The organism is Caballeronia udeis (genome assembly GCF_044909315.1).
Classification (GTDB): domain Bacteria; phylum Pseudomonadota; class Gammaproteobacteria; order Burkholderiales; family Burkholderiaceae; genus Caballeronia; species Caballeronia udeis_A.
Map to the genome: position 1 here is coordinate 1 of NZ_JBIYEB010000014.1, position 57,671 is coordinate 57,671.

The 57,671-nt window shown below is 61.5% G+C and carries 49 protein-coding genes and 1 pseudogene (1 of these 50 running past the window's edge); 23 read left to right on the forward strand and 27 right to left on the reverse strand.

All coding sequences use genetic code 11. The features are described from left to right. Positions 1–440, forward strand: a pseudogene (gene prpD, locus ABH944_RS21945) (2-methylcitrate dehydratase); the annotation flags it as partial. Positions 441–560: 120 nt separating this feature from the next. Here the strand turns inward: prpD and ABH944_RS21950 are convergent. Further along, entirely contained in the window at positions 561–1,634 is a 1,074-nt protein-coding gene (locus ABH944_RS21950) for an AI-2E family transporter (protein WP_404608790.1), read from the reverse strand. A 240-nt stretch (positions 1,635–1,874) separates the two neighbouring features. Between ABH944_RS21950 and ABH944_RS21955 the strand changes: the two genes are divergently transcribed. Next, the gene (locus ABH944_RS21955) at positions 1,875–2,390 is read left to right on the forward strand and encodes an OmpA family protein (RefSeq protein ID WP_404608792.1); all 516 of its coding nucleotides are present in this window, start codon (positions 1,875–1,877) and stop codon (positions 2,388–2,390) included. 21 nt (positions 2,391–2,411) lie between these two features. On the opposite strand, the gene ABH944_RS21960 is transcribed toward ABH944_RS21955, so the two are convergent. From ABH944_RS21960 to ABH944_RS21970, 3 genes are all read right to left on the reverse strand, one after another. Beyond that, positions 2,412–4,433 (reverse strand): acetyl/propionyl/methylcrotonyl-CoA carboxylase subunit alpha, encoded by a 2,022-nt coding sequence (locus tag ABH944_RS21960; protein WP_404608793.1) that lies wholly within the window; start codon positions 4,431–4,433, stop codon positions 2,412–2,414. Positions 4,434–4,518: 85 nt separating this feature from the next. After that, entirely contained in the window at positions 4,519–6,126 is a 1,608-nt protein-coding gene (locus ABH944_RS21965; RefSeq protein ID WP_404608795.1) for a carboxyl transferase domain-containing protein, read from the reverse strand. A gap of 16 nt (positions 6,127–6,142) precedes the next feature. Then, positions 6,143–7,324 carry an isovaleryl-CoA dehydrogenase gene (locus tag ABH944_RS21970; RefSeq protein ID WP_404608797.1) on the reverse strand — a complete coding sequence of 394 codons (1,182 nt, stop codon included), beginning with the start codon at positions 7,322–7,324 and terminating at the stop codon, positions 6,143–6,145. A 198-nt stretch (positions 7,325–7,522) separates the two neighbouring features. On the opposite strand from ABH944_RS21970, the gene ABH944_RS21975 reads away from it, so the two are divergent. Next, positions 7,523–8,248 carry a TetR/AcrR family transcriptional regulator gene (locus tag ABH944_RS21975; protein WP_404608799.1) on the forward strand — a complete coding sequence of 242 codons (726 nt, stop codon included), beginning with the start codon at positions 7,523–7,525 and terminating at the stop codon, positions 8,246–8,248. 225 nt (positions 8,249–8,473) lie between these two features. Here the strand turns inward: ABH944_RS21975 and ABH944_RS21980 are convergent, their stop codons facing one another. Beyond that, complete coding sequence (locus ABH944_RS21980) at positions 8,474–9,913, reverse strand: MFS transporter (RefSeq protein ID WP_404608801.1); 1,440 nt, start codon at positions 9,911–9,913, stop codon at positions 8,474–8,476. A 682-nt stretch (positions 9,914–10,595) separates the two neighbouring features. Beyond that, positions 10,596–11,294 carry a TetR/AcrR family transcriptional regulator gene (locus ABH944_RS21985; protein ID WP_404608803.1) on the reverse strand — a complete coding sequence of 233 codons (699 nt, stop codon included), beginning with the start codon at positions 11,292–11,294 and terminating at the stop codon, positions 10,596–10,598. Positions 11,295–11,367: 73 nt separating this feature from the next. Here ABH944_RS21985 and ABH944_RS21990 point away from each other — a divergent pair, with 73 nt between their 5' ends. Both ABH944_RS21990 and ABH944_RS21995 read left to right on the forward strand, forming a co-directional pair. Next, complete coding sequence (locus ABH944_RS21990; RefSeq protein ID WP_404608804.1) at positions 11,368–12,870, forward strand: MDR family MFS transporter; 1,503 nt, start codon at positions 11,368–11,370, stop codon at positions 12,868–12,870. Positions 12,871–12,953: 83 nt separating this feature from the next. Next, positions 12,954–13,160, forward strand: coding sequence for a hypothetical protein (locus tag ABH944_RS21995; protein ID WP_404608805.1), 207 nt, complete (start codon positions 12,954–12,956; stop codon positions 13,158–13,160). 50 nt (positions 13,161–13,210) lie between these two features. Here the strand turns inward: ABH944_RS21995 and ABH944_RS22000 are convergent, their stop codons facing one another. Then, entirely contained in the window at positions 13,211–13,831 is a 621-nt protein-coding gene (locus ABH944_RS22000; protein ID WP_404608807.1) for a LysE family translocator, read from the reverse strand. A 381-nt stretch (positions 13,832–14,212) separates the two neighbouring features. Here ABH944_RS22000 and ABH944_RS22005 point away from each other — a divergent pair, with 381 nt between their 5' ends. Together ABH944_RS22005 and pstS are read left to right on the forward strand one after the other, a co-directional pair. Further along, positions 14,213–15,700: an MFS transporter gene (locus tag ABH944_RS22005; protein WP_404608808.1), complete on the forward strand. Its 1,488-nt coding sequence runs from the start codon at positions 14,213–14,215 to the stop codon at positions 15,698–15,700. 70 nt (positions 15,701–15,770) lie between these two features. After that, positions 15,771–16,862, forward strand: coding sequence for a phosphate ABC transporter substrate-binding protein PstS (pstS, locus tag ABH944_RS22010; protein WP_404608809.1), 1,092 nt, complete (start codon positions 15,771–15,773; stop codon positions 16,860–16,862). A 149-nt stretch (positions 16,863–17,011) separates the two neighbouring features. Here the strand turns inward: pstS and ABH944_RS22015 are convergent, their stop codons facing one another. Continuing rightward, positions 17,012–17,230 (reverse strand): hypothetical protein, encoded by a 219-nt coding sequence (locus tag ABH944_RS22015; protein WP_404608811.1) that lies wholly within the window; start codon positions 17,228–17,230, stop codon positions 17,012–17,014. A gap of 291 nt (positions 17,231–17,521) precedes the next feature. Between ABH944_RS22015 and ABH944_RS22020 the strand changes: the two genes are divergently transcribed. Continuing rightward, a complete protein-coding gene (locus ABH944_RS22020; RefSeq protein WP_404608813.1) occupies positions 17,522–18,451 on the forward strand; it encodes a LysR family transcriptional regulator in 930 nt (309 codons plus the stop codon). Positions 18,452–18,498: 47 nt separating this feature from the next. Here ABH944_RS22020 and ABH944_RS22025 read toward each other — a convergent pair whose 3' ends face one another. Then, entirely contained in the window at positions 18,499–20,094 is a 1,596-nt protein-coding gene (locus ABH944_RS22025) for a methyl-accepting chemotaxis protein (RefSeq protein ID WP_404608814.1), read from the reverse strand. Between the two features lie 533 nt (positions 20,095–20,627). Between ABH944_RS22025 and ABH944_RS22030 the strand changes: the two genes are divergently transcribed. The 3 genes from ABH944_RS22030 (at position 20,628) to ABH944_RS22040 (ending at position 24,333) form a co-directional block, all read left to right on the forward strand. Continuing rightward, positions 20,628–21,725 (forward strand): TIGR03118 family protein, encoded by a 1,098-nt coding sequence (locus ABH944_RS22030; RefSeq protein ID WP_404608815.1) that lies wholly within the window; start codon positions 20,628–20,630, stop codon positions 21,723–21,725. A 388-nt stretch (positions 21,726–22,113) separates the two neighbouring features. Beyond that, the gene (locus ABH944_RS22035) at positions 22,114–22,905 is read left to right on the forward strand and encodes an ABC transporter substrate-binding protein (RefSeq protein WP_165102894.1); all 792 of its coding nucleotides are present in this window, start codon (positions 22,114–22,116) and stop codon (positions 22,903–22,905) included. Positions 22,906–23,217: 312 nt separating this feature from the next. After that, entirely contained in the window at positions 23,218–24,333 is a 1,116-nt protein-coding gene (locus ABH944_RS22040) for a succinylglutamate desuccinylase/aspartoacylase family protein (protein WP_404608816.1), read from the forward strand. 169 nt (positions 24,334–24,502) lie between these two features. Here ABH944_RS22040 and flhC read toward each other — a convergent pair whose 3' ends face one another. From flhC to ABH944_RS22055, 3 genes are all read right to left on the reverse strand, one after another. Then, on the reverse strand, positions 24,503–25,162 hold the full coding sequence (flhC, locus tag ABH944_RS22045) for a flagellar transcriptional regulator FlhC (RefSeq protein WP_404608818.1): 660 nt from the start codon (positions 25,160–25,162) through the stop codon (positions 24,503–24,505). A gap of 15 nt (positions 25,163–25,177) precedes the next feature. Then, positions 25,178–25,495 (reverse strand): flagellar transcriptional regulator FlhD, encoded by a 318-nt coding sequence (gene flhD, locus ABH944_RS22050; protein WP_047845882.1) that lies wholly within the window; start codon positions 25,493–25,495, stop codon positions 25,178–25,180. A 662-nt stretch (positions 25,496–26,157) separates the two neighbouring features. Further along, positions 26,158–27,282: a purine-nucleoside phosphorylase gene (locus ABH944_RS22055; protein WP_404608819.1), complete on the reverse strand. Its 1,125-nt coding sequence runs from the start codon at positions 27,280–27,282 to the stop codon at positions 26,158–26,160. A gap of 241 nt (positions 27,283–27,523) precedes the next feature. Between ABH944_RS22055 and ABH944_RS22060 the strand changes: the two genes are divergently transcribed. Further along, positions 27,524–27,904, forward strand: a complete 381-nt coding sequence (locus ABH944_RS22060; protein WP_404608820.1) for a hypothetical protein — start codon at positions 27,524–27,526, stop codon at positions 27,902–27,904. Here the strand turns inward: ABH944_RS22060 and ABH944_RS22065 are convergent. Further along, positions 27,829–30,426 (reverse strand): mechanosensitive ion channel family protein, encoded by a 2,598-nt coding sequence (locus tag ABH944_RS22065; protein WP_404608821.1) that lies wholly within the window; start codon positions 30,424–30,426, stop codon positions 27,829–27,831. The two genes, ABH944_RS22060 and ABH944_RS22065, sit on opposite strands and share 76 nt — an antisense overlap. Before the next feature lie 173 nt (positions 30,427–30,599). On the opposite strand from ABH944_RS22065, the gene ABH944_RS22070 reads away from it, so the two are divergent. Continuing rightward, positions 30,600–30,932, forward strand: coding sequence for a hypothetical protein (locus tag ABH944_RS22070; RefSeq protein ID WP_404608823.1), 333 nt, complete (start codon positions 30,600–30,602; stop codon positions 30,930–30,932). A gap of 84 nt (positions 30,933–31,016) precedes the next feature. On the opposite strand, the gene ABH944_RS22075 is transcribed toward ABH944_RS22070, so the two are convergent. Together ABH944_RS22075 and selD are read right to left on the reverse strand one after the other, a co-directional pair. After that, positions 31,017–31,937, reverse strand: coding sequence for a cation diffusion facilitator family transporter (locus tag ABH944_RS22075; protein ID WP_404608825.1), 921 nt, complete (start codon positions 31,935–31,937; stop codon positions 31,017–31,019). A gap of 68 nt (positions 31,938–32,005) precedes the next feature. Then, the gene (selD, locus tag ABH944_RS22080; protein ID WP_404608827.1) at positions 32,006–33,070 is read right to left on the reverse strand and encodes a selenide, water dikinase SelD; all 1,065 of its coding nucleotides are present in this window, start codon (positions 33,068–33,070) and stop codon (positions 32,006–32,008) included. A gap of 231 nt (positions 33,071–33,301) precedes the next feature. Here selD and ABH944_RS22085 point away from each other — a divergent pair, with 231 nt between their 5' ends. The 3 genes from ABH944_RS22085 to ABH944_RS22095 all read left to right on the forward strand — a co-directional run bounded on the left by ABH944_RS22085 (position 33,302) and on the right by ABH944_RS22095 (position 34,296). Continuing rightward, positions 33,302–33,730, forward strand: coding sequence for a BspC domain-containing protein (locus tag ABH944_RS22085; protein ID WP_404608828.1), 429 nt, complete (start codon positions 33,302–33,304; stop codon positions 33,728–33,730). Between the two features lie 130 nt (positions 33,731–33,860). Then, positions 33,861–33,989 carry a hypothetical protein gene (locus ABH944_RS22090; protein ID WP_404608829.1) on the forward strand — a complete coding sequence of 43 codons (129 nt, stop codon included), beginning with the start codon at positions 33,861–33,863 and terminating at the stop codon, positions 33,987–33,989. Positions 33,990–34,059: 70 nt separating this feature from the next. Beyond that, complete coding sequence (locus ABH944_RS22095) at positions 34,060–34,296, forward strand: hypothetical protein (RefSeq protein ID WP_404608831.1); 237 nt, start codon at positions 34,060–34,062, stop codon at positions 34,294–34,296. Positions 34,297–34,397: 101 nt separating this feature from the next. On the opposite strand, the gene ABH944_RS22100 is transcribed toward ABH944_RS22095, so the two are convergent. Further along, positions 34,398–35,378, reverse strand: coding sequence for an AraC family transcriptional regulator (locus tag ABH944_RS22100; RefSeq protein WP_404609083.1), 981 nt, complete (start codon positions 35,376–35,378; stop codon positions 34,398–34,400). Between the two features lie 367 nt (positions 35,379–35,745). Between ABH944_RS22100 and ABH944_RS22105 the strand changes: the two genes are divergently transcribed. Then, on the forward strand, positions 35,746–36,792 hold the full coding sequence (locus tag ABH944_RS22105; protein WP_404608833.1) for an aldo/keto reductase: 1,047 nt from the start codon (positions 35,746–35,748) through the stop codon (positions 36,790–36,792). A gap of 56 nt (positions 36,793–36,848) precedes the next feature. On the opposite strand, the gene ABH944_RS22110 is transcribed toward ABH944_RS22105, so the two are convergent. After that, positions 36,849–37,358 carry a GNAT family N-acetyltransferase gene (locus ABH944_RS22110; RefSeq protein WP_404608834.1) on the reverse strand — a complete coding sequence of 170 codons (510 nt, stop codon included), beginning with the start codon at positions 37,356–37,358 and terminating at the stop codon, positions 36,849–36,851. Between the two features lie 327 nt (positions 37,359–37,685). Here ABH944_RS22110 and ABH944_RS22115 point away from each other — a divergent pair, with 327 nt between their 5' ends. Beyond that, positions 37,686–38,870 carry a 4-hydroxybenzoate 3-monooxygenase gene (locus ABH944_RS22115; RefSeq protein ID WP_404608836.1) on the forward strand — a complete coding sequence of 395 codons (1,185 nt, stop codon included), beginning with the start codon at positions 37,686–37,688 and terminating at the stop codon, positions 38,868–38,870. 59 nt (positions 38,871–38,929) lie between these two features. On the opposite strand, the gene ABH944_RS22120 is transcribed toward ABH944_RS22115, so the two are convergent. Beyond that, positions 38,930–41,179 (reverse strand): amylo-alpha-1,6-glucosidase, encoded by a 2,250-nt coding sequence (locus ABH944_RS22120; RefSeq protein ID WP_404608837.1) that lies wholly within the window; start codon positions 41,177–41,179, stop codon positions 38,930–38,932. Between the two features lie 252 nt (positions 41,180–41,431). On the opposite strand from ABH944_RS22120, the gene ABH944_RS22125 reads away from it, so the two are divergent. Both ABH944_RS22125 and ABH944_RS22130 read left to right on the forward strand, forming a co-directional pair. Then, the gene (locus ABH944_RS22125; protein ID WP_404609085.1) at positions 41,432–42,250 is read left to right on the forward strand and encodes a sulfite exporter TauE/SafE family protein; all 819 of its coding nucleotides are present in this window, start codon (positions 41,432–41,434) and stop codon (positions 42,248–42,250) included. A 368-nt stretch (positions 42,251–42,618) separates the two neighbouring features. Then, positions 42,619–44,307: an acid phosphatase gene (locus tag ABH944_RS22130; RefSeq protein WP_404608839.1), complete on the forward strand. Its 1,689-nt coding sequence runs from the start codon at positions 42,619–42,621 to the stop codon at positions 44,305–44,307. Positions 44,308–44,413: 106 nt separating this feature from the next. Here the strand turns inward: ABH944_RS22130 and ABH944_RS22135 are convergent, their stop codons facing one another. The 3 genes from ABH944_RS22135 to ABH944_RS22145 form a co-directional block, all read right to left on the reverse strand. After that, entirely contained in the window at positions 44,414–45,868 is a 1,455-nt protein-coding gene (locus ABH944_RS22135) for an HdeD family acid-resistance protein (RefSeq protein ID WP_404608840.1), read from the reverse strand. Between the two features lie 123 nt (positions 45,869–45,991). Next, a complete protein-coding gene (locus tag ABH944_RS22140) occupies positions 45,992–46,381 on the reverse strand; it encodes a RidA family protein (protein ID WP_404608842.1) in 390 nt (129 codons plus the stop codon). 64 nt (positions 46,382–46,445) lie between these two features. Then, positions 46,446–47,351 carry a LysR family transcriptional regulator gene (locus tag ABH944_RS22145; protein WP_404608843.1) on the reverse strand — a complete coding sequence of 302 codons (906 nt, stop codon included), beginning with the start codon at positions 47,349–47,351 and terminating at the stop codon, positions 46,446–46,448. Positions 47,352–47,507: 156 nt separating this feature from the next. Between ABH944_RS22145 and ABH944_RS22150 the strand changes: the two genes are divergently transcribed. Next, positions 47,508–48,410: an NAD-dependent epimerase/dehydratase family protein gene (locus tag ABH944_RS22150; protein ID WP_404608844.1), complete on the forward strand. Its 903-nt coding sequence runs from the start codon at positions 47,508–47,510 to the stop codon at positions 48,408–48,410. An 85-nt stretch (positions 48,411–48,495) separates the two neighbouring features. On the opposite strand, the gene ABH944_RS22155 is transcribed toward ABH944_RS22150, so the two are convergent. Together ABH944_RS22155 and ABH944_RS22160 are read right to left on the reverse strand one after the other, a co-directional pair. Further along, positions 48,496–49,590 carry a malate/lactate/ureidoglycolate dehydrogenase gene (locus tag ABH944_RS22155; RefSeq protein WP_404608846.1) on the reverse strand — a complete coding sequence of 365 codons (1,095 nt, stop codon included), beginning with the start codon at positions 49,588–49,590 and terminating at the stop codon, positions 48,496–48,498. A 163-nt stretch (positions 49,591–49,753) separates the two neighbouring features. Continuing rightward, positions 49,754–51,217, reverse strand: a complete 1,464-nt coding sequence (locus tag ABH944_RS22160; RefSeq protein WP_404608847.1) for a M20 family metallopeptidase — start codon at positions 51,215–51,217, stop codon at positions 49,754–49,756. Positions 51,218–51,461: 244 nt separating this feature from the next. Between ABH944_RS22160 and ABH944_RS22165 the strand changes: the two genes are divergently transcribed. After that, positions 51,462–51,986, forward strand: coding sequence for a DUF1993 domain-containing protein (locus tag ABH944_RS22165; protein ID WP_404608849.1), 525 nt, complete (start codon positions 51,462–51,464; stop codon positions 51,984–51,986). Positions 51,987–52,030: 44 nt separating this feature from the next. On the opposite strand, the gene ABH944_RS22170 is transcribed toward ABH944_RS22165, so the two are convergent. Beyond that, positions 52,031–53,293, reverse strand: coding sequence for a virulence factor family protein (locus ABH944_RS22170; protein WP_404608850.1), 1,263 nt, complete (start codon positions 53,291–53,293; stop codon positions 52,031–52,033). Beyond that, positions 53,290–55,884: a bifunctional lysylphosphatidylglycerol flippase/synthetase MprF gene (gene mprF, locus ABH944_RS22175; RefSeq protein WP_404608852.1), complete on the reverse strand. Its 2,595-nt coding sequence runs from the start codon at positions 55,882–55,884 to the stop codon at positions 53,290–53,292. The genes ABH944_RS22170 and mprF overlap by 4 nt, the downstream gene beginning before the upstream one ends. Positions 55,885–56,232: 348 nt before the next feature. Here mprF and ABH944_RS22180 point away from each other — a divergent pair, with 348 nt between their 5' ends. Then, positions 56,233–56,589, forward strand: coding sequence for a hypothetical protein (locus ABH944_RS22180; RefSeq protein ID WP_404608853.1), 357 nt, complete (start codon positions 56,233–56,235; stop codon positions 56,587–56,589). Positions 56,590–56,605: 16 nt separating this feature from the next. Here the strand turns inward: ABH944_RS22180 and ABH944_RS22185 are convergent, their stop codons facing one another. Continuing rightward, entirely contained in the window at positions 56,606–57,148 is a 543-nt protein-coding gene (locus ABH944_RS22185) for a hypothetical protein (protein ID WP_404608855.1), read from the reverse strand. Between the two features lie 216 nt (positions 57,149–57,364). Beyond that, positions 57,365–57,671 carry the 3' end of an ABC transporter ATP-binding protein gene (locus ABH944_RS22190; protein ID WP_404608857.1) on the reverse strand. It continues 761 nt past the right edge of the window, so only the last 307 of its 1,068 coding nucleotides appear in the window; the start codon falls outside the window, past its right edge — the gene reads right to left on this strand; its stop codon occupies positions 57,365–57,367.

Genomic DNA, 57,671 nt, shown 5'->3' on the forward strand with positions numbered 1-57,671 from the left:
TCGATAACCCCGCCGACCGAGATCACTGCATTCAATACATGATCGCGGTGCCGTTGATTTATGGCCGCCTGACCGCGTCCGACTATGAAGATTCGATGGCGAAGGATCAGCGTATCGACACCTTGCGCGCGAAGATGGAATGCGTCGAAGACCCGCGATTCACGAAGGATTATCACGATCCGGAGAAGCGCTCGATCGCCAATGCGCTGACCGTCGAGTTCAACGACGGCAGCAAGTTCGACGAAGTAGTCGTCGAATATCCGATAGGACACAAACGCCGTCGCGAAGACGGCATCCCCCTTCTGGTCGAGAAGTTCAAGACCAATCTGGCACGGCGTTTCCCAGCCAAGCAGCAAGAGGCGATCCTCGCGGTATCGCTGGATCAGGCAGCGCTCGAAGCAATGCCGGTCAATGAGTATGTTGACTTGTACGTGATTTGATCAACGCAGGACGCGCTGGCGGGTAGTGAAAGAAGGCCGTTCCAAAATGGAACGGCCTTTGATAAGCAATGCGTGGCTTATTGCCTCAGCTGACGGGCATCGCGTGTTCGTCCGCCTGCCTTAATGCACCCAGTCATTCCACAGCACAACCAGAATCGTCATCAACGCCGGTCCAATAAACAACCCGACCAGCCCGAACGTTTCCGCCCCACCCAGAATCCCGAACAGCACCAGCAAAAACGGCAACCTCGCCGCGCCGCCGATCAGCACCGGCCTCACAGCGTGCTCGGCCACGAACACCACCACGAACCCGAACACCGCGACACAGGCTGCGGCCACCATCGCGCCCTGCGATAGCAGCCACAGCGCCGCGCCGACAAACACAATCGGCGCGCAGAAAGGCAGCATTGCGGCAATGGCGGTCAGCATGCCGAGCAGCGTGGCGTGCGGCACGCCGGTCACGACATAAGCCACGCCAAGCAACGCGCCCTCGCCCAGACCCACCACCACCAGCCCGGTCACCGTGCTGCGAACCGACTCGGCCATGCGCCGCGCAAGCGACGCGCCGTCCGAACCAAACCCGCGCCGCGACGCCTCAAGCAACTGTTCACCCAGTTTCGACCCCGCCTTGAACAGGAAAAACAGCGTCACGAGCATGAAGCCGAATATGACCAGTCCATGCGCCACGCGACCGCCGAAGTGCCGGGTCATCGCCACCACGGTCGCACTATGAAAGTTCTTCACCGCCGGCGAAGTCTCAAGCGGCGTAGCAAGATTGTCCTGCCACCAAGCCGATATCTGCTTCGACCCGGCAGGCAGATGGTTGACAAGGTCAGGCATGGGAATGCCCGTTCTCAGGGATTCATGAAACCAGCGGATCAGGTCGCGGGCTTCGCTACCCGCCTGCGCCGCGACCAGGATAAACGGCACCACGAACACCAGCCCGGTCACAACCGTCATGCTCACCGCAAGCCAGGTGCGGCGCTCCCTGAACATCGGCTGCTGCTCGAGCCAGGTCAGCAACGGCCACAACGCAATGGCGATGACGGCCGCCCACACCACCGCAGGAATGAAGTCGCGGATCATCCAGATCGCAACCGCGACGAGCACCACGTACAGCAACCCCGACGCGGTTCGTTGCAGGCGCCGCGTGCGGTCCTTTTGGTCCGCCGAGGTTTGATCGCGTTGAATCATAAAAAACGCCCTGGTTATTTGTTCTTTAACTTAAAACCCGAAAGCCCGCTTCCGACTCAGTCTTACCGAGTCTTCCAGCTCAGTGCCAACCCTGCATTGTAAGTCGGGCCGGTATCGGCCAGAATCAAGCCCAGGGCGCTTTCAACCCGCTTTCCGGATGTTGTTCTAATTTCACACTCGGCCATTTCCGTTTCCCTATAATCGAATCCCTTCGCCCGGCAACCGTTCAAGAGACATGCAGTGAAAGCCATTCAAACGATTGTGAACGCGTGCGCAACAACGGCCTTGCTTGCCGGATGTGCATCCGGCCTGAACCGGTCAAAAGAAGAAGCGCTCAACCAGAAGGTCGGCATTGTCGTCCATCCGGTGCACGAGGGCGTGGAGTTGCGTCTTCAGGATACGGCGCTATTCGACTTCGACGAAGCCACCATGCGCCCGGACAGTATCGCCGTGCTCAATCGCGCAGCCGTGCTGCTCAAGCGCAGCACCCGCCCGATCATGGTCGAAGGGCACACGGACAACGTCGGCCCGTTCGACTACAACCAGACGCTGTCCACGGCACGTGCCAATGCCGTAGGCGATGCACTGGTCGCACGTGGCGTTCCCGCTGCGCGTATCAAGACAAAAGGGATTGCATTCCTGCAGCCGATCGCGACCAACGACACGCCCGAAGGGCGTGCGTTGAACCGGCGTGTGGAGATTATCGTGAAGACGGAAACTGAAGAAACACTGATGGGCCGCTTCAAGACGAAATGACGCGCGAAACCCTGTGCAGCGTCATTTCGCGGGCTGCACTTCCATCACCAATAGCTGGGCGCCATCGGTGACCTGATCGCCAACGCTGAACAGGATTTCGCCCACCGTGCCGCCCGCCGGCGCAACAATGGTGTGCTCCATCTTCATGGCTTCCATCACCAGCAGCGGCGCACCCTTCTCGACCACCGCGCCCGCCTCCACCAGCACCGCGATCACCTTGCCCGGCATGGGCGCGGTCAGGCGGCCCTCGCCATGCTCGGCATCGGCGGCATGCGCCAGCAGGTTCTGCCATTCGAACGCCAGCGACGCGCCCGCGTAAAACACATGGAACACGTCGCCGTCGACAAACACCCGCCCCTTGATCCGCTTATCGCCGATCAGTACGACGAATGCATGCGGCTCATCCCCGTGGGACCAGTCGAACGTAAGCGTTTCGCCAAACAGTTCGAGTTGTTTGTTATCGGCGCGGCCTGACGTTGAATCGCGGGTAAAGACGGCCAGAATTTCATCGTCCGAACCAACCAGGCGCCAGTTCAACGCCTGTGTGTAACCACCGCTCATGCGCCAATGCGACAACGCATCCCACGGCGACACACCATGCGCCTCGCCGCCTTCACGCGTGAGCAGCGCGGCGCAAGCCAACGCGAGCGCCGGTGTTTTTGGCACCTCCGATGGCGCGAACAACGTGTCGTGATGACGCTCGATCAGGCCCGTATCGAGATCGCCCGCCGAGAAGGGAGCGCTCACCACGATCCGGTGCAGGAACTCGATATTCGTCGATGGCCCCACCACCTCGCATTGTTTCAACGCCAGCGCCATGCGCAACAACGCATCGTCACGATCACGGCCGTGCACGATCAACTTGGCGATCATCGGATCGTAAAACGGGGTAATGGTATCGCCTTCACGCACGCCGCTATCAATACGCACGTTGCCGTTCAACTGAAATTCGACCGCCTCGGGCAAACGCAGATGCTTGAGCGTACCCGTCGACGGCAAGAATCCGCGCGACGGATTCTCCGCATAGATACGCGCTTCAATCGCATGGCCGCCGACCTTCAACTGGTCCTGCGACAAGGGCAACGGTTCACCGCTCGCCACGCGCAGTTGCCACTCGACCAGATCGAGGCCCGTCACCATTTCGGTCACCGGATGCTCAACCTGCAGCCGCGTGTTCATCTCCATGAAATAGAACTGACCATCGCCGGTCATGATGAATTCGACCGTGCCCGCCCCCACGTAATTCACCGCGCGTGCGGCCGCGACCGCGGCTTCGCCCATCGCGCGGCGGACTTCATCGGAGAGGCCCGGCGCGGGCGCTTCTTCCAGCACCTTTTGATGGCGGCGCTGCACCGAGCAATCGCGGTCGAAGAGATACACGGCGTTGCCATGCTGATCAGCGAACACCTGGACTTCCACATGCCGCGGGCGCTGCAGATATTTTTCGATCAGCACACGATCGTTGCCAAAACTGCTTGCGGCCTCGCGCTTGCATGACAAAAGCGCCGATGCAAAATCTGCGCTTTTCTCGACCACGCGCATGCCCTTGCCACCGCCGCCCGCGCTTGCTTTCAGCAGCACCGGATAGCCCATGCCATCGGCTTCCTGTTGCAACAATGCAGGATCCTGGCCGTCGCCGTGATAACCCGGCACAAGAGGGACGGACGCGGATTGCATCAGCGCCTTGGCCGCGGCCTTCGAGCCCATCGCGGAAATTGCCTCGACCGGCGGCCCGATGAACACCAGCCCGGCCTTCTCGCAAGCACGGGCAAAGTCCTCGTTCTCCGACAAGAACCCATACCCCGGATGCACCGCCTGCGCGCCGGTTGCAAGCGCCGCGCCGATGATCTTTTCGATCCGCAGATAACTCTCGGACGCCGCCGCTCCACCCACGTGCAGGGCTTCATCGCAGACGGCGACGTGCTTCGCCCCTGCATCGGCATCCGAATAAACGGCCACGCTGCCCACGCCTAATCGTTTGCAGGTTGCCGCCACACGGCATGCAATTTCACCGCGATTCGCAATCAGTACTTTATTGAACATGACGAAGCCTGGAAGAAAGAGGTCAGCTTTGCATGAGACTGGACCAGGCGCTGAAGCGCCAAGTCCAGCCGACAGCTCTGCAAGATCACATCCGGAACACGCCGAAACGCGTGTCCTCGATAGGCGCATTCATGGAAGCCGCCAGCCCGAGCCCCAGTACATCGCGGGTCTGCGCCGGGTCGATCACACCGTCGTCCCACAGACGTGCGCTCGCATAATACGGATGCCCCTGTACTTCGTACTGCTCGCGAATAGGTGACTTGAAAGTTTCCTCCTCTTCCTTCGACCACGTGCCGCCCTTGCCCTCTATGCCGTCGCGGCGCACAGTTGCGAGCACGGACGCGGCCTGCTCGCCGCCCATCACGGAAATGCGCGCGTTCGGCCACATCCAGAGGAAACGCGGTGAATACGCGCGGCCGCACATGCCGTAATTTCCCGCACCAAACGAGCCGCCGATAATCACCGTGAACTTCGGCACCTTCGCCGTCGCAACGGCCGTCACCATCTTCGCGCCGTTGCGGGCGATGCCTTCGTTCTCATACTTGCGACCGACCATGAAACCCGTGATGTTCTGCAGGAACACGAGCGGGATCTTGCGCTGGCAGCACAACTCGATGAAGTGCGTACCCTTTAACGCCGATTCCGAAAAAAGGATGCCGTTGTTCGCAATGATGCCGACCGGATGCCCCCAGATATGCGCAAAACCGCATACGAGCGTTGTGCCGTAACGCGCTTTGAATTCATCGAAGGCGGAGTCGTCGACAATACGCGCAATCACTTCGCGAATGTCGAACGGCTTGCGGGTGTCCGCCGGAATCACGCCATAGAGGCTATGCGGATCATGACGCGGCGGCAGCGGTTCTTTAAGCGCGACCGGCGAAACCTTCACGCGATTCAGGTTGCCAACAATGCTGCGCGCAATCCCTAGCGCATGCGCATCGTTTTGAGCGAGGTGATCGACCACGCCCGACAGCCGCGTGTGGACATCGCCACCGCCCAGATCTTCGGCGCTGACCTCTTCGCCCGTTGCCGCTTTCACCAGCGGCGGACCACCCAGGAAAATCGTGCCCTGGTTCTTCACGATGATCGATTCATCGCTCATCGCCGGCACATAAGCGCCGCCCGCGGTGCACGATCCCATCACCACGGCGATCTGCGAAATGCCCTTCGCCGACATGTTCGCCTGGTTGTAAAAGATGCGGCCGAAGTGATCGCGATCGGGAAATACATCGTCCTGATTCGGGAGATTCGCGCCGCCCGAATCGACGAGATACACGCACGGCAAGCGGTTTTCTTCCGCAATCTCCTGCGCCCGCAGATGCTTCTTCACCGTCACCGGATAGTACGTGCCGCCCTTCACGGTTGCGTCGTTGCAGACGATCACGCACTCCTGCCCCGCAATCCTGCCGATGCCCGTAATCACACCGGCGCCGGGGGCGTCGTCGTTGTACATGCCATAGGCGGCCAGTTGCGACAACTCGAGAAACGGCGTGCCTGGATCAAGCAATTGCGCAATGCGGTCACGCGGCAGCAACTTGCCTCGCGACACGTGTTTGTCGCGGGCAGCTTGACCGCCGCCCAACGTAATCTTTGCGACTTTTTCCTTCAGGTCCGCGACCAGCGCTTCAAGCGCCGCTGCGTTCGCACGGAATTCGTCGCTGCGTGGATTCAGTTTCGATTCGATGATCGGCATAGGTTTATCCGCTCGCTCAAGCTGTTTCAGCAAACAGTTCGCGGCCGATCAACATGCGGCGAATCTCGCTCGTGCCCGCGCCGATCTCGTACAACTTCGCGTCGCGCCACAGACGGCCCACCGGATATTCGTTGATATAACCATTGCCGCCCAGGATCTGGATCGCCTCGCCGGCCATCCACGTCGCTTTTTCAGCCGTGTAGAGAATCACGCCTGCGCAATCCTTGCGGACCTGGCGACCATGACCTGCACCGAGCGTATCAAGCTGACGTCCTACCGCGTAGAGATACGCGCGGCACGCCTGCAAGGTCGTATAAAGATCGGCGACCTTGCCTTGAATCAACTGGAATTCGCCAATCGCCTGACCGAACTGCTTGCGGTCGTGGATGTACGGCACGACTGCGTCCATGCACGCGACCATGATGCCCGTCGGGCCGCCCGCGAGCACCGCGCGCTCATAGTCGAGGCCGCTCATCAGCACCTTCACGCCGCCGTTCAATGCCCCGAGGATGTTTTCCTTGGGCACTTCCACGTTCTCGAACACGAGTTCGCCGGTATGCGAACCGCGCATGCCGAGCTTGTCGAGCTTCTGCGCGACGGAGAACCCCTTCATGCCCTTCTCGACGATAAACGCTGTAATGCCCTTCGCATTGGCTTCAATATCGGTCTTCGCATAGACCACCAGCGTGTCGCAATCCGGCCCGTTGGTAATCCACATCTTCGTGCCGTTGAGCACGTAGTGATCGCCCTTTTCATCGGCGCGCAGCTTCATGCTGACCACGTCCGATCCCGCGTTCGGCTCGCTCATTGCCAGCGCGCCAATATGATCGCCCGAGACCAGCCCCGGCAGGTATTTGCGTTTCTGCGCTTCGGTGCCGTTGCGATGAATCTGGTTCACGCACAGGTTCGAATGCGCGCCATACGACAACCCCACCGACGCCGACGCGCGCGAAATCTCCTCCATCGCGACCATGTGCGCCGTATAGCCCATGTTCGCACCGCCGTACTCTTCGGACACCGTCATACCGAGCACACCGAGATCGCCGAATTTTTTCCAGAGGTCCATCGGGAACTGATCGGTTTTATCGATTTCAGCTGCGCGCGGCGCAATCTCCTTCGCGGCGAAATTGGCGAGCGAATCGCGCAACATGTCGATGTCTTCGCCCAGGGCGAAATTCAGACCGGGTACGTCGTTCATGCGGGTCTCCTTCTTCGGTGTATCGGCTTGAGGTCGGCAGCGTGGTGTTGGCAGGACCAAATGATCGGCCCAAACTCTGAGTCACACTCACACTAGGAAATTTCCACAATCGAAGGCAGTTTCACGCCAAATACCACTTTCCGTCAATAGGAATTTGAGCTACGCTCACATCTGGTTCATCATCGTACACGCCTTCTTATGTCTTCCACTCCTGTCACCGGAAATCGCCGCACGCCCGCCGGCGTGAAGTCGCAGCAGCGCGTGAAGGACATTCTTCAGGCGGGCCGGGACGTCTTCGCCGAAAAAGGCTACGACGCCGCGACGAGCGCCGAGATCGCCCAGCGCGCCGGGATCTCAGAGGCCACCGTATTCAGCTATTTCAGCGGCAAGCGGGAGTTGTGCGCGCGGGTGATCGCGGATTGGTATGACGAGATCATCGACGCATTCGAATCCGGACTGCCTCGCGACGGCAGCGTGCGCCAGCAATTTGCGTTTATCGTCAGGACGCATTTGCGGCTGATGCTGGTGAACGGGACGGGGCTGTGCGCGCTGGTTTTATCGGAAGGGCGGACGAAACATCATGACTTGAGCGACGCGCTCACCGACCTGCAACGCCGCTACACCGCACCGCTGATGAACGTGCTCGCTCACGGCCAGACAGTCGGCCAGGTGCGGGCCGACTTGCCGTTGCGGCTGATGCGCTCACTGATCTTCGGGCCAATGGAACACGTGCTGTGGGACGCGACACTCGCCAGGCGGCATCTGAGTCAGGCTCAGATCGATACCACCGCCGATGAACTCATCGACGTGCTGTGGACCGCGCTGCAACCCCCTGCTGCCAGCCTGACTGCGCTTGCGCAGTTCAGACAGGACGTGGAAGAAGCGTCGCGGCGGTTCGAAGAAGCCGCGAGCCGGGAGAAATGAGATTGTGGAAGCTCGCGGACGCGAGCCCGGCAGACAGTTAGTTGCAAATTTGCCTGACAGCGCGCGTTGCCCGCCCCGCCCGTTCGCGGGGTCGAAACCGGTGGACAGTTAGTTGCTATTTTATAAATCGCCGCGCAATCCGGGCGAGCCAGGGCGCGGTCACCGGCCGCAAAAGACGTGTGTCGTAACCGCCCATGCGGCGTGACCACGAAATCAGCCGAGACATCAATGCGAGATTTGTTCCAGCGCCAGGTCCCGCGTCTTCGGGCCCATCAGACCGATAGCCAGCATGACCACCGCCATCGCGCCGGCGATAAACACAAACACCCCGGTCGTGCCGAACGCCTTCAACACGCCCGCAATGAAAAACGACGTAAAGATGGCCGAGAAGCGGCTCCACGAATATACGAAACCGACCGCACGCGCGCGGATGCTGGTGGGGAAAAGCTCGGTCTGATAGGCGTGGAAGCTATACGACATGATGTTGCTGGCAAGCGTCAGGCCCACGCCCATGCAGACCAGGAGAGCCGCGCCCGACACCTGGCTGAAGACCAGCCCGCACACCACGATTGCGCCCGCCATCGCAACGATCACGCTCTTGCGCTCGAATTTATCGGCCATGAACAAGCCGATGATCGGCCCGACCGGTGCGGCAAGCGCAATGATCGTCGAGTACATCAGGCTGGTCGTGATCGTGATGCCCTGGTGAATAAGAAGCGTGGGCACCCAGTTGGCGAAACCGTAGAAACCCACCGTCTGGAAGACGTTGAAGATGATCATCATGGTCGCGCGCTTGCCGTAGGGCGCGACCCACATATCGCTGAACGATCCGCGTGTGCTGACCGGCTCGGGCGCTGCCGGCGGCGGCAACTGCCGGCCATATTCTCTCTCGACCTTCGTTTCCAGCGCTGTCATCACCGCGTCCGCTTCCGCGAGCCGCCCTTTTTGCGCCAGCCAGCGCGGGCTTTCAGGCAACGCGCGCCGGATGAACCATACGAACAGCGCTCCGTGCGCGCCGATCAAGACAACCCAGCGCCAGCCATCGAAACCGAAGGGCTTGTTCGGCACCAGCGCGTAGGAGAGGAATGCAACCACCGGCACGGCCGCGAAACCCACCGCTTGCTCGCAGGCGAACGCGCGGCCTCGAATGTGCTTGGGCACAAGCTCCGAGATGTACGTCCCGATCGTCACCAGCTCGACGCCAATGCCAAGCCCCGCCATAAAGCGCCAGAAGTTGAGGCCGCCGGCCGTGTCCTGGAACGCCATGATCACGTTCGCGGCCGTGTACCACAGCAGCGAGTAAGTGAAGATGGCGCGACGCCCGAAGCGATCGGCGAGAAAACCGCAAGCGATCGTGCCGATGAACAAGCCGAGGAACAGCGATGCGATGAAACTCGCGACCCCTGTCATGCCGAACAGGCCGACAGTGGTGGAGGTGAGAATGCCGCTCTTGACCAGTCCCGGCGCAACATAGCCGGAGTACAGCAGGTCGTAGAGTTCGAAGAAGAACCCGAGGCTCAGCAAGACGACGAGCGTCCACATTGAACGGGTTGCCGGCAGGCGATCAAGCCGTGCCGAGATCGTGCCCGCGCTTAATGAATCCGATACCGGATCCGACGCATGATCAGATCGGGATTGCGCGAGGAGGTCCTGAGCGGTTGTCATCGATTCATGTCTCCTTGTCTTAGCCGCTTATGGTGGCCGCTTGCCGTGGTCAACTTCTGCCGGCGATGTGCGCTTTCTATCGAGCGGCCGGGCAGCTTGCCCGGCGCGCATTTTAACGGCGTATTTGCCACTTTGTTACAGGCATCGGAACATTCTTCCCAATCGCTGTTACCAATGATTCGTATTTACTATGAATTCATCAAGCTTACAGTCACGTCACCAGTGCTAAAAACCACAGCCATGCGCTCGGCGCGCAAACCGGTACACACGGAACGCTGGTCACAACGTACAAATTTGATGGGTGGTTTTACGCGGATAGCGCGGGGTGTTCCTTGGGCAGGTTCAATCACTGGTGGCGAAGCGTGTGGGTATCCGTGTTCGGAGAAGGAGGGTTTCACACATCCGGTGCTCTGGCGAGCACCGTGCTTTTGGGGCACCCATGAATGGGAACTGCACGCTGTGGACACTTAGGGTAGAGCGGTTAAAGCGTTTTCTTTGCTTCGTTTCTTTGTCGCTTTGGACAAAGAAACGACGCGCCGCCACGCGCAGTGGCTAATAGTGATGAAGAAAATAGCTCACTCAGGCAGACCACTAACCCTGAAAGCAGCACCCCGGCACTGACCCCAACCGCCAACCCCAACTCAACCAAAACCCCAACTCCGTCCACCGGCGCGAGCAAAAATCAGCCGGGCCCAATGCCGTGCATCAGCATTGCCACCGCGTGCCGCGCGATCTGGTCGCGCCTGGGCGCATAACCGCCGCTCTCCTCAGCCGACGGATACGTCACCGCCAGCGGCAACACGGTCAATCCGAATAGCGACACAAACAGCAATGACGGCTCCAGGTGCGAGTTGAGCTTGCCCTCCTTTTGCCACTGCGCGATACGCGCAATCGATGCCTTCTTGTTGGCATCGCCGAAACGCTCCGCAATACGCTGGCGCAGCAAACCGCCCTCGCTGATGACTTCGCGAACCCATAGTGTCGCAAACCACGGATACCGCTCGCATACAGCGATGAGACCCTCCGCGAAGGCGCGCAACGCCTCCGCCGGTTCCGCGTCCGAGTCGGCGAACGCACGGCCGAGTTCGGCGCGCAACGGCACAAACCGCTCATCGATCAACACGTCCAGCAGTTGATCGCGCGTCTTGAAGTAGTAATGGACCATGGCCGGCGTCACACCCGCCTCGCGGGCGATCGCACCGAGCGTGGTCTCCATGATTCCCTGGCGAGCAAACAACACCAGCGCCACGTCCAGCAGCAGCGCCCGCGGCTCGCCGTGCTGCGCGCCGGTCGGCCGCCCGGGCCGGCGGCCGGCCTTCGGCGGCCCGGCCGGGACGGCGGATTCGGAATGTCCGGAAGGATCGGTTACATCTTTAGTCATAGTGGCAATTGACCCCGGGAATGGCGTCGCCTAATATTAACTCCAACATTAATTAATCTCATCGGGCGGCTGAATGGAATCCCTGCAACCCTCTGTCGCATTTCCTGTCGTTGAAGAGCGGCCTCCAATCCGGCTGCTCTTCACGGCGCTGCTGCTCGTCATGCTGCTCGGGGCGCTCGACCAGACCATTGTCTCGACGGCTTTGCCCACCATCGTGGGCGAGCTGGGCGGGCTCGAAAGCCTGTCGTGGGTTGTCACGTCGTATTTGCTTACGTCGACGATTGTCGTGCCGCTGTACGGCAAATTCGGCGATCTGTTTGGCCGTAAGGTCGTGATTCAAGCGGCAATCCTCATTTTTCTTGCCGGCTCCGTCCTGTGCGGCGTCGCGCAGGACATGACCCAGCTGATCGTGTTGCGCGCGTTGCAAGGGCTCGGCGGCGGCGGTTTGATGGTTGTGACCATGGCCGCCATTGCCGACGTCATTCCACCCGCCGAACGCGGCCGGTACCAGGGTTTGTTCGGCGGCGTGTTCGGACTTGCGACGGTCGTCGGACCGCTGCTGGGCGGGTTTATCGTCGAACATCTGTCGTGGCGCTGGATCTTCTACATCAACGTGCCGCTGGGCGTGCTTGCGCTGATCGTGATCGGACTCGTGTTCAAACCGCACGTGGCGCACGTGAAGCATAAAATCGATTACATGGGCGCCGCGTTTTTGGCCGCATCGCTCACTTGTATCATCCTTTTCACCAGTCAGGGCGGCACGCTGCTGCCGTGGAGCTCGCCGCAGCTCTGGTTCACGCTCGTGCTCGGATTCATTACGCTGGGCGGTTTTATCTACGAAGAACGCCTCGCCGATGAACCAATTATGCCGCTTGAGCTGTTCAAGGAGCGTACGTTCGTGCTGAGCGGGCTGATTGGTTTCATCGTAGGATTTTCGATGTTCGGCGCCATCACGTTCCTGCCGCTGTATCTGCAAGTGGCGAAGGGATCAACGCCATCGCAAGCCGGCCTGCAAATCCTGCCCATGATGGCCGGCATACTGTCCAGTTCCATCATCAGCGGCCGCCTGATCAGCCGAATCGGCAAATACCGCTGGTTCCCGATCTGCGGCACCGCACTCGTGGCTTGCGGCATGTTCCTGATGTCCACACTGCAACTCGCCACCCCGCTTCACACCATGTACCTGTTCATGCTCCTGCTGGGACTCGGGCTCGGCATGGTCATGCAAGTGCTGGTGCTCGCCGTGCAGAACGCGGTGCCGTTCAAGAACGTGGGCGTGGCGACGTCCGGCGCGACCTTGTTCCGGTCGATCGGCGGTTCGGTGGGGGTCGCGACATTCGGCGCAATCTTTACGAACAGTCTGCAATCGCGTCTGGCTGACGCCATGCCGGCGGGGGCGGAGTTGCCGCGATCGATGGGGCCGACAACAGTCGAGCATCTTCCCGCCGCTCTCCGCGATACCTATCTCAACGCGTTCGCCGGATCGATGCATGGGGTGTTTCTCGTCGCCGGAACGGTTGTGCTGCTTGCGTTTGCGTTGTCCTGGTTCATGCAGGACAAACCGCTTCGCAAGTAAAGCGCGAGGCAATGAGGTGCGTCAGCGGAGCTTTGGCTTATTTGGTTTAAGCTGATGCACCTCAACTTCCAAACGTCTGCACAATGAAACTTACGCACATAGTGATCGCCTCGACCCTCAGCGCTTTTGCCTTTATCTCGACCGCCGCACTGGCGGACACGTATCACTTCGGCGAGGGACAGTCGTCGATGTCGGGAAACAGCAGCGCGTCGCGGCACGCACCGCCGCCCAAACATAAAAAGCACAAGACGCACCACGCCGCCGACAAAGGTACCTCTTCGCAGCCGTAAGCGAAGAGCCTCTGCAGCGCCCCTCGCCTCTCGTCTTCGTCATACGCGTTTCAGCGCGTCAGCAACTGGCGCACACCCAGCGCCACGATCAACCTGCCGCAGATGCGGTCGATCCATGCCCGATATCCGCGGTAGCCTGACGCAATCCCCGCGTGTGACAGGACGAGTGCGACGAACCAGTACCACGTCGTTGCGACCAAAGCGACCATTGCAAGCATCGCCGCGAAAGTGACCGGCGACATATGCGCGGGCGTGGCGGACGCGAAGATGGCGGCAAAAAACGCCACCGACTTCGGGTTCGTGATGTTGGTCGCAAAGCCTTGCACGAATGCCTTGCGCAATCCGCCGGACACGCTTGCCCCGGCCATGCCCGACTCGCCGGCACGCGCCTTGATGATCAGCCTGCAGCCGAACCACATGAGATACGCCGCGCCGCCAATCTTGACGACCAGCGCCATCCACGGGAATGCAGCAAACACTATCCCTACGCCAAGAATGGCGCAGGTCGCCCAGAACAGGCTGACCAGGACGATGCCCGCGACGACCGCCAGCGCCTCGGAGCGTGTTGACGAGGCCGCCTTGTGCGCCACCGCGACGAAGTTCGGCCCGGGAATAACCACGCCCGCAATATAAACAGACAAAACAGCGAGGACTGCGGATGAATCGACCACTCCGTTGCTCCCTCATCAATCGACGCACCGAAAGGCGGCGCCGGTCGACGCATTATCGCTGAGGTCTGCCCTGACGATTGCTCATCCCTACGCGCTGAATGGCTGCTGGGGTCGTAACGCGGTCGAACAATGGCGAACTTGTTGAACCGTCGCAGTTTTGTCATTTAGCGGACACCACGCGGCGTCACCATGACTGGATCAAAAATGCGAATGAATCTGCCGACGGGCTCGCCTGTTGCAAAACAGCGGGCCGGGCATCGGTCAGATTCGTCTCCGGTTCGGGCGGGTGTGATGCATGGCGCAGAGCGGAGCGTGCGTCATGCCGGCAAGCCTCCTGCGCCACATGGGCGACGCGAATAATTATCTTACAAGGAGCTTGGAATGCATGATGTAGCAGATCCGGACAAAGTGCAGCGTTCCACCGTCAAGTCGGTTCAGGATTACATCGACGAACGGCCAATGTGGCCTGATGGAACACATCTTCCGTCAGCCCCCATGACCTCGATGCAGTGGCGCATCTGGGCACTCGCGGCAGCAGGGAAGTTCTTCGAGGGATTCGTCGTATTCATGACGGGGGTGGCATTACCCCTGATCTCGCACGAGTTCGGAATCAACGCTGCGCAGAATGGTTTCATCAGCGCGGCCAGCCTGATGGGCATCCTGGTCGGAGCGGTCGGTCTCGGTGGCATGTCCGATTACTTCGGACGCAAGCGCATGTTCATTGTCGAGATGATCATCTTCTGCGCGTTCCTGGTGCTGCTCATTTTTTGCACCAACTTCATATCGCTCGTTGTCTGCCTCTTCGGCCTGGGTGTGGCGCTTGGCTGCGACTATCCGACCGCGCACATGATCATCTCCGAAAGTATTCCCAGTACCAGTCGCGGCAAGCTGGTTCTGGCTGCGTTCGGGTTCCAGGCGCTGGGTGCACTCGGTGGCACGGCGGTCGGCTTTCTTGTCCTGTCGATAGAGCCGACCCTCGATGCATGGCGCTGGATGTACGGCACCGCGATCATCCCCGCGCTGCTGGTCACGATCGGACGCTTCTACATCACGGAGAGCCCGAACTGGCTCCACGTCCGCGGCGCGGTTGACCGCGCAGAGCTGGCCGCAAAACGGCTGCTGGTCCGCGTTCCGCAATACCCGACAAACATCTCCCTGGCACGCGGTGGCGAGTTCGAGGCAGGTGGTCACGGCGACAAGCAGAGTTTTTTCGCGCTCTTCGCGAAGCGCAACCTGCGCGCGACAATCCTGGCCTCTGTGCCGTGGTTTCTGCAGGATCTTGGAACGTATGGCATCGGTATCTTCACGCCCACGATCCTCGCCGCCGCGTTCGGCAGCAAGCCGGATCATGTTCGTAGCGTCAGCGACCTGATCCTCAACGACATCCTTGCAGCCAAGGGCGCCGCGCTGATCACCACACTGCTGATCGTCGGCATTGTGTTCGCCGTCATGCTCGCGGACAAGGTCGGCCGGATCTGGCTGCAAGTGATCGGTTTCATCGGCTGCGCGGCCGGCCTGCTGCTCGCATCCTTCTCGACCGGCTTCGAAGGGACCACGAAGACAGCCGTCATTTTCGCCGGCTTCATGCTGTTCAACTTCATGACCAACCTGGGACCCAACGCGCAGACCTACCTGCTCGCGGGAGAAGTATTCCCCACGGCGATTCGTGGCACGGGCGCAGGCTTCGCTGCGGCAGTCGGCAAGATCGGCGCGGTAGCCACGGCCTTCCTGTTCCCGATCCTTCTTACGGGTATAGGCACGGCACCGCTTCTCTACATCCTGGTTGCAACGTCGATTCTCGGCGCGGTGATCACATGGTTGTTCCGTATCGAGACGAACGGAGTAAGCCTCGATGAGATCGGTCGATAACGACTTCCAAGGCCATCATGGCCATCGGACAGAACATATGGCTTCCCCGCAGCCCGACAGAGAGACGCGCATGATTGGATATCTTAAAGACCCGGCGATTCCCGTAATGCGGCGATGGCTTACTGCTGTGCCGCTATGCATGGCGACGCTGGCCGTGCTCGCGGCCACACCGGTCCATGCGGAAGGCGTCAAGCTGAGCGAGACCGGCTCGACCTTGCTCTATCCGCTGTTCAATACCTGGGTCGCGGCTTACACCAAGGCTCATCCCGATGTACAGATCAGCGTTGGCGCAACCGGCTCGGAGTCGGGAATCCAGCAGGCGATCGCAGGCAAGGTGCTGATCGGTGCGTCGGATGCCTACATGTCCGACTCCGATGTCAGGCAACACCCGCAGGTCCTCAACATTCCTCTCGCGATCGCCGCGCAGACGGTCAACTACAACCTGCCCGGCCTCGACGCGGCTCACCTGAAACTGGACGGACCGGTGCTCGCCGCGATCTACACGGGGGCCATCCGCGAGTGGGATGCAGCGCCCATCGCCGCGCTCAACCCAGGCGTTTCGTTGCCGCATCAGGCGATCGTTCCGATCCATCGCGCCGAAGGCTCCGGCGACACCTTCGTCTTCACCCAGTACCTCTCGTTCGCGGAGCCTTCATGGGAGAACGACAAGGGTTACGGCACCACGATCGAATGGCCCGCCGTGCCGGGTAGCATGACAGCGACGGGCAACGCCGGCATGGTGCAAGCCATCCAGTCGACCCCCTATTCGATCGGCTACGTCGGTGTGAGTTTCAGCGACAGCACAGCCGCCGCGAAGCTGGGCACCGTGGCGCTCAAGAACGGGGCAGGCGAATTTGTCATGCCCACCAAAGAGACGATCACCGCGGGCGCGGCTTCGCTCGGTCCCCGCACACCACCTGATGAGCGCCTGAGCCTCGTATTTGCGCCGGCGAGCGGGTCATACCCGCTGGTCAACTACGAGTACGCGGTCGTCTCGACCAAGCAGCCGGATGCCGCAACCGCTGCAGCGGTCCGCAGCTTTTTGTCCTGGTCGATCGTACCGTCCGAGACCAATGAAGCCTACCTGAACTCAGTCCATTTCATTCCGCTGCCGCCGCATACGTGGGAGCTGAGCCAGGCGCAGATCCAGTCGATCAAGTAACCGCATCGGCGGTGCTGGTAAACGAGTGAACGCTTTCGGGACAATACGGAAGCGTGATTGCCGGCAAGACAATCAACGACACGAGATCCGGCGAGTGCATCGGCCGGGACACTTCCATGAAGTGTCCCGGCCGTTCACCGCTGAACCGGTTAGTGCCCGCCGTGCAGGTGCACGGCCTTCTTCGCTGCATGCTCGGCATGTTCGCTGGCGTGCAGCCCATGGCCATGGGCAACATGGGCATGATGACTTGCCTGCCCGTGATCGCCGGCCTCGGCATGCTTTGCCGCTTCGCGATGATGTTTCGCAGCAGCATCGAGATGCTTGGCCGCTTCTTCGTGATGGTGGTGAACTTCGTGTTGGTCGCTCATGGAAATCTCCAGTGTTTGCAACGGGGCTCAATCCACAGGAGGACTGAGCTTTATCCACGATAGAGAAATGCAGTGTCACTTGCGTGACCCGGGGCCGAATTCAAAGGTCTCCACTGTACGCGGGATACCTATCATCGAATCGTCAATGACCTGAAAGAATCGCTCCCCCGGAATGTTGGCTACGCCGCGCACAGGTTGTGCCATGCCACTCTTCTCCAGCAGCCGCACCACGGCCGCACACATTTCGCGATAGCATGAGCTCCGATCGATTAATGACAGGAGAGCATGCTCATGAGCTTCGACGAACGGATGTTGAACGGCATGGGCGTATTGAGCGCAATCGTCGACAGCGGCAGTTTTGCCGCAGCCGGCGAAGTGCTGGATATGTCGCAATCCGGCGTGAGCCGCTCCGTGGCACGTCTCGAAGCGAGGCTGGGTATCCGGCTATTCGACCGCACTACACGCTCAGTCAAGCTCACCGACGAAGGGCGGCGTTTCTACGAGCAGATCGTACCGCTGCTCAGTGGACTTGAAGAAGCGGCGGCGTCCGCCTCGCAAGGAGCATCCGCGGTGCGTGGGCGTTTGCGCGTGAATATCGACCCGTTCTTTTCGTGCCTGTTCCTTGGGCCCAGGCTCGGCGCGTTCGTAGAGAAATACCCCGAGCTGCAACTCGACCTGATCACGCGCGATCAGCTCGGCGACATGGTCGCGGACGGTTTCGACCTCGCCGTTCGCTTTGGTCAGCCGCGCGAATCCACGCTGGTTGCGCGCAAGCTGCTGGATACACGCATCATTACCGTGGCGTCGCCCGCGTACATCAAGAAACATGGCCGCCCGCTCGTCCCGGCCGATCTGGAACGCGAGCCGCACACGTGTATTCATTTCCGCGATCCCGAAACCGGGCGCCCGTTCCAGTGGGAATTTCATCGCGGCAAGAAAAAGGTCCTTATTGCCGCGCGGGGACGCCTGACCGCGAACGATGTCGGTACGATGCACGGCGTATGTCTCGCAGGACACGGGATCGCGCAGGTCCTCGCGCTCGGCGCCGAGCAATTGCTGGCCAGCGGCAGGTTGGTGGACCTGTTTCCCGATTGGCCCGACGAGACCTTTCCGCTCTATGCGGCCTATCCGTCCCGCCATCATCTGCCGGCCAAAGTGCGGGCGTTTTTCGATTTCATCGTTTCATTGACGGGTGTGCCGATCGAGCAGTTGACCGTGTAGCCGTCTGACTCCCGGGTTAACAGCCAAGTCAGGGCAGATCATCGCACTCAGGCGAAAACCCCTGCGTCGGCTGACCGATAAGGCACCCGCGACACCCGCGCCTCGACCGTGAACACCGACACCGTCCCGCTCAACCGGATCGCCTGTTCATCAAGCGATTGAGCCGCGGCAGCCGCCTCTTCAACCAGCGCCGCATTCTGCTGCGTGACTTCATCGATCTGGCCAATCGCCTGATTGACTTGCTCGATCCCGTGGCCCTGCTCGTCGGACGCCGCGGCAATCTCGCCGACAATTTCCGCTACCCGTTTGATCGCGCGCTGCACCTCCGCCGTCGTGCGCCCGACCTCTTCGGCCTGACGCGACCCCGATTGAATGGTCGTCACCGAGCGCTCGATCAGATCCTTGATCTCCTTGGCCGCCACCGACGAGCGCTGCGCGAGGCTGCGCACTTCCGACGCAACCACCGCGAAACCACGCCCCTGCTCCCCGGCTCGCGCAGCCTCGACGGCCGCATTCAACGCGAGAATATTGGTCTGGAACGCAATACCTTCTATCAGCGTGGTGATCTCGGCGATCCTCGCGGAACTCGACGCGATCTCGTTCATCGTGCCGACCATCCGTTCGACGGCCAGATTGCCTTCATCGGAGATATGGGTCGTGCTCACGGCCAGCGCGCTCGCTTGGTTCGCGTTGTCCGCGTTGCCCTGAACCGTGGCCGTCAACTCGCCAAGACTCGCCGCCGTTTCCTGCAAAGAGGCGGCTTGCTGCTCGGTGCGCGCGGACAGGTCGATGTTCCCCGCGGCGATCTGCTTCGATGCAACGCCCACCGCATCGCTCGATACCCTGACTTCCGCCACGACGCCCGCCATGCGCTTGAGCAGGCTGTTCAACGCAACGGCTGTGTGGCCGATTTCGTCCATGCGCTCAACCTGCGTCTGCTGTGACAAATCCAGCGATGCGCTGATTCTCTGCAGCGTGTCCTGCAGGCGGCCAAGGCCGCGGCTGATCAACCGGTAAAGCTGGCTCCCGAACACCCCCGTCAACAGCAACGCACCCGCGACGATAACCAGCATCAGGCCAAATGCCGTCTTATAAGCCGAGGCGTTTTCATTGCGTACCGCCTGGCCGCGTTCGATGTTGTAGTTGAGGTGTCCATGCAAGCCACTGTTCAGCGCAACTGCCGCCGTATGCACCGCCCCGCCGTCGTGCAACATGGCGAGCGCGCCGTCCTTGTCGCCTGCCTGGATCTTCCCGAAGAAGACAGTGCGAGCGGCGCGATAGGCTGCAATATGCGCCCGGTCGGCATCCAGCATGGTTTGATCGGCCGGGTCGGACATGCCGAGCGACTGATAGTCGGCGACGTGGCTATCGAAGTGTTTATCCGCTTCGCCGATTTCTTTTTCGATCGCGCTCCGGCTCGCTTCGTCGATTCCATCCACGACATAGCGGTACACGTTCAGCCGCATGTCGGCGACATCGTCGAGCGTCATTGAGATCGACTTGAGGCCAGGGATAGTGTGCGTCTCGAGGCCCTCTATGCGCTGATAGGACCCGTGAAGCTGCGAGAGCCCGTAGCCTCCCACAAAAGCCAGCGCCAGCAACGCCATCCCAAGCGTCATCACCAGCCGTCGAACGATAGTCATAGGGTTGTTCTCGTTTGATCTTCGGCAACAGGGTTATGAAAAATTGCCGACGGGTTATGGCCACAAAACATGTACCGCGCTATCTGAAAACCAGCTTGTCGACCGGTTTACGGATGCGGGCAGAAAAACTTGAGAGCAATTTTCGAGGCGGCAGACAAGCGGCGAACGCGTACCAGGCATCCATCGACCTAAACGTTTGCAACGTCGGCTTTATTCCATTCGGCTGCCAAATCCCACGATACGAACCGCAAAAAAATAGTTCGTTTGATTGGAATATCTGCAAGGGGTCAGCTGTTTTCCTGTTGGCGCCAGCTTGCAACCCGGTGAACGTTTTCAGTCGGCATGGAGTTTTAATTAGGAATAGAAAACAAAATTCAATCCTGCCGAGCATGGAATAAATGTTTTGGTGCACACGTTCAGACTGGGACGATCGAACGCTTCATCCAGCGATTCCATTTCGTCTGTTAGCCGGACCTCACCAAAGGAGAACTGACATCGGCGAACACCACTCGGACTGCAAGAGGAGAACATCAATGAAACTTCAGCAGAAGCTTACTGTGTCAGTGCTACTGGGCATGGCCGTTGCAACGCTGGCGGCATGCGGCGGCAGTGATTCCAACTCGAACAACGCACCGCTTGTTGGTCCGTTCAAATCCACCGTGCTGGTCTCCGATGGCACCAGCGCAGCGCCCCACACCGACGCCAACCTGCAAAACGGGTGGGGCATCGCGTTCAATCCGGCGGGCGTAGTGTGGGTCTCCGATAACACCACGAGCAAGTCGACGCTGTACGACGGCAACGGTGTCGTGCAATCCCTGGTGGTGACGATCCCGCCAGCGTCTGGCGGCCAGACCGGCGGCCCGACGGGCATCGTGTTCAACACCAGCACCGACTTCCAGGTCACCGCAAACGGCAACACCAGCAACGCGCTGTTTATCTGGGCAACGGAAGCCGGGACGATTGCAGGCTGGTCGCCCAAGGTGCTGCCGACCACCGCCGTGAAGGCCTACGACGACGGTGCCGGCGGCGCGGTGTACAAAGGCCTTGCCATTGGCAAGAACGGGACCGCCAACTTCTTGTATGCGACCGACTTCCATAACGGCAAGGTCGATGTCTTCGACAAATCCTTCAACAAGGTGCAGCTCGATGGCCTGTTCCAGGACCCCACGCTGCCCGCGGGTTTTGCGCCTTTCGGCATCAGCGTGACGGGTAGCACGGTCTTCGTCACCTATGCCAAGGTGGGGCAGGACGGACGCACGCAGGTGAATGGTCCGGGCAATGGTGTGATTGACACCTTCGACACCGACGGTCACTTCGTCAAGCGCATCGCCATGAACGGCTCCCTGAATTCGCCGTGGGGCATCGCCATGGCGCCCGCCAATTTCGGCGGTGCAAGCAATGACCTGCTGATCGGGAATTTCGGTGACGGCACCATCGATGCATTCAACCCGGCTACCGGTGCGTTCATCGGCGCACTGACCCAGGTCGACGGCACGGCGATCCAGCAAAAGGGCATCTGGGGCATCTCGTTTGGCAACAACGTTGACAACCAGCCGCTCAATACGCTGTTCTTCGCTGCAGGCCCGAGCCCGACGACCGGTATTTACGGCCGTATCGACATCGCGCCATAGCCCCGCGGCACCTGTTCCGCTCGCCGCCCCGATCCCAACGGCGGCGAGCGAGGCCGTTGAGAGGGCCGGGGCTCTTCTCCAGCGCGTTCGAGACGCAGCACTTCATGACAAGACTCACCATCCGGCTCACCAATCGGGCATACAATCGCGTCGCACAAAAAATGATTCAATTACCTGCACGAGCCGAAGTGCCCGGCCGCACAAGGGTTGCAAGATTAGCTATCGGGACTTTCACCAACTCCCTTATTTTTTTGGCTTGGTAACCTGCTGCGGTTCTACGCGGACACAATCCGCTGAATGTAAGCTGTCCGGCGCCGAGGGGCCTCACGCCGGACAAACCCGGATACCGACCTATCCGGGACGTACTGACCACCTATGGAGTAAAACAGTGAAAAAACTGCTCGCGGCTTTGACGATTTCCCTGCTCGCCGTCACATCGATCACCTCCGTCACCGCCAATGCGAAGGATTACTCGACCATCCGTTTCGGCGTCGACGCCTCTTATGCCCCGTTCGAATCGAAAGGTCCGGATGGCAAGCTGGTCGGCTTCGATATCGATCTCGGCAATGAAATCTGCGCACGTCTGCATGCAAAGTGCGTATGGGTGGAAAACGATTTCGACGGCATGATCCCGGCCTTGAAGGCGAAGAAGTTCGACGGCGTGCTGTCGTCGATGTCCATGACGCCGCAACGCGCTGAACAGATTGCGTTCTCGAGCAAGCTGTTCAACACGCCGACGCGCCTGATCGCCAAGAAGGGCAGCGGCATCCTGCCGACACCTGAAGGCCTGAAGGGCAAGACGGTGGGTGTGGAACAAGGCACGATCCAGGAAACCTACGCCAAGACCTACTGGGCGCCGAAGGGTGTAACGGTTACGCCGTACCAGAACCAGGACGGCGTATACGCCGACTTGCAAGCTGGACGCCTGGACGCAGCGCTGCAAGATGCCGTGCAAGCTGACGTGGGCTTCCTCAAGACGCCGCGCGGTGCGGGTTACGAGTTCGTGGGCAAGGATCTGGTCGATCCGACGATCCTCGGCAACGGCGCGGGTATCGGCCTGCGCAAGGAAGACACCGACCTGAAGGCACAGATCGACAAGGCAATTGCCTCGATCATCAAGGACGGCACGTACAAGAAGCTTGAAAAGAAGTACTTCGACTTCGACGTGTACGGCAGCTAAGCAGTCTCCTGGCCTGAGCCCGGAACACGTTCCGGACCTGGCTTGAGCGCTTGAGAAAACGGGCTCCGCGTTTGTCGCGGAGCCCGTTTTGTTATGGGCGTCTTTTTTCGCGCGGTGCGGTAATGCCACCGTTTTCAGCTAAGATCAAAGGTCCGGGGCAGGCGGCACGGCAGATAACCGGTCAAGGAACTTGCCTGGTACCAGCCCGCGCAGCACACCCGGCGGCCGTCGCGGACGCTCGCCCCGCTCTCCTGAACACGCCGACACCTCTCCCAAGCGCGACGCGTTTCCGAGCGCCGTGCATCGAAAATCATGCAAACCAAAACGCACACCCTGATTTCGCCGTCGATCGGCACCACCCGCACTATCCTGAGTTTTCACTACGGCCCGGGCGGCGGCGAAAAGATCTACATCCAGTCCTCGCTGCATGCCGACGAACTTCCCGGCATGCTGGTCGCGTGGCGCCTGCGGCGGCATCTGGCCGAGTTCGAAGCGGCGGGCAAGCTGCGCGGTGAAGTGGTGATCGTGCCGGTATGCAACCCGATCGGGTTGAACCAGAACATGCATGGCACGCTGCTCGGGCGTTTCGAGCTGAACAGCGGCCACAACTTCAACCGCAATTTCCACGATCTGGCCGCGCTGATCGCGCCACGCATGGAAGGCCGGCTGTCCGCCAATATCGATGCGAACAAGCTTGCTGTGCGCCAGGCCATGCGCGAGGCGCTGGACGAGCAAAAACCGCAAACCGAGCTCGAATCGCAGCGTCTTGCCCTGCAAAAACTCTCCTACGACGCCGATGTCGTGCTCGACCTGCATTGCGACCTCGACGCGGCGCTGCACATCTACACCAACCCGGAGATCTGGGACGAAGTGGAGCCGCTTGCGCGATATCTGGATTCGAAGGCTTCGCTGCTGGCGTTGAATTCGGTGGGTAACCCGTTCGACGAGATTCACAGCTTTTGCTGGTCTGACCTGAGGGCCAGGTTTGGCAATCGTTTCCCGGTGCCGAACGGCGGTATTTCGGTGACGGTGGAGTTGCGCAGCCAGCACGACGTATCGTATGAATTCGCCGATACCGACGCGCAGGGCATCATCAACTACCTGATCCATCGTGGCGTGATCGATGCGACCGCCCCTGCCATGCCGGCACTTTCCTATCCGGCAACGCCGCTTGCCGGCGCCGAACCTATTGTTGCGCCTGTGAGCGGCGTGCTGGTGTTTCGCACGAAAGTCGGGGCGCTGGTCAAGGCCGGAGACGCAATTGCCGATGTGGTCGACCCGCTGACGGATACGGTTACGCCTTTGAATTGCACGACCAGCGGTGTGCTGTATGCGCGGCAAATTGCACGGTTCGCTACCGCGGGGATGGAAGTGGCCAGGGTCGCGAGTGCGACCGCGTTCAGGACCGGGTCGCTATTGTCGGCGTAGGTTCAGAAGCAAGAAGCAAAAGCCAAAAGCCAAAAGCCAAAAAGCAAAAGGGCTACCAACCTCGGTAGCCCCAAAAAAACCACAACCCCTTTAAACCTTAAAAAACAGCAGCGGGTCCTGCGGCCACCCCATCGAATGATGGTCCTCGGGGCCGCCGGTCCGCTGCCGCCTAAGCAGCCTGTGCAATCAGGCTTTCTGAGCGCGGCTGTAACATCGCCGCGTTTTCGAGCACCGTCGGTTCCGGCACTTCGTTAGTCGATACCATACTCAACTCCACCAGCGCGGTCTCAAGGCTCGCCTGACGGGCGGCCGCCGCTTTCTTGGTCTTCCCCGCGCGTGACGGCGGCTGGCAGGCCCCGCACACCACGTTTTCTTGCAAATCATGTTTGTGCGCAATGAACTTTCCAGTGCAGCGGCAGCATTTCGTGAGCTGCAGCATGCCCGCATCGAAAAAGCGCACAAGGGTCCAGGCCCGCGTTAAATCAAGTACCGCCTCGACATCGCTATTCCTGCAATGTTCGAGATACAGCCGATACCCCTTCGTCAGGGCATCGAGGTGCGAGCAACCCGCTTCTTTCTTCAGGAACACATACGTGTTGTAGAAGAGCGATGCGTGGATGTTCGCGAGCCACGTCATGTACCAGTCAGCCGAGAAAGGCAGCATGCCCTTCGGCGGCGATACACCCTTCACCTCGCGATACAACCGGATCATCCGGTCACGCGACAGTGTCAGTTCACTTTCGAGCACCTGCATCCGCGCCCCGAGTTCGATCAATGCGATCGCGCGGAAAACTTCCTGTGCATCTTCGGTGAGGCTCTTCTTAAGCATGGCGCGCTCTCGTGCTTAGAGGAACTGTTCCGCTGGCTGGCCGGCCAGCAAGATGGCTGCGTGCGTCGGGGCAATATCCGCATGCTTCGCGGGCGACGTGAGTGCAGCCAGCATGGTGTGATCGTTGAAGCGGAAAAAACACAGCAACTGGTCCGAAGCCGCCAGTTTGACAACCTGCGCGAGCGTCAGCCCGGACAGAAGGTCGGCGAGTTCCTTAGACAAACCCAGTCGAAACATGCCGATAGCACGATCCTCTCGCAGCATGCGCTGCGCGAGCATGATGTACGACAAGTTGATTTCTCGAATCGAGTCCAGCGTTTCGCGACCGTTCATGATTTTCCTGCGTTCGATATAAACCCCGAGTACCCTGCCGGCATTTTTTGCCAGCTATCTTTATTGCCTAGCCAAACGTTTGTTCTGTCGGGCTACGTTCAAACTTTGTTTCAGTGAGTTACATCTTGTAACAACACTGTGAAACGGATTGTAAGTACCACGCAGCGGGAAATCAAGAACATCTCAATAATAAATTTCCATAAAACAACAGAGAGAAACGGTAATTTTTTCCCAAAGTTGTAACAAGAAAGTATGACCGATTTTTGGCGGCGATTTTGAAGCGGGTTGGCATGGGTCAATCGACAGAAGGTTTGCTTGACGATTGATTCCTTAGGGAAAAAACGGATAGGGGCAATAGTTGGTTGACGCGCCCGATGAATTAATCGGATTGCGATGAATCGGGAAGTTGTAACAGCCGGTCACTCGGCATTCGGGATTGCGGTGAAGGAAAACCCTTGGATAAAAACTGTCAGTCCGCTTTCACTTTTGAGGCTGTTATTTGACCGTCAGAACAGGCAAATAACAGCCGGTCGGAATATGTTGCACCGAGTTGTAACAGCGTTATAAAGACTATGAAAATTGACTGATCAATAGAAGATTCCTCTTTCGTGCCCCCGGTAAGCGCCGATCCGAAAAGACGGCGACCCGGAGAATTCGTGCCGTTACCGTTGCGGCACGCCCGCACGCCATTCGCTCCAGTGCGTTGCGATCTCCTGCACCAGCGGGTTACCTGCCCGGTACAAATTGTCGATGGCCGGCGCGAAGCCTCCCTGAGCCGCGTAATCGAGAAGATTATCGGAGGCTGATTGCCCGTCGTATGGGCGGTCGAAATCGGAGCCCGTGCGCACTGCGGCCACCCGCGTCAAATCCACGCGATGCGCACTCGCCGCGCGCGACAACGCCTCGTATGTCGCGTTGTCTTCCTGCTGCGTCGTGCAATACACGCCCTTCCCGTCAGTGACGAGCTTGGTCCATTCGCGCGCACGCTCGCCGATATATTTCCCCGACCACCACGTATCGCTCGCCAGCGTGTCGCACTGGATCACCTTCGGCGGCTGGTTTGCGGGCGCATAGCTGAACCTGGCGCGCGCGGCCTGCGCTTCGGGGCTATCGGAGAGCGTTACGTTCTTCGATAGCGCATAAGCCGCATCGGCAAGATCCGGATTCAGACGGAACACCTCGGTCTTGTAATCGGGCGGAGGTTTATCGTTTGGCCCTTTCGTATTGATGCCGAGATAACCGCTCGGCCAGCTATCCGGTTTTTCGCGTGCATCGAGTTCCCACTGGATACCGAAATCAACGAGATATCTGGCCCACGCGGCAGAGCCGACCGTGCCTTGCATCGGGTCGATACCCGCGATCCCCGCGATCATGAAATAGGTGCGGCGCAGATCGAATTTATCGGAGAACGTGAGCGCCATCAGCGAAGCGGCCGCGTTCGCGTGACCCATGCCGGTGGTCATCACGCAGACCTCCTGCCGGTTGCAGTTCACCACGGGATAATCCGGCGAGAGTCCGTCCACGCGAATGGCCTTCCAGGGACCGAGCTTGTCGAGCCAGACCTTACCCTCGGGACCGAACATGGAGATGATCATGACCTTGACTGGCTGACCTTTGTTATCGCCCTTGACGCTGCGGACGCTATCGGCAGCCTGCGCAAACGTTGGCGTACAAGCACTGAACAAGAACGCTGCCGTTGCGGCTGTCGTGCTCAATGCAGGGATGCCCGAGGGGATGAATGAGGAACGACGAAGCAGGTCAAGCGAGGAACGGATGATCGATTTCATCTGGGCGGCACCGTAAGTGGAAGGAGAACGCGAGGTGAAACGCACCGCAAGGTGCACGGCCTGGACGCACACGCGTCCAGTCGAATGCACCCGCCGGACGCTCGCGCGCTGAGCGCATTATAGAAGGGCGAAGGATGCGGTTGTAAGCCACGTAAAATGTCCCGGTAACGGCCATCACGCACTACTCTTGCTATCTCGTTTCCCGCTGTTGAGTGAAGTCCACTTGCTCTGCAAGGCGCCCATGTCCGACACCGCCGCTTCACGAATGATCGATGCGTTTCACGCCAGCCATGTCGAGGACCGCCAGCACGTCGAGATGTGGCTCGAGGCTACCGGCGACTCAGCCGTTGCGCTCGAGGCCTTGTGGTCCGAAGGGGAACATCATCGGGGGCATGCACGGGCGGCTCTGGAGCGGCTGGTCGCGCTGGCGGACCGGCACGGTGTCATGCTTTCGCTCGTGCCACGGCCGCTCACGCAAAAAGGACAAGGCAATGCCACGCCTTCTGTTGATCAGGCCGCGCCCGATAGCGCCGCACTCGAAGCGTTTTACGGCCGGCTGGGCTTCGAACGCTCAGGTGGCAAGTTCGAAGGCTCGCCGGTGATGGTGCGCTCGCCGCGTTGACCAGCATCGGCATCGGCATTATTAGCCTTGGCACCGTCATGCGCGTCGCCTGAAGAGTCTCTCGGCTGATCCCTCTCCACGGCTGCGGCCAACTCACCCGCATCGCCGCCCTTCACGATCACGAAATTGCGCTGCGGATTCGCTATCTCGATGCCGCGCTCCGTGAACCGGTCCACAATGCGTCTGTTGAACTCGCGCTGCACGCCCCAGCGCGCGGTATCGCGGCACTGGATCTGACCGGCGAGCGTGACGCTCGAACCATCCACCGCGTCCACACCCCACAGGCTGAAGTCGGAGAGGATGCCGTCCTTGAACGCATCGTCTTCACGCAGCGACGCCCCGATCTCCTTGAGCGTATCCGCAGCCAGGTTCACGTCCTCTCCGAGCGCGATACTCACGCGCACCGCGGCATTGCCAATGCCGCGATTCGTGTTGTTCACCGTCGATACCGAACTGAACGGCACGGTAAAGAGCGACCCGTCACTGCCCCGCAAGCGGACCGTGCGGATCGACAGATATTCGACCGTCCCCGACACCCCCGCGAGCGTGACCGAGTCGCCCACTTGCATGGCGTTCTCCATCAGCAGGAAGATGCCGGTGATCAAATCCTGTACAAGCTTTTGCGACCCGAAACCGAGCGCCACGCCGAAGATGCTTGCGCTCGCGAGCAGCGGCGCGGTGTTCACACCAATCTCGCTTAATCCCGTCAACACGACGACCATCGCGATCACGATGAAAAGCGCGGTGCGCATCATGGGCAGCAGTGTTCGAAGGCGCGCGGCCCGCACGCGGTCGCCGCTCGTGGTCCACGTTTCCAGCCGTTGCTCGACCATCACGTTCGCGCCTTCCCACACGATCACGGCGAACGCGGCCGCGACCGCGATGGTGATGAGCGCGGACGCAAGCCGATGGCCTACTCCGCCCGACGAGAATAGCGACGGGACGTGAAGCCCCCAGACCTGCAGCAGCGCCAGCAAGGTAATCACGACGATCACCGCCTGCACCGCACGCCGCATCAGCGGGTAATAGCGGTACGCGTGCCGGTGCGCGATCGACTTGTCCGACAGGTCGTCGCCACTGCCCTCCTTATGAAAGATCCGGCCAAGCGCGCCGAACGCGACAATCGCGACCACGCGCGCCGCAACTAGTACGAGAACCGAGATGCCGAACAGATGAAACAGCGTGCGATACCCGTTGCGGACATCGAGCGCCCAGACGAACCACAGCGCCAGCACGAAAAACACTGCAAGCCCGGCCCAGACGTCGGCGACCCAATTGGCCAGCAGTACGAATGAACGGCGTCCCTGGACGCTCTCGCGAATCCACGCTGCGACCGGCACGCGGCATTTGAGGATCACGATAGCGAGCAGGACATGCACGACCAGCGCGACCGCCTTCAGGATCGAGTCATGGGCGGCGTCGGTCATGCCGAGCGGCGCCGCGGCTTCCGCGAGAGCCGAGCCTGCTCCCGCCACACACACTATGCGCACCAGCCAGTCGTGCGTGAAGCGGGCGGCGCCGTCGTCTATCTGGATCAGGCGCAGGCCCGGAGCGTCAGGCGCGAGGAAGAAACCGCTCGCGATCACAATGCCGCGGCACAGCAGGTACACGTCGATCAGCGCACCGACAGTACGGCCCTGCGGCGTGCTGTCGTCGATGAACATGGACATCAGCACCGCAGCCACGGCCACGAACACGATCAGCGGCACCAACGTGAGCAAACCGCGAAGGATGGCGCTGGGCAGCCGCTGCAACAGGGTCCAGTGCCGCGCGGCGTGACGCACACCACGGGCGGTATCGGTCTTGCGTTCAGCGACCTGGATAGCCGCCTCGTTGCCCGAGCGTTCGGCCACGGCTTCGGCGTGCACCGCCGCCCGCTCCTTCTGCGCGAGTTGGGGCTGGGTTGTATCGGCATCCACGACCCCGCGAGCCGCGAGCCGCTCACGCAACCGCCGCAGCCATCGTGAGCTCAGGTATTCCAGCAACAGTGCGGGTAACAACGAGATCGAGATCGACCAGATCACCTGCCCGATCAGCGCGCGGCCGCTGGCGGTCAGCATGCGCTGGCGCCACCATTGCAAGACCGAGCCGTAGTCGAGCAGCGCCACGACGGAACGGCGCAAGCCGCTGCTGATCCCCACGAGCCAGTAACTCGCTTCATGTGAAATCTGCGAGGCGAGACCGTTGCTCGTGAGGGACTTCGCCAGCACGCTGGCCGCGCCCGATGCGCCGCTTGCAGCAGACGCGCCCGCAGCAGGCGCGGAGCTGCCTGAGGCAGCCTGCGCGGGCGTGGCGAGCACGCCGGCGGCAGCAACCGCCCGGAGCGTGTCCTCCATCTGGCCGCGGCGCACAGGGTCGTTGAGGACAGCCAGCGCGGCGCGTGCCTGTTCGGGGGTCAGCGTGACGGTTGATGAATCAGCGGCGGGCGTGGCTGCGCTGGTGGCGGCATTCGCGGCGGATGCAAGCGCGCCGCTCAGGACGCTCAGGACAAAAAGAACGATGGCGAGAACAATTTTGCGCATGGGCGAAGATGAGGAACTCGGTTAGGGAAACCGCCACGGATGCGCCGGGCCTGCAGCGCGATTGAACCTGCGGTGTTCACTCTCAAGCTGGGAAAACTGGACAAGCTGGGCAAGCAGGTAAAGCTGGAATGGTTCGTGCAACAAACATCAGATCAAAGCTACCAGACAACGGCATGAGCGCCCACCTTACGCGAACCATACGAATCATCGGCACTCTTGGCAGAATCGGCGTTGCCGGGTCCCGTGCCGCCGTGCTGTTTTCGGCGGCCGGACTGCTGGCAGCACTTCTTGCACCCGGGCGTGTATCCGCTTCCGAACCCGGAAATCTCGAGCGGGCCGCAAAGCCCAGGGCGTCATCCGTTGCGGGTATGACAAAGCAGGTCGAGAGCGTCGAGCCGCCGGACGAAGGCACCACGCAACTTCCCGCCAGCGGCGACACCCAGCTTCCTGCTACGCCCGATACACCCCGTCCGTATTACGGGCGGCCGCCCGCCCATTTACCGTGATGCCGGATTCCACGCGCCGCGGTTTTAGTTTAATGGAACGTTGCGGCTGTCATCAGCAGGCGGTTAGCGGGCCGTTATCACCGCTCAGACGCCCGCCTCGGCCACCCGAGGGATATCCGGCTCGAAGAAGACCCAGCGCGCTTCGGGAAATTCGCGCTGCAGGTCCGCTTCGATCACGTTGATTGCATCGACCATCGCGCGGCCGCTGTCGTAGTGCACCATCTCCGCTTGCACGGCCACCACGATCTGCTTGCCCCACTGCAGCGTAATCAGATTGATCACGCGGACAATTTCCGGACGCGCGCGCAAGTGCGCATCAATAGCCCGGCGCACTTCCGGACTAGCCGATTCCCCGACGATCATGGATTTCACCTCACGCGCGACCAGGTACGCAATTACCATGAGCAGCACGCCCACGCCGATCGAACCCGCTGCGTCGTAGACGGGATTGCCGGTGATCATGGTCATCAGCACGGCGCAGAACGCAATGGCAAGACCCGCCAGCGCGGCGACATCTTCGCCCGTGACCACGATCAGTTCAGACTCGCGCGTCTCGCGGAACCATCGCCAGAGAGACTTGTTCCCCGACGTCTTGCGGATCTCGCGCAATGCGCCGGCCAGGGAAAACGTCTCGAGCACGACCGATATCCCCAGCACGACAAGCGCGACGATCGGGTTGCTGACCACTTCATGCCGGGCGATCCGGTGCACGCCCTCATACACCGAAAACGCGCCGCCGACGAAGAACAGCAGCAGCGCGACAAGCATGGAATAGAAGTAGATCTCACGGCCCGAGCCGAGCGGGTGCAACACGTCGGCGGGGGCCTGTGAACGCTTGAGGCCGAACAGCAGCAGGAGTTGATTGCCGCAGTCGGCAGTCGAGTGGATGGCTTCGGCAAACATGGAGCCGGAGCCGGTGAACGCGGCCGCCCCGAACTTGCAGACGGCGATGCCAAAATTGGCTGCGAGCGCGTAGAAAATGGCTTTCGGCGATTCTTCTTTCATCGTGCTCCTGGCGGAAAGGGGTCAGGGACGCTCTCGGGAAACCTCTCGGGAAACCAGCCACCACCGCACTAAACAACTTCCACGCGGCCCGCTCCATCGATCATTTCTCCGATCACGGCCGCCTGGTCGAAGCCGTCCGCGCGGAAGATGGCGAGGACGTCGTCAACGGCTTCGGGCGCGCACGATACCAGCAAGCCGCCCGACGTCTGCGGGTCGGTGAGCAGGCTTCGTGCCACATCGTGCAATGACGATGCCAGCGTGATGTCGTGCCCATATGCAGTCCAGTTGCGGCCCGATGCCCCCGTGACCACGCCCGCTTTCGCAAATGCCTCCACGCCGGGCAGCCACGGCAAGTCGGCGTACCGCAGGCGTGCCGTGAGCCCGGCGCCGCGGCTCAGTTCCAGCGTGTGGCCCAGCAGGCCGAAGCCGGTCACGTCGGTGAGCGCGTGCACGAGGTCCAGCGCAGCGAGGTCCGCGCCCGGGCGGTTCAGCTTGGTCGTGGCCGCGATCATTGCAGCGTAGCCGGCGGCATCGAGTTGATCCTTTTTCAGCGCTGCCGACAACACGCCTACGCCCAGCGGTTTGCCGAGGATCAGTATGTCGCCGGCGCGCGCCGACGCATTACGCTTCACGCGCTTCGGATGCACGATGCCGATTGCCGCAAGGCCGTAGATGGGCTCGACGGAATCAATCGAATGACCGCCCGCGACGGGAATGCCCGCCCCGGCGCAAATCGACTCGCCGCCCTTCAGCACGGCCGCGATCACCTCGTGCGGCAGCACGTTGATCGGCATGCCGACGAGCGCGAGCGCGAGGATCGGTTTGCCGCCCATGGCGTAGACATCGGACAGTGCGTTGGTTGCGGCAATACGGCCGAAGTCGAACGGGTCGTCGACGATCGGCATGAAGAAGTCGGTGGTGGCGACAATCGCCTGCTCGTCGTTCAAACGATAAACGGCCGCGTCGTCGGCGGTGTCGTTGCCGACCAGCAAGTCGGGGAAAAACGGCAACGGTACGCTGCGTTTCAGCAGGTCGGCAAGGACGCCCGGCGCGATCTTGCATCCGCAGCCGCCGCCGTGGGACAGGCTGGTCAGACGGGGCGACGGGGTTGCATTCAGCTTGATGTCAGTCATTCGCGGTAGTCCGGCAGAGTTGCGTGTGACCGATATTATCGTGGTTGTCGCGTCCGGACGTGGTGAGCGCGATCCCGCCTGCCATCCCGCTTGCACATCCCGATGTGCGCCGCGATCCGCCCGCGTCAATCTTGAAAGGCGTCATGCGAGCGCTCACGCGGTACACTTCGAGTCACGGTCCGATGCCGCCTTTCAACATTACCCATCAACCGCCCCGCGCCCTTTATCCGCATGAAATCTTTACCTCTTGTTCTCGGCCTGATGCTTTGCGCGTCGCTGTGTCAATTTAGTCGGCTCAGTCACGCACAGGAAACGCCCGATCCCTCGAAAGAAGACTACGCCTACCTGACCCGCATGCATGTCCCGGAGCCGGTGATCAGCTGCGTGGCAGCATTCGACCGATGGGTGGCAATGACCCCCAGGTACGACACGTTCATCGTGCCCGACCGGCGCGTATTGAGCGCAAAGATCGATAGCGACACCACGGTCTTCAGCGCAGGCAATCCCGTTCCTGTCGACGAAGTAATCGCCATGCGCGCAGTCGCCAAAGTTCGTGGCCGCTCGCAGTGGACCCGCGTGGACAGCCGTTGCGGTGTGCGCGATGGCCGTGTGGTCGGTGTTTCGCTCACCCCAAATGTAAGGCCGAAGATCGTTCAGTAACAGCGCCTGAGCGCCAAGCCTTCACAGTCATTCCCGAATATTTCCAGACACACTTTTCCTTACAAACGCAAACGGCTTGTCATTTATCTAATCGCTAAATTGATTTCACGGATTTCACTTGGAGAAACCGATGAAACGATTAGCGATTCTTGCCACGCTCGCAGTACTGCTCGGCAGCACCCTGGGCGGCTGCATCGTCGTGCCGGACGGTGGATATCACCATCACGACTATTACGGTTCCGGTTACGGCCGCTACTAGGCCAATACGGCGCCTGCTGGCTTAACTGGATAAAGCGGCAAACCGAATAACAAGCGCGAAGGAAACCAACATGATGACAGTCAAAAAAGGCTTGGCCGCCGCATCGCTCACGGTGGCGGCAGCAATGAGTCTCGGCTTCACGAACACCGCATCCGCCGACGACCATTTTCAACCCGGCTACGTTCACGTCGACAGCCGCGGCTGGCACGGGGACCGGTACTACGACGGGCATCGCTACTGGGAACGGCGTGAGTGGGAACGCCATCACGCGCCGCGTCATGACGGTCCCCCGCACCGGTACTATTGATCGGTCTTGAAGCACCTTGAAGCTGCCGGAAACAAAAAAGCCAGGGACATGCCTGGCTTTTTTGTTTCCGGCAGCTTCAACGCAGCACGTTGAACCCTTGATCACGCGCTGGCAGTCTCTCGCCATCTGCGGGTATCGCGTAACGGCGGCGCACCGAACAGGCGGCTGTACTCGCGGCTGAATTGCGATGCGCTCTCATAACCCACACGGTGCGCCGCCGTGGCTGCATCGGTCATGTCGATCAGCATCAGGCGGCGCGCTTCCTGAAGCCGCAACTGCTTCTGGTATTGCAACGGGCTCATCGCCGTGACCGCCTTGAAATGATGGTGCAGCGACGAGACGCTCATATGCACGTCGCGAGCGATCGACTCCACGCGCAACGGCTGATCGAAATGCTGGCGCAACATCATGATCGCCTTGGCAATGCGCTGCGTCTGGCTGTCCTGCAGCGCGATCTGGCGCAAGCGCGCACCGGGACCGTTCATCAGCAGCCGGTACAGGATCTCGCGCTTGACCAGGGGCGCGAGAATCGGAATGTCTTCGGGCGTATCGAGCAGGCGCAGCAAGCGCAACACGGCATCCAGCAGCGACGTGCCGAGCCGGTTGACATACAGGCCGCGCGAGGCGTCCGTGGGGGTGGACGGCGGCAGGCTTTCGTCGCGAATCAACTTGGTGATTTCCTCGACATCCAGGTCAAGCCGCATGCCGAGATACGGCCTGTCCTCGGTAGCGCCGGTCACCTGCCCCATCACCGGCAGATCCACCGATGAAACCAGATAGTGCATGGGGTCGTACACATACAGTTCGTCGCCCACCATGATCCGCTTCGACCCTTGCGCGATCACGCCAAGCGCCGGTGTCTGGATGCCGTGGCTCGGGCCGCCGCAGTGCACGATCCGGTGCAGGAACAAACCGTGCACCGCCGTTTCGCACGTGCCGGTGGTGTCCGCCGTGAAACGGTCCAGTAACGCGACAAGATCGAGCCGGGCGTGATCGAGGCCCGGATCAAGCGGCGCAGGTGTGCCGTTGATAGCGTGGTTCGAAGGGTCGATGGCGGAATCCGCCGTCTCATTCAGGGCCATGATTCGCAGATAGTGAGTTTGCGCGGCTGCTGCCCGGGAACGGCCGCAGTCTTGCAAGGATGGAGAAGGGTCGCCGTCAGTCAGATGCCAGTCGCGATCAATCAGGGTCAAGCGCGCACTGCCGGCCAATGGCATCCAGCTTACTCGCGCCTGCCTGTTTTCGCCCAGAGCTGCACGCGGCCTTTGCAGAATCGGGCAAGGATCTGACAGGATCAGGCTAGCCGGGCGCTGCGCCACAGGCAGATACTGCTTCATCGCGGCGTTGCTGAAACACCGAACGGACGTTCAGCCGCGAAGCGGCCGCCGTGGCACGTTTTCCGTCGACGGGCCGGCCGCTAGTTCAAGGATGAATTCTAAGGGACCCAGCATGCGTAACAGAAAATTCGGCAATACCGGCTTGTTCGTTTCGGAATTGTGCCTCGGTACCATGACGTTCGGCGAAGGCGGCATCTGGACCAATATTGGCGGCCTGCAACAGGCGGACGCAGACAAACTCGTCGGCCGCGCACTTGACGCCGGCATCAACTTCATCGATACCGCCGACGTCTACGCCGACGGCGCCTCGGAGATCATGACCGGCCAGGCGCTCAAGAACCTGAAGGTGCCGCGCGAAAACGTGGTGATCGCCAGCAAGATCCATGGCGAAACCGGCACGAAAGGCATCAACTCACGCGGCGCGTCGCGGTATCACATCATCGACGGCGTGAAGGCGAGCCTGAAGCGCCTGCAACTCGATCACATCGATTTGTATCAGCTACATGGTTTCGATACAGCCACGCCAATCGAAGAAGCGCTGCGCGCACTCGACAACCTCGTGCAGCACGGCCATGTCCGCTATATCGGTGTATCGAACTGGGCGGCGTGGCAGATCGCCAAGGCGCTTGGCATTTCGGAGCGGCTCGGGCTCGCGCGTTTCGAGTCGCTGCAGGCGTATTACACGATTGCCGGACGCGATCTCGAACGTGAAATCGTACCCATGCTCAAGAGTGAAAACCTCGGCCTGATGGTCTGGAGTCCGCTTGCGGGCGGTTTGCTGAGCGGCAAATACAAGCGCGACGGCAGTTCGACGGAGCAGGGCCGCCGCACGAATTTCTCGTTTCCGCCGGTAAACATGGAGCGCGCGTTTGATTGCATCGACGCCATGACGCAGATGGCCGAAGCCAAGGGCGTGACCGTGGCGCAGATCGCGCTGGCGTGGCTGCTGCACCAGAAGGTGGTGACGAGCGTGATTATCGGGGCGAAGCGGATCGGGCAACTCGACGACAACATTGCAGCGACGCAAGTGAAGCTGAACGACGACGAGCTCGCCGCACTCGATGAAGTCAGTCAGCTCGCCAGTGAATACCCGGGCTGGATGGTCACGCGTCAGGGGGAATACCGCTTGAATCAGCTGCTGGAATCGAGCGGCGGCTAGGCGCTAGTCGTAATAGTCTCGGTAGTCGCGGTAATCCCGATACTCCCGGCGATCAGTTAAGCCACGGGTTCGAACGGCAAGGTCATGAGTACCGACTCATGATACTTGCCGTCTATTTTCAGCGAACGCGGCTCACGCGCGTACTCGACGAATCCGACCGAGCGATACAGGCGTTGCGCCGCTTCATTATGCGGCGCAACCGTCAGTTGCACCTCTTCCACCACCGTGCGCGCGTGGCTCAGAACGGCTTGCACGAGCGCCAGCGCCATTCCCGTGCCGCGAGCGGCCGGGCGCACGTACATACCCATCAGCACGCCCTTGTGGCGCTGTTTCGCGCCTTGCGGCACGATCAGACCGGCGACGCCGGCCAGATCGCTTTCGTTGTTTAAAAAGCCGCCGAATACTGCAGCATTCACGATCCGTTGCTCGAACCACGCGAGCGGCTGTTCAGCCTCGTCTTCCCACGCCGACCCGAAACCATCGGGGTGCCGGGCGAGACCTTCAAGCCTGACATCGCGATACGCACTGGCGTCGGCTGCGGTAAGACGGCGGATGGTGAATGACATGGATGGGGCCTTGAGCAGTGATCTGTCGCGTGAAAGCGCCCAGTTTCGCACGCGCGGCATAGTCGCTCCCAATCGCTCCAGGCTGGATTGCCCAAACCTCCCACCAGGATGATCGGCTTGCCGTGCGGCATCGCAATGGTCGTGCCGAAGAGATCGTGCGCTTGGGCCGATGCCAGTCCGGCCCGCCGCCCGGGACAAAAACCGGCAAACGATCCCGGACCTTTATCGCTATTCCAAATACAGCCTATCCTCTGTATCGCGTTGCGCGATACCGGGTCCGTGCGCAAGACTGTGTCCACAAAATCAACACGCATTCCGGAGACATTCATGCGTACACAAGTCGGCATCATTGGTGCAGGTCCCGCGGGCCTCCTGCTCTCCCATCTTCTCCATCTTCGCGGTATTGAATCGGTCGTGCTCGAGGCGCGCAGCCGCGGCGAGATTGAATCCACCATCCGTGCAGGCGTTCTCGAACAAGGCACCATGGACCTGCTGAAAGAGGCCGGACTCGGCGCGCGCATGCTTGCGGAAGGAGCGGTGCATCACGGTTTCGAACTCGCGTTCGAAGGGGAACGCCGGCGCATTGCACTGACCGAACTCACCGGCCACTCGATCACCGTCTACGCGCAGCACGAAGTCATCAAGGACCTCGTCGCCGCACGCGTGGCGGCCGACGGTGCGTTGAAATTCGGCGTGACCGACGTGTCGCTGCACGACTTCGACGACGCCCCCGGCACCACCCGGCCGCGCATCCGTTACAGGCACGAAGGGTTCGAGCATGATCTGGAGTGCGACTTCATTATTGGCTGCGACGGCTCGCAAGGTGTTGCGCGTGGCTCGATGCCCCAGGCGCTGAGGCATGATTATCAGCGCATCTATCCGTTCGGCTGGTTCGGCATCCTGGTCAACGCGCCGCCTTCCGCGCACGAGCTCATTTACGCTCGCCACGATCGCGGTTTTGCGCTGATCAGCACCCGCTCGCCGAACGTGCAGCGCATGTACTTCCAGTGCGATCCGAAGGATTCGGTCGATGCCTGGTCCGACGACCGCATCTGGTCCGAACTCCACGCACGTGTGGACACGCTGGACGGCTGGCAGATTACCGAAGGGCAAATCTTCCAGAAGAACATTGTCGGCATGCGCAGCTTCGTCTCCACGCCGATGCAATCCGGCAAGCTGTTCCTCGCCGGCGACGCCGCGCACATTGTCCCGCCCACCGGGGCAAAAGGCATGAACCTCGCGGTGTCCGACGTCCGTATTCTGACCGCTGCCCTGCAAGCGTTCTACGAGGAAGGCGCGAGCGACAAACTGGACCGCTACACCGAAACGGCCCTGAAGCGCGTCTGGCGCGCGGAGCACTTCTCGTGGTGGATGACCCGGATGCTGCACAAGCTTGACGACACCTCGCCGTTCGAGCAACGCCTGCAAGTGGCCGAGCTCGAACACGTGACCACGTCGCGCGCGGCCGCCACGGCGCTGGCCGAAAACTACGTCGGCAGCGTCGCGGTTTAAACGTTCTGGCAGCTAAACGGTTAAACCGCCAAACGGCGGCGGCGAGGTTCGCCGTACGGTCAAAGCACCGCCACCACCCGCATATCGCCTTCGATAGACGGCACGACCTGCCCACCCACGCGCCGGAAGGTAATTGACACGGTCTTGTCGCCGACCCGCAATTCGCCGATCTCCAGCCAGTCGATACCATCCGGCAACTGCGGCCGGTCGATGCGCACTTCCTGACGCTCGGCGTCGATGGTGACTCCGAGACAGGCCTCGAGGATCATGAACGGCGATCCTGCGGCCCAGGCTTGCGGCAAACACGCGACCGGATAGCCGATCGGTCGCTCGCCGCGCTGCCGGGTAAACCCGCAGAACAGCTCGGGCAGGCGCATGTCGAACGTGACGGCCGCTTCGAACAGGGCCTGCAACAAGCGCACCGCGCCGCCGCGGTCACCATAGCGGGCGAGTCCTCGAGCGCACATGGCGCTGTCGTGCGGCCATACGGAGCCGTTGTGGTACGACATCGGATTGAAACGCGGCTGGCCTGCCGCCAGCGTGCGCACACCCCAACCGGTGTTGAACAAAGTTGATTCAAGCTGGCGCGCGACCGCTTCGCCGCGGCCGCGCTCAACCAGGTCGAAGGCCAGCAAGTGTCCGGCATTTGACGCCAACACCTTGCACAGATCGCCCTTGCCGTCGAGCGCAATGCCGTAGAAGTCCGACTCAGGCATCCAGAACATCGTCTCCACCCGTTCGCGGATGTTTTGCGCGCGCCTCTCGAAATCCTCCGCCTGCTCCGGTGCGTTGCGCTGCCTCGCGAAGTGGGCCATGGTGGCAAACGCGGTGGAGGCGTAGGCCTGGACCTCGACCAGCGAGATCGGTCCGACCGGAAAACTGCCGTCGGCGTGAAACACGGAGTCGCCGCTGTCTTTCCAGCCCTGGTTCGCGAGCCCCGCTTCCGTGGCGCGCTGGTAGCTCAACAAGCCAAATTCGTTCTTGTCGCAATGACGCGCAATCCACTGTGCGGCCAGTTGCAGCGCGGGCCACAATTCATCGATCAGCGCCTTGTCGCCGGTTCGCTCGGCGTATGCGCCGGCCAGCGCGACGAACAGCGGCGTGCTGTCGACCCCGCCGTAGTACATCGCAAACGGCACTTCGCCCGTCGCAGCCATTTCGCTATTGCGGGTCTCATGCATGATCTTGCCCACTTCGGCATCGCGGAACGCCGAGTCTTCACGTGCCTGGTGTGCCGCGAGAAACCGCAGCACGCCGCGGGCAAGCGACGGATCGAGCCACAGCATCTGCAGCGAAGTAATGATGGCGTCGCGGCCGAAAGCCGTGGAAAACCACGGGATGCCCGCGTACGGATACGGTCCCGTTTCAAGATCGGTAGTCAGCAATCCGAGATCGGCGAGCGAACGATCGATCCATTCGCTGAACAACGGGTTGCTCGAGCGCACGCGGGCCACGGAGCGCCGCCGTTCGCGCATGCGCCGGTGGGCATCGACAAGCGCCTCGCGAATGGCCGGCCGCCCCGATTCCGGCGCGCATTCGGCGCCCTCCTCGGCGATCTTCTTGCTCTCCGCGCTGGCGTCGCTCAATGCGTGTGCAACGGCCGTGATCGACAGGTAGATCGACATGGCCGTTTCCGACTGGATCCGCAGCACGTAGTCCGCGCGATTGACCGAGAGCGAATGAGGCGCGGGCGAAAACTGGATGCGCGCAGTACGCTCGACCTCATCCAGCCCTGTGTAGCGCAACACGACTTCGCCATCTTCGATGCACGGCTCGCGCATGGCCCCGCGTTTCGGACGGGTGGAACCGCGCACTTCGAACATGTCGTGGAAGTCGGCGGCAAAGTTGATAGAAAGCGGCACGGTGGCCGGTTCCGTACCGTAGTTGGTCAGGACGATCGCTTCGTGCAGCACGTGCCGCGACAAGACCCGGCGGCGCTCGACGTGGATCACGCCTTCCGGCGTGGTCGCCCCGCCGATGGGCGGCAGCGGCCGGTTGGTCAGGTGCGCGGTAAACACGGCGTTGTCGCTGGACACGCTGCCGGACAAGAGCGACGGTGAACGGCCGCCGAAGGTCAGGCGCAACTGCGACAACACGCGTGTGTCGTTGACGAAAAGACCGTCGTCATTGCCGCGGATGTCGCCGTTCGCGTCGTTGACAACGAAGGTGTTGCCGGCCTTGAGCACGAACTGGCGCTCGTTCGCGTAGTTCGTATGTTCGGTTGCGATAAATGCCCCGTCCGCTACTGCGTCGGGCTTCGACGGAGGAACCTCGCGAACGCCGGCCGTCGTGCGGATGGGATCGGGCATGTCGTCATGAGCGGGACCGTGGGCAGCTTCGCGAGCGATATCACGGGCCTCTCGGTCGTTCTGCGCCTGCGCTGCTTGCTGTTGTTCCTTCGTTTCCATTACACCTTCCTGAAAGAGTTGCCTGGACACTTGGCCGATTGTACGGCCGAAGCCCGCCAATCAATTTTGCATGGCCGGCGGCAAGCGCGCCGCGGACCCGCTATCATCGACCGTTTTTCGACCGACGCTCATCCAACCGGTTCTCCCAGCCGAATGCCTTTTCCGCACATCGACCTACTTTATTCCGCATCCGGCCTGGCCGTGGGTTTCCTCGTGGGCCTGACCGGCGTGGGCGGCGGCTCCCTGATGACGCCGCTGCTCGTGCTGCTGTTCGGTATCCACCCGGCTACCGCAGTCGGCACCGACCTGCTCTACGCGGCCGCGACCAAGGCGACCGGCACGCTGGTCCATGGCATCAAGGGCTCCGTGGACTGGCGCATCACGGGCCGACTCGCGGCGGGGAGCATCCCGGCGGCGGCCATTACCCTGATCCTGCTCAACCGGTACGGTTTGAACACACCCGCCGCCGCCCGGGTGATCCAGCTCGTGCTGGGCTATGCGCTGCTGGTTACCGCTGTCTCGCTCGTGTTCCGTCCACAGCTCGCCCGCCTTGCCTACAAGACCGGAATGGCCCGCGAAGCTAGCGGGAAACCAGGAGCGGCGAGCCGTGAAACCCGCACCCTGGCCTGGACCGTGCTCACCGGCGCGATCCTGGGCGTGCTGGTGTCCATCACCTCGGTCGGCGCGGGCGCCATTGGCGTGACCGTTCTGTTGCTGCTCTATCCGCGTTTGCCGACGGCACGCATAGTCGGGTCGGATATTGCCCATGCCGTTCCGCTGACGCTGATTGCAGGGACCGGCCACTGGCTGCTCGGTTCCGTCAATTGGGACCTGCTGCTGTCCCTGCTCGTGGGTTCTCTGCCGGGGATCGTGCTGGGCAGCATGCTTTCCTCCCGGGCGCCGGAGGTCCTGCTGCGTAACGTGCTGGCTGCCACGCTGGTGATCGTGGGTGTGAAACTGGTGCTCAGTTGATTCCCGGGCAGTTCGAACGATAGTAGTCGCCCAGCGTGACGCTTTCCAGTCGACCAAACGGCATACGACGTCCGGGCCGACGCATTTCCGGGCATATAGGCCATTCGGTCAGCTATCGGGAACCACGCGTTTGCGGGCAAGATTCAGGTAGACGAACGCGGATGAAGCAACGCACAGGCGCTCTCTGCGCTATGCGGCCGGGTAGCTTCCCGCGCTCGTGCGTCGCTTTGATTAGGGTCAATTCAAGGGTTCGATCCATGGATCCGATTCAAAATAGTCCGCGGCAAAATTGCGTCACTTTGTTGAGCCACACTATTTAGCAACATCAAGAAACACATTGATGAACCGCCAGACATTCAGGAGCTGCGATGAGCCACACTGACGATCCCCGCGACGAAGAACCCATGTCCGACCTGCCCCAAGATCCCGTGCGCCGCCGCCTGCTTGCGGCCGGCGTCGGTCTGGCCGGCCTGAGTGGATTGTCGCTGAGCGGCTGCAATCTCTTCGACTCGCGCCCCGCCACGCCCAAGACGGCCGCCGACCTCGCGCTTGATCGAACGCTGCAGGCGCGCGTCCGCCATATTGTCGTGATCTACGCGGAAAATCGCAGTTTCAGCAATCTCTGGGGCAACTATCCCGGCGTGCAATATCCGCTGGAAGCCGTACCCGCGTCCCGCTATGTGCAGCTGGACCGGGACGGGCGCACGCCCATGCCTGTCCTGCCGAAAATCTGGGGCGGCCTCGTGCCGCAAGCGCAGGAAGTGGACGGCAAGCGCTACATGATTTCGGAAAAACAGATCGACGGCGTGCCGAATGGCCCGTTCCATCTGGTCGACGCGCAAGGACAATCGCTGCCCAATGGCGTCATCACGCGCGACCTCGTACACCGTTTCTATCAGAACCAGATGCAGATCAACGCGGGCCGCAACAACCAGTTCGCCGCCTGGGGCGACTCCGGCGGCCTGGTCATGGGGCATTACCGCAATTCGGCTGAATCGCTGAAGCTTTGGAACATCGCCCGGCAAAACGTGCTGTGCGACAACTTCTTCATGGCCGCATTTGGCGGGTCCTGGCTCAATCACATCTTCCTGATCTCGGCACAGACCCCGTTCTATCCGGACGCACACAACGGCCCGGCGAAAAAACTCCTGTCGGTCCTGGACGGAGACGATCCGCTGGGCACGCGCCTGAAACTCGCGGCTGATTCGCCTGCATCGGCACTGGACGGTCCCCCGTCCTTCGTCAACGACGGCGCGCTCACCGCCGACGGTTACGCCGTCAACACCATGGCGCCGCCTTATCAGCCAAGCAACGTCCGCCCGGCGCAAGGCGGCGATCCGGCACTGGCGGACCCGTCGAATTACCGCGTGATGCCGCCGCAAACCTACGCCACCATCGGCGACCGGTTATCGGATAAAGGCGTGGACTGGGCGTGGTATGGCGGCGGCTGGGACTATGCGCTCACACACAGCGACACCGGCATGGTTCCCGATTTTCAGTATCACCATCAGCCGTTCAACTATTTCCGCAGCTTTGCGCCCGGCACGCAGGCTCGCACCCAACATCTGCGCGACGCGGGTCTGGGTGATGATCCGTCGACCAACAAACTGATTGCGGACATTGACGCAGGGCGGCTGCCGGCGGTGACGTTCTACAAACCGCAAGGCAATCTGAACATGCATGCGGGTTACGCCGATGTCGAATCGGGCGACCGGCATCTCGCCAACATAGTCGAGCGGATCCAGCGCGGACCGCAATGGGAAAGCACGGTTGTCATCATCACGCACGACGAGAACGGCGGCTGGTGGGATCACGTGCCGCCGCCGAAAGGGGATCGATGGGGACCAGGGTCGCGCGTTCCAGCCTTGGTGATCGCGCCGTTCGCGAAGAAAGGGATCGTCGACCATACCGTCTATGACACGAACTCGATCCTGCGCTTCATCACGCGCGTCCACGACCTGGTGCCGCTTGACGGTGTGGTCGCTCGGGACCGGGCATTCGCGGCAAACGGCCAGCCGCCGCTGGGGGATATGACGGCCACGCTCGATCTCGCCTGAGCCGCAAGCCGCGACTCGCAACGCACAAACACGCAGACACGCAGACACGCGCGGTGGCCGGCGAACCAGGGACGGCACATCACGAGGTAACAACGGCGCACAGGACCTATGAAGCGCGCGATCCGTCCATCCGGTCTGCGCGTGCGTCGGCGGCATCGGATGCTTCCTGCCGCCATTGGCGCCGCGAGCGCAGCATCTTGCGCACCGCGAGCCGCGCCATCTTGAGATAGCCAAACGGCCGGGGATCGGCCAGCATGCTCAGCGCCCGCGCGTAGTCGAGCGTCAGGCCCGGGGTCCAGGCCATGGTGGCGGCACGTTTGCGGATCTGCGCGGCGACCCAGAGCTCCGGCGTGACGATCAGGCGCAGGAAGGCACGCCAACCGGTGTCGCGGCCGTGAAAGGTACCCACGGTGCCTTCCAGTGCCGCCTCCAATGCCTTGGAGACAGTGCTCGAACAATTCCGGTAGGTCAGGTTATAGGTCTGATCCTGCCGATATTTTTCCCAGAAAGCCTTCAGCCGATCCGGCCGGTAATTGCGAATACGCACACGGGTGGTGGACTCGCACCATGCCTTCGATTCCGTCGCGTAATCCGGCTGGAACGTGCCCGGCATGTTGTTCTCGCGAGTTGCGCGCAAGATGCGTCCGAACTCGTCCGGCGAGCGATCGATTTCCACGCCCGGGTACAGGCTGATGTAAATACCCTCGGGTGACTCAAGCGCCGCGTGGCCCGTCGAGATGACGCCGTTGGCATCGACGGCGGCAATGTAGCGGTCCACGATCAGACGCCGATTGGCCTGCGCCCGTGCGGACCCGACGGGCGTCCATACATGCACGGTAAGCGCTTTTTCATCGGCGGCGGGGGGACCGTCCCATTCGAACGGGCTGTCGGCCTCGGTCGCCACCCCAACCGCGGCAACCTTTGCCGTAGCGGACTTTTCAGCGAGCGTCGGATCGGGAATTACGTCGTCGGAAAGCGCCAGCGCTTTCTCATTTTCAGGGGGCAGGCTTTCCATGCGGCGTACGCGAAATGCGATCCACAGCATGTTCAACCCGCCGAACGCGAGCCCGAGCCCGATTGCGTAAGGCGCAGTGCCGACGTAATGCGTGGGATACGGTTCGAAGAAAAAGATCGCAAGCAGGATTTCGACAATCGCGAGCGCCAGCACAATCCTCCACCGGCTATAACGGACCACGATAGCCGACACGGTCTGCAGCAAGCCGTCGGCGAGGAAAAACGTGCCGAAGATCATCGACAGCACGAAGTTGCCGTGATGATTGCCCGCCATGATCAGCAGCGCGGCGAGCGTGAATGCGCCGCCTTTCACGTAACGCAGCGTGCGCTGGCCGCCCACGCCAATACTCGCAATGGCGAGAGTCGCGAGCCCTTCAATGAGCAGCAGCCAGGCGAACAGACGGATGGGGAAATACAGGACACCGTCGAGGGCATCGATAAACACCGACACCCCGATCACCAGCCAGATACCGCCCGCCACGGCGAGCATGCGCCAGCGGCTGCGCAGATAGTCCACGCCCAGCAGGAGCAGCACGAGTTGGATCATGACGTTACCTGTAAGGATGCGGCCTCGTCATGATAAGAGGGCTGCCGCGTTACGCCAACGGGAATCGAACGGCTGGGCGTTCGCCCCTATCCGCCCGGACCGGCCACTCAGGCAGGCAACAACTCAGGCCGGCTCCACCCATGCCCGCACCGCGATCTCCAGCAGGTAACCGTAGTGCAGCGCGCCCACGGGAAGAACTGCCCGTGCAGGTTTCCAGTCGCCGAAATGACGCGTGTAGATCTCGTTGAAGGTTTTCCAGTGATCCACGCCGACCAGGTAAACCGTCACCTCGATCACGTCCTTCAACCCCGCGCCGGCCGCTGCCAGCACCGTGCTGACATTGTCCAGCGCCTGCTGCGCCTGTTGTTCGAACGGCAAGTCGCCGGTATGCGTGCCGTCGGGACGCATGGGCAACTGGCCCGACACGCAGACGAGATTACCCGCGCGGGATGCGTGACTGTAGTGGCCGGCGGGTACCGGAAGACCCGGTGCGTTGATGAGCTCAATGGGCATATAGATTCACGAAGGGAAAAAGGAAAAAAAGGAAAAGGGAAACCGGCAGCATACGTCGCACGCTTTAAAGCACCAACCGTCCGGCCAGGAAATCGAGGAAAGCTTTCGCCCGCCGCGCCATGGATGCGCTCTGGTAGAACACCGCACTAATCGGTTGGCGGACATCGAGTAGAACAGAGTCCATCACGGTTTGCAGCCGTCCACTGGCTACATCCGCGCTGGTCATGAATGCGGCGAGACACGCGATCCCGCCGTCGGCCAGCGCAAGTTGCCGCATGGTCTCGCCGCTCGATGCCGCGATGTCCGGCACGATCCGCAAGCGCGCGCCGCCGCCCTGGTTAGCCGTGTCGTCATCGATCAACGGCCAGTCGTTCAGGCTCTCGGGCGCTGTAAAACCAATCAGCCGATGCCGCCGTAATTCAGCCACCGTGCGCGGTTCCCCGTGTTCCGCGAGATAAGAAGGACTCGCCAGGATACGCAGCCGGCTGCTGCCGAGCGAGCGCGCGTGCAGCGTGGAATCCTGTAGCGCGCCAATCCGGATCGCGATATCCACGCGCTGCTCCATCAAGTCGACAATTCGCTCATTGCTGCTCAATTCCAGCACGATTTCCGGATACGCCGCGGCGAACGCCTGCACGTGCGGCACGATGCAATGCAGCATGAAAGGCGACGCGGCATCCACCCGCAACCGCCCCGCCGGCCGTTCGCGTTGCCGGGCGATCGACTCTTCGGCATCCGCCATTGCGGCGAGGATGGCGCGGGCACGCACGAGAAAAAGTTCGCCTTCGTCGGTGAGTTGCAGGCGCCGCGTGGTCCGCCGAACCAGCGTGGCGTCGAGCTTTTGCTCCAGCCGCGTCAATGCCCGGCTCACGCCGGAAACGGTTTGCTGCAATGCCTCGGCGGCCGCTGTGATCGAGCCGCTGTCGATCACGGTCACGAACGCCAGCAGCTCTTCAGTGGTCGTCTTCATCTATCTATTGTTGACTTTGAATCAAAATTGATTTGAGACTAACACTGTTTTTGCGAAAGTCGAAGACGGGGATACTGCATGCATCGACTCAATGGGACCGGAGCAAGTGCTAAAGGCGCCAACCCCGGTCGACACAGTATTCAATGGAGAACGGACATGAAGATTTTTGTAACTGGGGCAGGCGGTTTTATCGGCGGCTCGATTGCGGCGCACCTGGCTCGCAACGGCCATCAGGTCAGCGGCCTCATCCGTCGCCCGGAACAGGCGGACGAACTCAAGGCATTGGGCATTGAACCCGTGATCGGCAGCCTGGACGACCGTGCGTTACTGATCGCCCAGGCCAAGGCAGCCGATGGTGTCATCAACGCCGCCAGCAGCGACCATCGCGGTGCAGTCGAGGCGTTGATCGAAGGGCTCGCAGGATCGAACAAACCGCTGCTGCACACCAGCGGCTCGAGCATTGTCGGCGATGCATCCGGGGGCGAAGGGTCGGACGCGATCTACTACGAGGACACCCTGCCCGAACCGACCGCCGACAAAGCCGCGCGCGTGGCCATCGACAACCTCGTGCTCGACGCAGCCAAACGCGGCGTGCGTGCATCCGTGCTGTGCAATACGCTGATCTACGGCCACGGCGCCATGGCGAACGCGAAAAGCGTGCAGTTGCCGCGTTTGCTGGCGCAGGCGAAAAAAAGCGGCGTCGTGCGGCATGTGGGACCGGGACGCAATATCTGGTCGAACGTGCATATTGACGATGTCGCCGACCTGTACGCGCGTGCGCTCGAAAAATCGCCGGCCGGTACGTTCTATTTCGTCGAAAGCGGCGAAGCGGCCTTCCGCGATATGACGACGGCAATGGCCAAGGTACTCGGTCTCGGCGCGCCGCAAGACTGGCCGCTCGAGGAAGCCAAGAAGGAATGGGGCTACGAAATGGCGTCGTACGGGCTGGGATCGAATAGCCGGGTGCGTGGCAAACACGCGCGGGAACTGCTGGGCTGGGAACCGAAACGGACGTCGGTGACCGACTGGATCAGCAACGAGATGGTGCGGACAAGCTAACCGGCCGTTGCACGCCGCACGGACGGGGCTGGATAGGGTCCCCCTCGCCCGCGCAGCTGCTCCAGGCAACCGTGCAAAACCAGCCTCATTTCAACGCTTGCACAAACTCCTCGATCGCGGCCGCCGGCATGCCGGACTGCCCGGCGGCCGCGCGGATTTGCTGCCACGTGGTGGGATCGATGGGAATGCCGTTCACGTTGAGATCGGCCCGCCGCGCCTGTTCCGGCTCGCCCGGCACCATGATCCTGTCGGTACCGGCCGCGAGCGGCGACGCCTTCACCCATTGAACAAATGCATCGGCTTCGGCCTGAGCGTTGGGGGCATCGAAGGCATTCGGATCGACAATCACCGACGTCATGCAATTGATAATCGCGTTCGTCGTGTCCAGCGTGTCCGCGTGGGTCGTGAAACCGCCCGACAGCGCGCCGCCGAAAATCTCGCACATGGCGGCGAGACCGTAGCCTTTGTGCGCTCCCATTGCCGTGAGCGAACCGAACGGTGCTTCGTGCATGACCTTCGGTTCGATGGTCGGCACGCCCGCGTGATCAATCAGGTAACCCGGAGCGACCTTTACGCCCTTGTTGTAGGCCACGCGCGTCTTGCCGTAGGCAATCCCCGCGGTCGCAAAATCGAGCACAATCGGCGCGTTGCCTTCGCGCGGAAACGCGGCGCAGAACGGGTTCGTACCGAAGCGCCGGTCAATACCGCCAAACGGCGCAACCAGCGGGTCGCCCGCCACATTGACGAAGTGAAACGAGACCAGACCCGCCGCCGCGCACTGCTCGGCCCAATGCCCGATGCGCCCAATGTGATGCGCATTGCGCAAACCGACCGCACACACGCCGAGCTTTTTCGCCCGCTCGATGCCATGTTCCATGGCCTCATGCGCGACGACCTGGCCGAAACCCTTGCGGCCATCGATAGTCAGCACCGCACCGACATCGCGGACAATTTCAGCGTGGGTATTGAGCTTCAATTCGTTGTCCGCAAGTGACGCCATGTAGCGCGGAATCATGCCGACGCCGTGCGAGTCGTGTCCCGACAGATTCGCCATCACCAGATGATCAGCCACCAGTTCAGCTTCACGCGGCGTACTGCCGGCGTGTGTCCATATTGCGCGGACATAGGCGTGCAAGGTATCCGGGGCGATGCGCGATTCGCGCGTGGTTTCAGTGCTCATGCGACTGCGTCTCCTGGTATTTAAAAGGACTGCGCTTCAGGCTCAACCAAACTCGACCAAATTCAACCCAGTTCAACTGCGCGCCGGTTCATCACCGTAGCGTGCAAATAAAACGGCGCGCAAAGCTGCGCGCCGGATGAAAGTCAGGGTCACTCACCCGCCATCAAGGTGTCGCCGCGATCACCTCGGCGACCGTCGCCGTCAGTTTCTTCGCGAAGGGCACATGGAGGAATTCATTCGGGCCGTGTGCGTTCGACCTCGGTCCCAGCACGCCGCACACCATGAACTGCGAACGCGGAAAGCCTTCCTGCAACGTGTTCATCAACGGAATGGTACCGCCCTGGCCAAGGAACGCGACATCCGCGCCGAAATGCCGGCGCGAGGCGTCATTCAGGGCATCACCCAGCCACGGCGACAGTTCGGGTGCGCTCCAGCCGGTCGCTTCGCCGCGCTCGGGCTTGAACGTGACCTTCGCGTTATAAGGCGGATCGGCTTCGAGCATGGCCTTGAGTTCTGCAAGCGCCTTCGTGGCTTCAACCAGCGGTGGCAGGCGCAACGACAACTTGAACGCGGTGCGCGGGCGCAGCACGTTGCCCGCATTGATCAGGGACGGCAGCCCCTCAGCCCCGGTCACCGCCAGCGACGGCCGCCACGTGGAATCGAGCAGCGCTTCGCGCGGGTCCGTAGTCACGGGTAATACCGTGCCGCCATTCTGTCCGCAGGTCCACGGGAGTTTCTTCCACACATCGTCGCCAAGAATGCGTGCCGTTGCTTCCGCTTCGCTCAGCCGGCGCGACGGAATATCGCAGTGAAAACCCTTCGGTAGCAGGTTGCCGGTGCTCGAATCTTCGAGCCGTTCCAGCAGCCTGCGCATGATGCGAAACGTGGACGGCGCAATGCCGCCGTTCGTACCCGAGTGAATACCTTCGTCGAGCACCTGCACTTCCAGGTCGCCCGCAACCAGGCCGCGCAGCGACGTTGTCAGCCAGAGCTGATCGTAGTTACCCGCACCGGAATCAAGGCAGATCACGAGGCTCACATTGCCGAGCCGTTCACGCAGCGCGTCAATGTACGGCAGCAAGTCATAGCTGCCCGATTCCTCACACGTTTCGATAATGCCGACACAGCGCGCCCGTTCGACGCCCTGGGCGTCCAGCGCGGCGATCGCACTGATTGACGAATAGGTGGCGTAACCGTCGTCCGCGCCGCCGCGTCCGTAGAGCTTGCCGTCTTCGTATTTGGGCGACCACGGCCCGAGATCACGACGCCAGCCGTCGAACTCGGGCTGTTTGTCGAGATGGCCGTAGAGAACAATGGTGTCGCTGCTGTTCGAACGCGTAGCGGGTGCTTCGAAAAAGATCACGGGCGTGCGATTGGGCAAGCGGATGATTTCCACTTTCAGGCCGCGTATGGGTTGCCGCTCGACCCATTGCGCAGCGTCCGTAATGACGCGTTCGATAAATCCGTTGTGTGCCCAGTCGAGGTCGAACATCGGGCTTTTTGCGGGCACCGCGATGTAGTCCGTGAGCGCGGGGAGAATCTCGTCGTCCCACTTCCGGTCGATGAATTCGCGCAGTGCCTGACGGTCGATGCGCTGTATTTCCTGAGTAATATCGTCTGAAATCATGACGGGCGTCCCGGCCGTTTAAATGTCAATGATAGCCGTGTTTAGCGGCAGTTCGAACGCAGAGTTTCTCATGCGCGACGTATTACGCGCGCGGCTTTCGCCTTTGGCAGCGAGCGTCACGGACGTTTCGCAAGCTTGAAAAATGGCACGCGCGTGCCGGAAGAACGCGGCGCTCGAACGGCGGAAAAAGCGCGATGGGCGTCGTCCCGGTATGCTGATCACCCGTCCAGTCAGGAGCCTCACCATGTCCGTTTCAATGTATCGCGCGACCGTTCCGGTTTTGATCCGTAGCCTCGACGTGCTCGCTTCCCTGCTCGATAAAGCCGCCGCCCACGCCGAAGAAAAGGGCTTGAGCGACGCGGACGTAACGAGCGCCCGGCTAGCCGAGGACATGCTGCCGTTCTCGGCTCAAATCCAGCGCGCAAGCGATACATCGAAAGCAACGACGGAACGGCTGTCGGGCGTCACGGCACCCCGTTTCGACGATACCGAAACAACATTCGCCGAACTGCGGGAGCGCATCGCAAAGACGACGGCGTATCTGAAAGCGATTGATGCGGGGACGTTCGAAGGAGCTGACACGCGTGTCGTGACCATCAAGCAAAAGGACCTGGAGATGAAATTCAGCGGCGCAGAGTATTTGTTCCAGTTCGGGTTACCGAACTTCTATTTCCATATTGTCACGGCTTACGACATCCTCCGGCATCTCGGCGTGCCGGTAGGAAAGCGCGATTTCATCGGGCCGCTCGAGCCCAGCGTAACCGCCTGATCCCTGATCCGTTGGTTAGCGCTGAAAGCCGGCCGCCGCCCGGTTCAGGTCCCCGCGGCGATCTGCTTCTGCCAGCTGGTCAGGATGTGCCGTGCGAGCAGCGTGTAATCACCGCCGAAGTGGTGATCCCCGGTGGTCTTCACCACTTCTATTCCGGTCTGCGTCAGCGTGGGACACAAAGTATCTGTTTCGGCCGCGCCGTAGATGCACTGCACAATCGAGGGCGGCAGTTTCGCCAGTTCCGGCTGCACTTTCAGCGCGTCCCTGCTGGCAGGCATGCCGAGCCAGCCCGTCACGCGAATCTGGAAATCGGCGTCGGGCGCAAAGCCCATCAACGACACCATCGACACCTTCGCGCGCACCGAATCCGGCAGCCGGTTATAGGCAAACGGCATGACGTCGGCGCCGAACGAATAGCCGATCAAGGCAACATGCTCCGAGTGCCAGCGCGCGCTATAAGCCTGAATCACGCGAGCGAGGTCGTGGCTGGTCTGCTCAGGTGTCTTCGCGCTCCAGAAGTACCGCAACGCGTCGATGCCGACCACCGACACGCCATCCTTCTGCAACGACTCCGCAATGGTTTTGTCGAGATCGCGCCAGCCGCCGTCACCGGAAATCACGATAGCGAGCAGGTTCGTCGGACGCGCGGCCGGCAGTTCTATCAGCGGCAAATCCGATACGTCTTCATCGCGGATCTGCTCTGCCTTCAGATGCGGCGCGGCGAGCGCAAGCAGCGCATCGGCTTGCGAAGCATCGGCGGGCTGGGTGGTTTTATCGAAGAAACCGGGCAGGCCCTTCGCGTGCGTAATGGTCGGATCGGGCGGGCACAGGTTGAAACGCGCATCCAGCCGGGGATCGGGATTCAGCGCGAGCGCGCCAGCCACCGTGTTGTCCGGCGCCTGGGCAAGGATCTTCGTGGCCAGCACGCCGCCCTGCCCCGCGCCCATCAGGATGGGCGCGAAATAACGGCTGGATTGCACTTCGCGTTCAAGCTGATGGCTCACCGATTCGGCGTCGCCAACCAGGTTGTGGCAAGTCTCCTTCAGCAACGGCAATTTCGCCGCGTAGCGCGCCGTGTCCACGCCGACCACCATCGCGCCGTTTTTGGCCAGTGCATCGGCAGTCTGGGTGTCGGCCTGGGTCCAGCTTTTATCGGAGAACAACACGACGAAACCGCGCATGGGACCGGCAGGTTTCGTGAACGTCACGTCGCCATAACGGCCGCCGGGCAAGGTGGCCGCATGGGCCATGGAAATCGACAACACAGACAACCAAGAAACAACCGCGAACTTCCTGAAAAATGTCATGAACGCCAGCCTCCCGCCAGCAACGAGAGATCTGCGAGCGTGAAAAACACGCCCACCGAGCCGGATGCCGCCAGATAGCGCGGCTCCCAACGCGGCTGGAACTTGCTCTTGAAACCGCGCAAGCCCCGGAAATTGTAGAAACGCCCGCCGAACCGCCACACCAGACCAGCCAGCCGATGCCACGGCGAAGCAAGCGGCGTCGGCTGCATGCCGGACAAAGGGGCAATGCCCAGGCTCAAGGTCCGGAACCCCGCCTGCTTCAAATGCAGCGCGAGCTTCGTAAACAGATATTCCATCGCGTACGGCGAAGCGTCGGGCTGATGCCGCATCACGCCGACCGTGGCCTCGGTGTTCAGGTCAGTGGTCATGAAGGTGACGAACGCCACCGGCTTGCCCTGCTGGCGCACGAGCAGCACGGACTGCGCGGCAAGGTAATCGTCGGTAAAAGCTGCGACCGAAAAGCTCTTTTCGCGCGCCTCGCGGCTCCCCAGCCACGCATCGGAAATCTCGCGCAGGACCGGCATGCATTCGGGAACGCGCGGTGAATCGATGACTTCCACGTCGAAACCATCGCGTTCGCCGCGCTTCAGCGCGTATCGCAAGTGAGCGCGATGCGACCCCTTCAGGTCAAAATCTTCCAGCACCACATGCGCTTCCTCGCCGAGTTTCATCAGCGTGAGACCAGCATCGAGGTAAAGCGGCAGCGCGTCGGCCCGAACCTGGTAGAACGCCGCGCGACCGCCATGCGCATGCGCCATTTCCACGAACCGGCGAATCAGTTCCGCCCATTCGCGGCGCGGGCCGACAGGGTCGTGCAGCGCCGCCCAGGTGCGTCCGTGTTTCGCGTACATCAGGAACGCTTCCCGCGAACTCGAGAACAGGAAACTCTTGTCGCCCATCATCGCCAGACCGGCGTCGCTGCGCTCCTGCGCGCGGAAAATGCGCGCGGCATCGAGCAAGTCCTGCGGCGCGGGCTTTTCGAACCGGCCGGCCGCCGGACGCAGCAACTGCCACACGGCGAACAACGCGGCGAACAAAGCCGCCGCGAGCGTCGCGCGCAGCGCGCGCGGCGCGCGGTCGTCGAAGGCGAATTGCCACCAGAGGTCGCGACTGTAGTTGACATCGCGAAAAGCGAACAACAGGATCCACACCGCCAGCCCGATCACAATGCCCACCGAGACCAGCCAGCTCGCCGTGAACCGCTCAGCCAGCAGCGAAGAACGCCGGTTGAAGCGGTCGCGGGTCGCGAGCAGCATGGCGATCAGCACCGCGAGCACGCCCGTTTCGACAAACGCCAGTCCCTTTGCCATCGACAGCGCCAGGTTGGCTACCGCGAGCGTGATGGCCAGCCACCAGGCAGCATCGAGACGGCGCAGCAAACCGCGTGCAACGAAAAGCAGAACCACGCCCAGCACGCTTCCCAGCAGTTGCGAGCTTTCAAGCACCCACAGCGGCAACACGGCTTGCAGCATCGCGATGCGTTTGCCGAAAGCGGGGGTTGCGCCGGAAATCACCAGCATGCCGCCGACCACGAAGGTCACCACGCTCAGGAATACCGGCGCGAGCTGCGACACATTCGATGGATTCAGGAACGCGAAGCGCCCCTTGAGCGCCCGGCCTTCGAACGCCGCCAGGACGAACGTGGAGGCGATCAGCGGCAGGCCGAAATAGATCGCGCGATACGCGAGCAGCGCAGCCAGCATTTCGGGCGTATTCACGCTGCCGCCGAGCGCAAATACCATCGCCGCCTCGAACACGCCCACACCGCCAGGCGTATGGCCGATCATGCCGAGCAGCATGGCTGCGGAAAACACCGTGAGGAATTCGCCGAAACCCACTTGGGCGTGCGGCAGCACGGCCCACAGCGCAAGTGCGGCGGCGAACACGTCGAGCGTGGCGAGCAGGAGTTGCGCAACCAGGTCGCGGCGTGCCGGAATGGTGACGGCGAGCCAGTCCCAGCGCGCCCGCAGCGTCCTGGGCGCCGCGCGGCACAGTACGATCATGACGGCGAATCCGGCCAGGACCGCGCTGCCGCTGACTCGCAGCAAATCCGGCGATGCATGCAGCATGGCGGCCAGGGTATCGGCGGCGCACACCATGCCAATCGCCGTCATCAACGCCAACGCGAGCGCCAGCGTCACGCTCGTGAACACGGTCAGGTGGCCGACCTGCGTGGGCGTGACGCCCGCGACGCCATACACGCGGCAGCGCACCGCGCCGCCGGTCAGCGCGCCGAAACCGGTCGCGTTGCCGAGCGCGGAGGCAACCGCCGCCCCGACCCACAGGACGGTACGGGGCACTTTGGTGTCGAGGTATCGCAGGCCCACGGCGTCGCGGCCCACCAGCGCCACGTAGCTCAGCACGGTGGCGGCGAGCGCGCCGGCCCACGCCTCCAAGCGCAGCGCGCGTAATTGGTGAACGACCGTTTTATAGTTGACGGCGTGCGACAGATGCTGGAACACGACCAGCAACAGCGCACACACGACCAGTGCGAGCACCGGCGTGGTGAAACGCTGCAGCCGCCACGCTTTCAGCAAGCGGAGCAACGACTCCAGCGAAGGAACTGAACTGACACTATTTCTGCGAGACATGCGGATTACCGGACTTGCTCCAACGCCTTCTGGCCTTGCGGCTTTTTAGCGTTCTTGTTGGTTCTTGGTTCTGGCGGCCAAAAGCCGGACCGTTGCGCGTCTATCCGGCGCCCATTCAGATTTCAAAAGCCTGAATGGAACGTTACGGTTAGCAACGGCTGTATAACGGCCTAGGTTGACGGGACTTAAGAAAAGTCTGGGAGTCTATGCCGTTCGGGTAAGTCCAGCAGCGGTTTTGTGCCCGTTCGATCGTTTTCTTCACACCTGATCGGGTGAGCGGTTAGCATCTTGGCTCCGATGCACGCCTCTTGGGCGCCGCATTTATCATCGATAAAAAGGTTCTACCGTATGAAAACGCAACGCCTCGCCGCCGCTGTGACCCTCTCCGTCGCTGCCTTCGCCTTGAGCGCCTGTGTGACCCAATACGACTCGCTGATCAAGACGGTGCCGGTCGGCTCGGGAACGTCGCAGCTCAAGACACTGCCGTTCGTGGCCTGCGTGAAGGCGAAATGGGCCACGCGGCCGCTCAAGATCGGCGAATACTCGCCGAACGCGGACGGCAGCGTGATCACCGTGCACGGCGCGAATGGGCAGACCATGTTGCTGATCGACGCGGAACCGTCGGCGAACGGTACGGGATATACGATTTACGGCGATATCGTGAGCGCGGCAGCCTACGTGACCGACGCCCACAAATGCGACTGAGCCGCGCGCTGGAGGATCAGCTCGCACCGCCCTTGAGATCCGTGTACGCCCGGTGCGTACCCACGATGCGCCCGATCAGATAACCATCCGACGCGCACGCATTCACCCGCTGGTCACCGTTCCACACGATCTTGTACTGCTCGTCCTGCAACCGGATGGCTGAGGGATCGAACTGGGCTGGCGGCGCACCCGTGGTCTTGCCGCCCTCGCGCGCCTGTTCCATCACGAGGCGATTCCACGTGTAGGCATAACCGTATTGCACGCCGTCGGCGAAGGCGTCGAGATCGCATACCTGCTTGGGCGGCCTGATGGCGACTTCGGTCCGGTAGCCGATGGGACCGCCGACCTCAATGCGCTGTTCGCCGGGAACGCCGGAAGAATCGACCTGTGCAGAACGTTTCGGGGTGGGTTGCATCTTGGCTGCGGCCACCGGCGTGGCGCTTGCGCCTGCCGGCGCATTCGCGCCGGTGTCGGTCGGCAAGGGCGCGCAAGCGCTGAGAACAAGAATCGATGCGGCGAGGGAAACGCCTAGAACCTTCAGATGGGTGGTGAAAATCACGCTTTTGCTGTCCGTCTCACAATAAACCGAGCACTACCTTAACATTTTGAGACGAAGGGGGAGAGTGTGTCGCGTTTTGGAGGGGTTATCGGATGGCGCGCCGCCGGGGAAAATAAGGGCCTCTCGCAACGGAAAGGGCCGCTTGCGCGATGCAAAGCGGCCTTTTGAACCAGCGCTCGCCGTCAGCCGCTCCGGGCGGCTTCAGCTAGCCAACGCTCAGGCCCCCTCCTCCAGCACCAGCAGATTCTCGTGCGAGAACCCAAGCGCCACGGGTTGCCCGCGTTCCGGCAAACGCCGGTTCGGGTCGTTGAAGACATCGAGTGAAATTACGGACTGGTCCACGCGTGTCCTGATCCGCACCACCGCGCCGAGGAAGTTGACCTCCTCCACCGTCGCCGCAAGCGTGTTGCGACCGTTCGCCGGCGCTTCCAGCACGATTGCTTCGGGGCGTACGGCGAGCATCCGCTGCTTGCCGGCATCGCCGGAATCAAGCGCGTGCGAGGTCCGCAATTCCTGACCGCCG

Excerpts from the sequence above, each read along its gene's own strand:
- ABH944_RS21950 (WP_404608790.1), bottom strand. The coding sequence starts at position 1,634 with ATGATTCAACGCGATCAAACCTCGGCGGACCAAAAGGACCGCACGCGG.
- ABH944_RS21960 (WP_404608793.1), bottom strand. The coding sequence starts at position 4,433 with ATGTTCAATAAAGTACTGATTGCGAATCGCGGTGAAATTGCATGCCGT.
- ABH944_RS21965 (WP_404608795.1), bottom strand. The coding sequence starts at position 6,126 with ATGCCGATCATCGAATCGAAACTGAATCCACGCAGCGACGAATTCCGT.
- ABH944_RS21970 (WP_404608797.1), bottom strand. The coding sequence starts at position 7,324 with ATGAACGACGTACCCGGTCTGAATTTCGCCCTGGGCGAAGACATCGAC.
- ABH944_RS21975 (WP_404608799.1), top strand. The coding sequence starts at position 7,523 with ATGTCTTCCACTCCTGTCACCGGAAATCGCCGCACGCCCGCCGGCGTG.
- ABH944_RS21980 (WP_404608801.1), bottom strand. The coding sequence starts at position 9,913 with ATGACAACCGCTCAGGACCTCCTCGCGCAATCCCGATCTGATCATGCG.
- ABH944_RS21985 (WP_404608803.1), bottom strand. The coding sequence starts at position 11,294 with ATGACTAAAGATGTAACCGATCCTTCCGGACATTCCGAATCCGCCGTC.
- ABH944_RS21990 (WP_404608804.1), top strand. The coding sequence starts at position 11,368 with ATGGAATCCCTGCAACCCTCTGTCGCATTTCCTGTCGTTGAAGAGCGG.
- ABH944_RS21995 (WP_404608805.1), top strand. The coding sequence starts at position 12,954 with ATGAAACTTACGCACATAGTGATCGCCTCGACCCTCAGCGCTTTTGCC.
- ABH944_RS22005 (WP_404608808.1), top strand. The coding sequence starts at position 14,213 with ATGCATGATGTAGCAGATCCGGACAAAGTGCAGCGTTCCACCGTCAAG.
- pstS (WP_404608809.1), top strand. The coding sequence starts at position 15,771 with ATGATTGGATATCTTAAAGACCCGGCGATTCCCGTAATGCGGCGATGG.
- ABH944_RS22015 (WP_404608811.1), bottom strand. The coding sequence starts at position 17,230 with ATGAGCGACCAACACGAAGTTCACCACCATCACGAAGAAGCGGCCAAG.
- ABH944_RS22020 (WP_404608813.1), top strand. The coding sequence starts at position 17,522 with ATGAGCTTCGACGAACGGATGTTGAACGGCATGGGCGTATTGAGCGCA.
- ABH944_RS22025 (WP_404608814.1), bottom strand. The coding sequence starts at position 20,094 with ATGACTATCGTTCGACGGCTGGTGATGACGCTTGGGATGGCGTTGCTG.
- ABH944_RS22030 (WP_404608815.1), top strand. The coding sequence starts at position 20,628 with ATGAAACTTCAGCAGAAGCTTACTGTGTCAGTGCTACTGGGCATGGCC.
- ABH944_RS22040 (WP_404608816.1), top strand. The coding sequence starts at position 23,218 with ATGCAAACCAAAACGCACACCCTGATTTCGCCGTCGATCGGCACCACC.
- flhC (WP_404608818.1), bottom strand. The coding sequence starts at position 25,162 with ATGCTTAAGAAGAGCCTCACCGAAGATGCACAGGAAGTTTTCCGCGCG.
- flhD (WP_047845882.1), bottom strand. The coding sequence starts at position 25,495 with ATGAACGGTCGCGAAACGCTGGACTCGATTCGAGAAATCAACTTGTCG.
- ABH944_RS22055 (WP_404608819.1), bottom strand. The coding sequence starts at position 27,282 with ATGAAATCGATCATCCGTTCCTCGCTTGACCTGCTTCGTCGTTCCTCA.
- ABH944_RS22060 (WP_404608820.1), top strand. The coding sequence starts at position 27,524 with ATGTCCGACACCGCCGCTTCACGAATGATCGATGCGTTTCACGCCAGC.
- ABH944_RS22065 (WP_404608821.1), bottom strand. The coding sequence starts at position 30,426 with ATGCGCAAAATTGTTCTCGCCATCGTTCTTTTTGTCCTGAGCGTCCTG.
- ABH944_RS22070 (WP_404608823.1), top strand. The coding sequence starts at position 30,600 with ATGAGCGCCCACCTTACGCGAACCATACGAATCATCGGCACTCTTGGC.
- ABH944_RS22075 (WP_404608825.1), bottom strand. The coding sequence starts at position 31,937 with ATGAAAGAAGAATCGCCGAAAGCCATTTTCTACGCGCTCGCAGCCAAT.
- selD (WP_404608827.1), bottom strand. The coding sequence starts at position 33,070 with ATGACTGACATCAAGCTGAATGCAACCCCGTCGCCCCGTCTGACCAGC.
- ABH944_RS22085 (WP_404608828.1), top strand. The coding sequence starts at position 33,302 with ATGAAATCTTTACCTCTTGTTCTCGGCCTGATGCTTTGCGCGTCGCTG.
- ABH944_RS22090 (WP_404608829.1), top strand. The coding sequence starts at position 33,861 with ATGAAACGATTAGCGATTCTTGCCACGCTCGCAGTACTGCTCGGCAGC.
- ABH944_RS22095 (WP_404608831.1), top strand. The coding sequence starts at position 34,060 with ATGATGACAGTCAAAAAAGGCTTGGCCGCCGCATCGCTCACGGTGGCG.
- ABH944_RS22100 (WP_404609083.1), bottom strand. The coding sequence starts at position 35,378 with ATGGCCCTGAATGAGACGGCGGATTCCGCCATCGACCCTTCGAACCAC.
- ABH944_RS22105 (WP_404608833.1), top strand. The coding sequence starts at position 35,746 with ATGCGTAACAGAAAATTCGGCAATACCGGCTTGTTCGTTTCGGAATTG.
- ABH944_RS22110 (WP_404608834.1), bottom strand. The coding sequence starts at position 37,358 with ATGTCATTCACCATCCGCCGTCTTACCGCAGCCGACGCCAGTGCGTAT.
- ABH944_RS22115 (WP_404608836.1), top strand. The coding sequence starts at position 37,686 with ATGCGTACACAAGTCGGCATCATTGGTGCAGGTCCCGCGGGCCTCCTG.
- ABH944_RS22120 (WP_404608837.1), bottom strand. The coding sequence starts at position 41,179 with ATGCCCGATCCCATCCGCACGACGGCCGGCGTTCGCGAGGTTCCTCCG.
- ABH944_RS22125 (WP_404609085.1), top strand. The coding sequence starts at position 41,432 with ATGCCTTTTCCGCACATCGACCTACTTTATTCCGCATCCGGCCTGGCC.
- ABH944_RS22130 (WP_404608839.1), top strand. The coding sequence starts at position 42,619 with ATGAGCCACACTGACGATCCCCGCGACGAAGAACCCATGTCCGACCTG.
- ABH944_RS22135 (WP_404608840.1), bottom strand. The coding sequence starts at position 45,868 with ATGATCCAACTCGTGCTGCTCCTGCTGGGCGTGGACTATCTGCGCAGC.
- ABH944_RS22140 (WP_404608842.1), bottom strand. The coding sequence starts at position 46,381 with ATGCCCATTGAGCTCATCAACGCACCGGGTCTTCCGGTACCCGCCGGC.
- ABH944_RS22145 (WP_404608843.1), bottom strand. The coding sequence starts at position 47,351 with ATGAAGACGACCACTGAAGAGCTGCTGGCGTTCGTGACCGTGATCGAC.
- ABH944_RS22150 (WP_404608844.1), top strand. The coding sequence starts at position 47,508 with ATGAAGATTTTTGTAACTGGGGCAGGCGGTTTTATCGGCGGCTCGATT.
- ABH944_RS22155 (WP_404608846.1), bottom strand. The coding sequence starts at position 49,590 with ATGAGCACTGAAACCACGCGCGAATCGCGCATCGCCCCGGATACCTTG.
- ABH944_RS22160 (WP_404608847.1), bottom strand. The coding sequence starts at position 51,217 with ATGATTTCAGACGATATTACTCAGGAAATACAGCGCATCGACCGTCAG.
- ABH944_RS22165 (WP_404608849.1), top strand. The coding sequence starts at position 51,462 with ATGTCCGTTTCAATGTATCGCGCGACCGTTCCGGTTTTGATCCGTAGC.
- ABH944_RS22170 (WP_404608850.1), bottom strand. The coding sequence starts at position 53,293 with ATGACATTTTTCAGGAAGTTCGCGGTTGTTTCTTGGTTGTCTGTGTTG.
- mprF (WP_404608852.1), bottom strand. The coding sequence starts at position 55,884 with ATGTCTCGCAGAAATAGTGTCAGTTCAGTTCCTTCGCTGGAGTCGTTG.
- ABH944_RS22180 (WP_404608853.1), top strand. The coding sequence starts at position 56,233 with ATGAAAACGCAACGCCTCGCCGCCGCTGTGACCCTCTCCGTCGCTGCC.